Source organism: Clostridium chromiireducens, from assembly GCF_003575225.1.
GTDB lineage: Bacteria > Bacillota > Clostridia > Clostridiales > Clostridiaceae > Clostridium > Clostridium chromiireducens.
On sequence record NZ_QXDJ01000003.1, the window covers coordinates 694,508 to 752,178 of the forward strand.

Genomic DNA, 57,671 nt, shown 5'->3' on the forward strand with positions numbered 1-57,671 from the left:
AATTGAAGCATCATTTTGTGATGTTTGTGGCAAATAACCTACCTTTTCTTTAATAAACTCTTTTTTATGTTTTTTAATGTTCTCACCTTGATAATATATTTCGCCATCACATTTATACATATTTACAATACATTTAATAAGGGTAGATTTTCCCGAACCATTTGGACCTATTATTGCAGTAACATTATTGTCTAAAGTTAAACTAATATTTTTTAGAGAAAATTTAGAGGAATGCTTATAATTAATATCTTGTATTTTAAGACTCATACTCTTTTCACCTTCCTTGTTTTAAAATAAGTACTAATAAAAAGGGAATACCGATAATTGAAGTAATTATTCCTAATGGAATCTGCACTCCAGCTATAGCCACCTTACTTAGTACCGAAGAAACAGATAACATAAATGCTCCAGTAAGCATTGAGGCTGGAATAAAAAATCTTTGTTCTTCTCCTACTAAAGACTTAGCGATATAAGGTGAAACTAATCCAATAAAACCTATAGTTCCAACAAAGCAAACGGAGATTGAAGTTATTACTGAAGATAATATCAAAACTTTTGTTCTTAACTTTTCTACGTCAATTCCTAATGCAGTTGCAGTGTTTTCTCCCATACATAGTGATGTAAGTTTCCAGGATTCTCCAAACAGAATTGGTGTCACAATTACAAGTACTACAAAAACTATCATGTCTTGCTCCCATGTTGCCCCTAAAATAGAGCCCTGTGCCCAATTAGTTATGCCTCTTAAAATTTCATCTGGTACAAAATACGTAAGAATGGAATTTAATGCTGTGAACATAAAGCTTATGGCAATCCCAGCTAAAATTATCGTTCCTCTATCCTTTTTTGCTTTTCCCACAGAATAAATAAAAAAGGAGCATATTAACGAGAAAGCAAAAGCAAATATAGGAGTAGCATAATTACTCATGGATTTTGGTAGAAATGCATATCCAAAAATTAAAGATAAAGATGCCCCAAAAGATGCTGCTGCTGATATTCCTAAGGTATACGGACTGGCAAGATTATTATTAAGTATAGTCTGCATTTCCATACCTGCAACTGCTAAGCCTGCACCAGCGAGTATTGCCATTGTTGCTATTGGCAATCTCATTACCCTAACAATTATATTTACCTTTTTACTTAAGGACTCAGGATTTGTTAGCGAAGTAATCACATCAAAAATATTTAACATAGCTGGTCCAGTTGATAAATCAATTACAAAGCTGCTTAATACAAGTAGTGCTAAAGCTGCCAAAGCTATTACCTTTCGAAAAATAACCAACTTATAATTTTGAGACTTTTCAGCTATGAGCTCTCTAGAATTTAAATTTATATCCATAGATTCTTCCCTCCAAACTAATTTCTATCAACATTTAGAATTAAGCATATAAAAGTTGGTCAGATTCAATATATCTTCAAGCAAAAATATCACTCCATCAACCCCTGCATAACCACTTTTACTTACACTAATCTTGTCAAATACCGGATAGGTATACTGCAGGAAAGGAATATCTAACTCATCGGATAAACCTCTCTCAAAAGATGATCCAAAAATCATTACTGAATTCGATCCTACAATTTCATCACGTATTACCTCTCTGTCTTTCTTTTGTTCGGTATCAACCAAGGCCTCTACAACCATTCCTAGTTCAATTTCTAAAAACTTTTTCAAACCATATATTCTTGCCTTATCTCCCAAAATATCTACCGGCATCCCCCTAAGAGCATCTATGAATGGATGGAGTTTATTGATTATTTCTAATGATAGAATTTCCTTTTCATGAAAACTTTTAGGAATTTCAATTGATAATTCTGATAATATTTTATTAATAAGATTTCTGCTTCCTAAAATTCCATATGGATAACTAACAGTTATATATGGAGTCCCAAATTTTTCTTTTAACATTTCTCCGACAAACTCAAATCCATCTAATACAACATTTAACATTGCTGACGGTACCTTCATAATATTCTGATAGCTATCATAAGGAAAAATAGAATTTATACATACTGAATCTTTCAGCATATTTTCTATATTAATTAAATCAGAATCAATTTTATAATCATCAGAAAAAAAGCCAATTAAGTTAATTGAATTTTTAATTATTTCTCTTGGCGTCATTTCATTTATTAATAACGTAAAAGCACTTTCCATGCCTCTTATAGCTGCATCATTAAATCCCGGTTCATTTAACAAAAAAATATTATCTAAATTATTCTTTTGCTTAAATTTATTAATAACTTCTCTAGAATCATCATTTATGATTTCAGGTATACAGCCAGTTATTACGTAAATAATATTTGCTTCATAAAGTTTAACTGTATTTTCTAACGCTTCTTCTAAAATTTTCTCTCCTCCATTTACTATTTCCTCTTCATATATAACTGTAGAGGTTTGTCTTATATCATTTATTTTTGATGTCATATGAAATGCTAAGGTCCCCCAATTACAGCCAACAGTTGAATGAATTAAAATTGCAGAATCTTTAATGCTTATAACAACCCTGTATGCTCCAAATAATCTACATTCATTATCACAATTCATATTTTCTTCCTCCTCTCTGTAACCAGAGGATATCCCACATTTTTCTGCTTACCTCCTCATTGACATTTTCTTTGCTATAATTTTCTAAAGGAAGGCTCTTATTTTCATTTAATATAGTTCTATTAATCATATCCATATAATGAAGTATAAATTTTTCATAATTATCAAAATCCAATGGTATAAATGCTGGTGGATTAATATGTTTGGAGCTTTTAGCACACATATCTCCAATGCATATATCTGGATCCTCTTCTAATATAATCATTTCATCATTATTGAAATTAATTTTCCAAGGGACCTCATAATCTAATTTGCTTAAACCATCTATTATATTCTCTTTTGCCATTTCAAATAATTGATTTTCAGAAAACAAACTCATATACCTATTTTGTTTCACTGTAACAGCTATATATTTTATTTTCAGTTTCAATACATAACCATAAAAGTTTATTAATTTACCTATGTTTCTAAAATCCTCACAATATATAACACAAGTATATCTACTTAATTGAAGCAATTGCTCTTTTAGTTTCTCTTCAATATCAATTTTTCTCTTATTTAAGTACTTACTTAATTTCTCATATGATCCAATTTTCTTAGATACATCAAGATAAAATTCTTCAATTCCATCTAAACCACTATAGCCATAATCCTCATTTCTTACTATCATATATTCAGTTCCATATAATTCTTTCATTTTCATTACCCATTTAACACGACTAGTTATTATATTAAGTGCTGCACTAGGAGCTCTTTCTAGTTCTTCAACAGAACAGTTTGGTATAAATGCGTTTATTTTGATTCCCATCTTCTCGAATTCTTTTTTCATGCCATTTACAATAGGATTTTCATTTATTCCCCAATAAAAACCGCATATATTTATTAGATTATTATCTACCTTTTGAGGTTTCATTACCTTTTGTACTATTGCTTCCATTGCTTCTGAAAATCCACAGCTTTTTAAATTACCGTCATCTATTTTTTTATTATTTTCACAAAAGCTTTTTCTTGCATTACTTCTCTTATCTGCATGGGAAATTTTTTTTGATTTAACAAATATCAGCTTACAGCTAATTTGAGGCTGTATTTCATTAATGACTCCTTCTATATCATCATTAGTAAGATCAACTGAAGACGCTGGAATAATTCCAATTAAGGATGGATTGTATTTTTTCACTGTTTCAAGAATTGTTTTCTTTAGTTTTTCACTACCGCCCATTATAATATCTTTTTCCTTTAGACCTGTGCATTTTAGATTGTATGCTGGCTCCCAGCTCCTTCTACAAACATATTTATTATGAAATCCACATCCACTGGAACCGTGTAATATAGGGATTGAATTTTTTATAGTTGAGATTGCAAATATGGCTCCAGAAACTTTCCCGCTTGGTGTAAATTCATGGATATATGGGAGTCTGTTGTACAGATAACTGTTTTTATAAAATTCTCTTAAATTTTTCTCCATTTTATCACCACTTTCTATAATATTAATAATGAGCTTAAACAGAATTATATGTAAAATACTATGCTATCTGTATTCCTAACGATTATCTGACAAAATATTTTTTAAGAAAAAAGCACTAAAAAGAATTTGCATCTTTTTTAGTGCTCAACATTGAGTTATATAATATAATGAAGATCCTCTACAGAAAAAGTTAATCATCCTCCTTTTAAAACGAAAAGGAACATTAGCTTACAGCTAATGTTCCTCTTTGAACCTCTTTTGTTCCTTTATGTTATAATAATATAATATAACATAGTAACTGTCAATAATTTTTGTTTGTTCTTATTCGTTTTTGTTATGTTTTGTTAAGAATGATATGATGTACAGCCCATTATATAAATAATAAAATCAAACATATTTTAAACTACAATTATATATTTCACCAACTATCTCTATTTTACTCTAAGCAGATAAATCATAACCTCTTATCTCACTTATTGTATATTTAATACTATCAGATATATTTATTGTAAAACGCAATAAGCCAAACTCCAATCCTATGTATATTAATCATAAAATAATTAACATTACTATAGGGTTGTGTTTGACTCTAGTAATCATGAATATTAATTTATTAAATTTAGTCCAAACTCACATTATATGTTCTAGCATTTCATTAACTAAAATTAGTTTGCCTTCTTTTTATGATGTACATTTTCTAAAAATTTATCTGAAATTCTAATAAACTCTTGTAAATTACAATTACCAGCTCTCTCACCAATTCCATCTATGGTACAATCAACATACTTAGCTCCACTTTTCACAGCTTCAAGAGAAATAGGAATTGCCATGCCAAAGTCATTGTGAGCATGTATTTCTATCTCGATTCCAGTATTATTTATTAAAGTTCTTACTGCATCCTTAACTGTAGAAGGCATCAATATTCCAACGGTATCTGCATATCTTATTCTTTTTACGCCCATCTTTTGTACTATATGGCACAAATTAATTAGATAATTTATATCTGCCCTTGAAGCATCTTCGAAACCTATAGTAACATCATACCCATTATCTCTAGCTAAAAATACGCATTCTCTAAGATTTTTTTCAATCCAAGTCTTGTCTTTACCTAGGTTTGAATATATTTGTATATCAGAAGTTGGCACACTAATATGAATTAAATCTGGCTTACAATCTATTGAATTTAGTATATCTTCTTTGTTCATCCTATTCCATGTTGAGATTAGAGAGTTTCTCCTAATATTTAAGATTCTTCTTATGCATTCTTTTTCCAAATCACCCATTGCCGGTATTCCTGCTTCTATTTGATAGATGTTACTCTCATCCAAATATCTCGCAATTTCAACCTTCTCATCGATTGAAAAAGCCTTTCCTGCACATTGTTCTCCGTCTCTTAATGTAGTATCTACAATATTAATAACCTTTTCTTTCAATTCCAATATATCTCACCTCCCATTGCTATATGCAACATTTATCATATATTTCTTTTATCTCTTCATTATTTAATCCCCTACGTTTTTGCGTACTGAACTTCCTTACATTTTCCAACATTACTTTTAAATAGTTCTGATTATATTTTATGTTTAATTCTTTTAGTTTTAATTCCAAAGCATTTATGCCTGAATGTTTACCTATTATAATATTTCTTTCTCTTCCTATTTCACTTGGATCGTAAGGTTCATAAGTACTTGGATTTTTTGCTATACCATTTACATGAATTCCTGATTCAACATTAAAGATGTCAGTTCCTATAAATGGCATATTTCCATTAAGCTTACTTCCTATTATCTCTTCAAAAAGCTCAAGAACTTTTGGAAAAAGTTTATGATTCCCACGGATATTTATTTTTTCTAAAAAAGAGATAGACCCCAAAATTTCTTCAAGAGGAGCATATCCTCCAATCCCTGCAAAGGATGTTATAACTTTCTTTCCTCCAAGTTTTATCCACACTAACGTCATAGCAGTTGCACATTCATAAGTGTTTTTAATACACACTTCAATATTTTCTCCAAAGTTTGTTCTTATGTTAGAAAATATTTTTTTATAATCATAAAACATTATATCATCTAATCCAACAATTCTTAGATTTCCATATGCATTCATGTTGCTCTCTTTATTAAAAATCTCGTATAAATCATAATTATTTTTCATTTCAATTATTTTATTAGTGCACATCTTAAACTTAACATTCTCAGGTAAAGGCGATAACTCTTCATAAAGTTCTTGAGTAATTTCTATATATTCACTTCCTATTATATATAGTAATTTTATCAATTCTCTTAATTGTGGTTTCTTACTTTTTAACTTATCACCATATAGCTCTTTTAAAACAACAATCGTCTTATCAATTATCTCAATTTTATCATCTTTCATTACTCAATCACCACCTTCATTTCTAATTAAGAATTAATGATGTAGGTTGAAGCTCACAGAGAAAGTTAGAGTTCCCGAATGCAAGATCGGGACTCTCACTTTTTACTTTGGAATTTCCTTCTTCATCATTAATTATGGATTCTACATTCTAATTAGAGTTCTAAGCTCTTAGAATTTCTTTAACTTCTGTTCCTTTTAGTATTGCTTCAGCTGCTTTCTCTACTGCTGTTTCAATTGTCTCACAGGTCATAAATACATCTACACCCATATTCTTAAATTTCTTTTTAGGTTCATCACCAATTCTAAGACATAACACGCCATTGCAGTCTGAAACCACTTTAGATAATTTAGCAAATTTATCTTCTTCTTCCTCACATACTTCTTTTCCATTACAGTATTTATCAACATCTCTTTTCTCTAAATATCTTACATCTCCATCTTTATATTCATAAATGTAGAATTCCGAAGCATGTCCAAAGTGCATATCAACACCTATGCCACTTTTTGAAGCCACAGCGAATTTCAATGATTTTTCTTCACTTTTATCAGTATTTATAGTAAGTTTGCTAAATTTTTGAGATTGATCATCTCCAAGTAATCCAATAGCATCTGCTCTGCATTGTTTGCAATGATACATTTGTTTTATATTTATTTCACATTTTTTTCTTAAATCCATTATTTCTTTATTAGTTGTAAGAGGCATATTTTCAAATACACTACCTTTTACTGGTATCATTTGCATTATATTAGTTATTCCAGCTCCAAGCTCTTTAACTTTTTTTGTTATATCTTCAATATGATGATCATTAATTCCCTTAAGCATTACAATATTAACTTTAACCATAATTCCTCTATCAGCTAAATATTTAAGACCTGATAATTGATTATTTAAAAGAATTTGAGCTCCTTCTTCACCTGTATAAGTAACTCCAAGATAATCTACATATTTATATACATTTGCAGTTATTTTAGGATCTATAGCGTTCATAGTTATTGTTACATGGCTTACTCCTAAATTTATTAATTCCTGAGCATAAAATGGGAGCATTAAACCATTAGTTGATAAACAAAATGTAACCTCTGGATCATGTTCTCTTATAAGTTCAAGAGTTTTCCTTACGTTATCAAAATTAGCTAAAGCATCTCCAGGACCTGCTATTCCAACTACTTTTAAATTATCCATTTGAGATTTTACATATTTATATTTTGCAAAAGCTTCTTCTGGAGATAAAACTTCTGTCGTAACCCCAGGTCTGCTTTCATTAACACAATCAAATTTTCTTAAACAATAATTACAGCTTATATTACATTTTGGTGCTATAGGAAGATGCATTCTTGCATATTTATGAGCTGAATCACAGCTAAAACAAGGATGAGTTTTTGTTTTTTCCTCTACTTCTTCTTTACTTATAACTTTTAATTCCATGTTTTTTTCCTCCTTTATTACTGTGTCTTCATTTCTTAATATTTCTTCATCTTTTACTGCAGTTTCTTCTATTTTTTCCTCATCATAAAATTCATTATATATATTTTCTCTAAAAGTCATTTCAGTTTTTGCTAACATCACATTTGTAATTTGATCCCCTAAGTTTAAAGAACCTTCATATCCAATAGATAAAATTCTTTGACCACCAATTCTATCATGAATTGGGAACGACGCTCTAACTAATGGTATTTTATGCTTTTCTTCTATTCTTCTACCATCAGAACTTCCAAGCATTACATTTACATTCATATCTAATACTAGTTTCTCTATTGTTTTGAAGTCTGCACCATCTATGATTGCACATTTTTCAGTAAATAATTGTTCTGAAAGCTCATCTACTTCTTTTCTTAAACTTGGTTCTAATCCCTTGCAAACATCTCCAGTTGCAATTATCATTGGAACAACACCATTCTCGATTGCCATTCTTGCAGTTGAATATACAAAATCAGGTTCTCCGAAGATTGCTATTCTTGCCTCTGCATTATATTTATGGGAATCTATCATGGCATCTAAATATCTTCCTCTTTGTTTCTTATATTTTTCTGGAACTTTATTACCTGAAATCTCAGATAAAACCTTTAAGAATTTATCTGTATCCCTAAGTCCTCTAGGAATATTAATTCTGTAATTATTAACACCATAAGTTTCTTTTAAATAACTTCCAATAGAGTACTCTTCCTTAACAAATGTTGTGAGCTCAACTGTAGCTTTAGCTCCCCCCATATACTTAACATCTTCAATACTTGTTCCACTACATGGTAATCTGTTATATTTTTTACTATGCCCTCCATCTAAATTTTCAGATAAATCCGGAAGAAGTATATAATCAATATTAAAAGCTTCTAAAATTTCTTTTAGTTCCCTTGTATCAGCACTGCTTATTGGACCCGTAACGATGTTTACTTTATCATTTTTAGTAACATCCATTTCTATATTTTCTACAACTGATCTTAAAGCTGTAAAATATCCACCATATTGAGTTCCACCGTATCCAGGAGACTTTATTGGTATTAATTTAACAGTACTTTCCGGATGTTTTTCATAGAATATTTTAGAGAGCCTGGCCACATCTTCACCGATGGTTTCAGCTAAACATGTAGTTGCTATACCAATAACTTCTGGATTATATAATTTAATTAAGTTTTCTAAGCCTTTAATTAAATTATTTTCACCACCATAAACAGTCCCTTCTTCAGTTAGTGAAGATGATGCGATATCTACAGGTTCATTGTAATGAGTTGCCATATGTCTTCTAATATATGTACTGCATCCTTGAGAACCATGCAGAATCGTCATACAGTTCTTAATTCCATATAATGCATTGCATACTCCCATCGGCATACACATTTTACATGGGTTAACAGTTAGATTTACATAACTTTCCTTAGCTGTCTTCATTATCTTCACTCTCCTTTACATATTTCCAAACTGGGCTATTAATTGATAAATTTATTTCTTTTGCAAAATTAACTGCCCCTATAAAACCTCCTAAAGGATGTTTTCTTTCATGATTATGATCACAGAAAGCAACTCCTAATTTATAAGCGAGAGGTCTTTCCTTAACTCCGCCTACTAAAATATCTACATCTTGCTCTAGCATAAACTTCTCTAATTCAGAAGGGTTTGCATCATCTAAGATTACAGTTCCATCATTAACTAGACTACCTATAACTTCGTAATCATCTTTCTTACCTGTTTGAGTTCCAACCATAACTGTATCTATACCAAGTTCATTAAATTGCTTAATTAAAGAAATAGCTTTAAAGCCTCCACCAACATATATAGCAGCCTTTTTCCCTTTTAGATTTTCTTTATAAGAATTTAAAATAGGCATTATCTTTTCTTCTTCCTCTTTTACAAAAGCCTTTGCTTTAGCTAACATTTCTTCATCATTAAATAAACTTGCAATTCTAAGAAGTGAATTTTTTGTATCTTCAAGTCCAACAAAGCTTATTTTAACAAAAGGAATATCCATTTCTGCTTCCATTCTTTTTGCTAGATAAGTCATGGAGCCAGCACATTGAACTACGTTAAAACTTGCGCTGCTTGCTTTAATTAAATTTTTATAACTAGAATCACCTGTAATTGTTGAAATTACATTTACACCAATTTTCCTTAAATAATCTCTTACAATCCATAATTCTCCTGCTAAATTAAAGTCACCTAGCATATTTATGCCTCTAGTTTTTGGTAGTATATTCCTAGAAAATAAATTCATAAGAGCGTTACAAGCTAATTTATATCCTTTTGATTTATTTCCTGAAAATCCAGGTGACATAACTGGTATTACTGGTACATTATATTTTTGCTCAGCCATTTTACAAACTGCTTTTACATCATCACCAATTACTCCAACTATACAAGTAGCATAAACAAAAATTAACTTTGGATTATGGTTTTCCATTATTCCTTCAATAGCTGCAGTTAATTTCTTTTCACCACCAAATATTACATCCTGCTCACTTAAATCAGTTGAAAAACTATTTCTATATAAATTTTCACCACTTGATAAACTACCCCTTATGTCCCAAGTGTAACTAGCACATCCAATAGGACCATGCACAATATGATAAGCATCTGTTATTGGATTTAAAACCACTCTCGCTCCACAATAAACGCAAGCTCTTTGGCTAACTGATCCAGATACACTATCACCATCACATTTCATAGATTTTTTATTTTTGCCTTCCTTAAAGCATACAAACTCTTCTCTTTCCTCAAGAAGTGAATTAGATAATTTCTTTTCCATAAGGTCCACACCACCTTTTTTTATTTTTTATTGTTTCTTTTGAATTGGAAATTGAGAATAAAGGATGAAAATCTAAGTTTCTTTCAAAATTTCCCAAAATATATTTTTTTCAAACCGATGATAAAAAAATTTTCATTCTGCATTCTCAATTCTCAATTATTAATGAATTGAGCAATTGTCATGACTTAGTCATTTCCAATTGCTCAATCATTGAACTTATTAAATTATGGTTATTTTATACATATCATTTTGATCTTAATTGCAGCATAGCTGCTATATCTTTTTTGATCTTTGTTGCAGCATAGTTGCTTTTTTATATGAGCATATCTTATTGGGTTTATACTATTTCACACGAATTTAATTACATTACTAATTCAAAATCTTCTTCCTTAGCATCTCTATCTTGTCTATCCATTAATGCACCAAGCATTAATTCTAACAATCTCATTGCACCTCTATATCCAACTGTTGGCATATATGGGTGAACATATCTATCTAATACAGGGAATCCTATTCTAACTAGTGGAATATCCTCAGCTCTTGCTATGTATTTACCATGAGTTCCACCCATTAGTAAATCAACAGGTTCGTTCTTTATTAATTGGTGTAATTCAAAAAGGTCTGAATCTTGTTTTGCAATGCATCCTTCTACACCAAATTCTTCAAATAACGCCTTCATTTGTTTATCAAATGCAGATGAAGGAGTACCTGTAATTACATATTTAGGAATCATTCCAAGTTCTAGTAAGAATTTAGATAAAGCAACTAGCACATCTGGATCTCCATATAAAGCGACTTTCTTTCCATCATAATATTGATGAGAGTCTATCATTATATCAACTAATTGTCCTCTTTCTTCTTCAATCTCATATGGAACTTCTTGTTTGCTAAATTTGCTTAATTCCATAATTAATTCATCTGTAGCTCCAATACCTATTGGCATTTTTAAAGCTGTATAAGGAACTTTATATAATTTTTCAAGTGCAGATGCACCTGCTTCAGAAGCAAAGCTTCCTAGTGCTAAAGTTTTCTCGCAGTCACCTAATTCAATAATATCTTGAATTTTTGTACCACCCTTTGGATACATTTCATATTTACCAGTCATTGGAGCATCTAATACTCCAGTTGTATCTGGCAGCATTGTGAAATCTACTCCCATAAGTTTTAATAATCTCTTTACTTCACGCATATCGCCAGGATTTACGAATCCAGGGATTACACACATTTTACCGTTTTTTACTCCAGTTGTTTCAGCTAATTTATTGATAAAGCTTACAACCATATTAGAGAATCCAGTAATATGTGATCCAACATAACTTGGAGTGTTTGCATATAATACTCTTTTTCCATCTGGAATAGTTATATCTTCAATAAATGCATTTAAGTCATCACCTATAGTTTCTGATAAACAAGTAGTGTGAACAGCAATTATTTCTGGATCATACATATCAAAGATGTTCTTTACAGCAGTTTTTATGTTACTTCCACCACCGAATACGCAAGCACCTTCACTGAATGATGAGCTAGTTGCAATAGCCGGTTCCTTAAAATGTCTTGATAAAACTGTTCTGTGATATGAACAGCATCCTTGCGAACCATGACTGTGCGGCATACATCCGTGAACTCCAAGAGCTGCATACATAGCTCCAACTGGTTGACAAGTTTTACTTGGATTAATGGTAATAGCTTTTCTTTCTTTAATTTCTTTAGGTGTTAAATCTAACATTATACTTCACCTCCATTTGTTGCTTCTAATAATGTCCCTTCTAATATCGACTCATTTTTCCATGGTGCTACAGTGTAGCTCCAAGCTGGTGTATATAAACTCATAGTTAGATCTCTACCAAAGTTTGCTGCACCTTTAAATCCTGCATAAGGTCCGCTATAATCATAAGAGTGTAATTGTCTAGATAATACTCCGCCTTTTTGTATTGAGAACTTATCTTTGATACCTGAGAAGAACATATCAAGCTTTAACTCTTTAATGAACTCTTCTGTTTCAAAGTGATTTAAATCGTCAACTACAATTGTACCTTTTTTCATGTCACGCATCATTCCTGGGTAGTATTCAAGATTAATTATCTCTTTCTTTAATTCTTCCAATTCTTCATCTGTTTTTAGTTCTTTGTATTTATCAACTATTTTTTCTACTACTAATGTTTCGATGTTCTTTAAGTCTGCATCTTCTACTATAGTTGGTATTACTTCTCTACCTTCATAGTCATCTCTGTGTGCAAATTCAAATCCAGCAATTAATGTTTCTACACCTAAATCATTTAAAAGCATTTGATAATGGTGAGATCTAGAACCTCCAACGTATAAACCTGCAGTTTTACCTGTTAATTTACTTCTATAGTATTCCATATCATCATTAATATCTTCTAATTCTTCAGCTATAACTTCTTCTGTTCTCTTTGTAAATTCTGGATCTCCAAAGAATTTTGCAATATCTCTTAAAGTTCTAACTGTACAGTCAACTCCTATAAAATCAACCTTAATCCATGCTGTACCGTATTGTATTTTCATCATTTCTGCGATATAATTAATTGAACGGTGACATTGGACAAGATTTAAATCCGCAGTGTGGGCTTTACGTAGATCATCAATACTACAATCACCAGTCATGATAGATACTACTTCATAGCCTATTTTCTTAAGGACTCTTTCGATTTCCCAAGCGTCACCACCTATGTTATATTCTCCAAGAATATTAACTGAATGAGTTTTAGGTGTATAGTCTGTAGTTCCTATTACAGACTTTATTAATTTGTTGTTTGCAATATGGTGACCAGCTGATTGTGATACACCTTTATATCCTTCACAAGGGAATGATATACATTCAATTCCATACATTTCTTTAACTTCATTTGCAACAGCTGGAAGGTCATCACCAATTAATCCAACTGGACATGTTGAACATATAAATACAGCTTTTGGGTTGAAAATATCAACAATTTCTGCAATTGCTTGTTTTAACTTCTTTTCTCCACCAAATACGATATCACTTTCACCTAAGTTTGTTGTAAAACAATACTGAATAAAGTTTCCATCACCTTTTTGTACTGCTGCTTTATTTCTTCTAGTTCCCCATGAGTAGTATCCACATCCTACTGGTCCATGAGTTAATAATACTATATCTTTTAATGGTCCAAGAACAACCCCTTTACATCCAGCATAACAACATCCTCTGTGTGTCATTACTCCAGGTATGGTTCTTCTATTTGCATCTATTTCTTGAGTTTCTTGCTCAAGTTCTAACATATGTTTTTTTCTATTTTTGTAGACTTTAGCACTATATTTGTCTAAAACGCTATCTACTTTACTCATACACTTCACCTCCGAATTTATATTGCAGTTTCACCTGCTTGTCCATCTCTAACTCTATAAACTTCCTCAACTGGTAATACAAATATTTTTCCATCTCCTGGTGTTCCAGTAGAATTTACTTCTAATACGGCATCTACAACTGCTTTAACTGCTTCATCTTTAACAACTAGAGTTATAAGTCTCTTTGGAATTAATCTTCCTCTTTCAGATAAGTTTTCACCAAATGATGTTGGTGGTAAGTTACCTGCTTCCATATATGCTTCAAGTAAAGCTTTATCTATGGACTTTTGCCCTCTTCCAAGAACTTTTCTGCAAGTAATTGACGGAAAACCGGCTTCTGCAAGAGCTTCTTTAGTTTTACTTACCTTATTCAAACGAATAATACACATAACTTCTTTCATAAAGCTATTCCTCCTAAATTATAATCCTGCTTTTCCACTACTTACAGTGTATACTTCTTCAACTGGTGCAACAAATATCTTACCATCACCGAAAGCACCTTTTTCTCCTGTTCTAGAACTTCTCATTATAACCTTAATTACATCGTCTTTATCTTCATCTTTTACAGCGATTAATAACATCTCTTTTGGCAATTCATCATAATGAATATCACCAACTTTTATTCCTTTTTGTTTTCCTCTTCCGTAAACTGCCATTTTAGTTACTTCTGGAAATCCAGCATCTAATAGTTCTGAAAGGACAGTGCTGACCTTTTCTGGTCTGATTATTGCACGAATCATATACATATCTCTCTATCTCCTTTTAGTTATATTTTGTGTTTAGATATTTTCTAACACATTGTAAATCCCCGTTTTTACCATTTAAATATGTTTCTATATCTTAGATATCCATTAAACCATATTCCATTAATATTTCTTCTAATCTTTCTTGTTTCATTGGAGTTGGAATAACAAATAATTTGTTATTTTCTATGTTTCTAGCTAAAGTTCTGTATTCATCAGCTTGATCAGCCTTTGGATCAAATTCTATAACTGTTTGTTTGTGTATTTCTGCTCTTTGAACCATGTTATCTCTTGGAACAAAGTGAATTAATTGGCTTCCAAGTTCTTTTGCAAAAGCTTCTAATAAATCTAATTCTTTATCAACTTTTCTACTGTTACAGATGATTCCACCTAATCTTACTCCACCAGTTTTAGCATATTTTTGAATACCTTTTGAAATGTTGTTAGCTGCATATAATGCCATCATTTCTCCAGATGCAACGATGTATATTTCTTGAGCTTTACCTTCTCTGATTGGCATTGCGAATCCACCACATACAACGTCTCCTAATACATCATAGAATACATAATCTAAATCTGGTGTGTAAGCACCTAATTGTTCAAGCATTCCTATTGAAGTAATGATACCTCTACCTGCACAACCAACTCCTGGTTCTGGACCGCCTGATTCAACACATTTAATTCCGCCATATCCTGGTTTTAAGATTGCATCTAATTCAATGTCGTCTCCTTCTTCTCTTAAAGTATCTAGAACTGTTTTTTGTGCTAATCCTCCAAGAACTAATCTTGTAGAATCTGCCTTAGGATCGCATCCTACGATCATTATATTCTTACCCATTTCAGCTAAAGCTGAAGTTAAATTTTGTGTAGTAGTAGATTTTCCTATACCACCTTTTCCATAAATAGCTACTTGTCTCATAATAATTTCCTCCTCTTATTTAAATGATTTTATATAAGTCCTCATGGGACGTTATAACTGATTTGTATTAATATTACAATAAAACTTATTAAAAAAAAGAATCTAATTTATTTAACTTTTCAGTTAAAATAAAGTAGACTCCTTTGTCCTTCATTTATAAAAAAAATCTAAGATAATTTAACTTCTCCATTGAGTTAAACACTTAGACTTCGTTGCCTTAATGACAGGTTTTAAGTTTTATTTAATTATTTTAATTATAATATCATGAAAGATTGATTTTGTAAACTCTTTTTTGATATTTATAATTTTGTAATAAATTGTTTTTTTAGGTTGTTTAGTTATTGAAATTATAATATCACGAAAGATTTAATTTGTAAATACTTTTTTCATTTTATAATTTCTAAATTATTTTGAGCTGCTAATAACTTGTTTCAGCTATTGAAATCATAATATCACAGAAAATTGATTTTGCAAACCATTTTCTGATTTTCTATGATTTTTTTAATGATAACGATACATTATTGATAATTTGTTAATAATATTCGTGTTTTACTTCATCAATCAAAAATCACTTATTTAGATCTCCGCTCAAAGTTAATTGCCTTTCTCCGAATCTTTTTATTTCAAATTGGTTTATATCTATGCTATATTCATATTTATTATCTATTATAACCTTATTTCCTATAAACTCTATCTTTAAAGTAATAGTATCCATAACTTCACTGCTAGAATACAATCTTATTTTTTTAGGCGAATGATAAATTTTGTCTCCATCGGGAGTAATAATTGCAATTGTATTAGTTGATGAAATAAGAGATTTAATACTTCCATCTTCATTAAAGTTTAATGAATTAGTGTCTCCATGAATTCCTATGGCATTAATATCATAAGCTTCTATTGCACCTAAAGGTGTGTTAATAGTCGTTGGCCTAAAAGGCTCGCAAGACTTAATTTTGCCGCTTTTATATAATGACACACCTATTCTCCCTACAAAATTATACTCATTAACATTTATTCTGATTCTCTCCTTAGGCCATAAAGTTAAACTTTGCAATTCCCCAGTTTTGTAAAAATGAAGAGACATAAGCTTATTTTCAATAGATGCAAACTCAAAATCGAGCTTATACACTTTTGCCAAATTATATTCGTCATCTTCTGACCAGTATCCAGACAATCTACCATCTAATAAAAATAATCGGTTCATTTGTCCTTCTTCATAAAAAGTCACTTTTTCCGCTTCAAACACTCCTATTGAAGTTTTTATACTAGCTAATTCATTTAAAGCTACACTTTTTATATTTCCACTTTTAAACACTTTTATCGGTGGAAACTCTTTTCTCCTCTCATCAACAAATCCATATAGAGGTATAAGCTTGTACCCTGAAATATCTAATTCACTTTCTTCTTCTATATTATAAGATTCCGGTTCTCCTGTTGGATAGTAACTAGCAATATTAGCATCATTTAAATCACCATATTTAGTTTTTATGATTTCCATACGATATCCTCCAATCTAATTATTAATTTTTTCTATGATAACCTTATAATCATTTCTTTTTATTTCATGTATATCCAATGTTATATTGTACTTATCCTTCCTATCTTCTAACCAAGGCGGTACATGACAACAAATCACTTCAATTTTTTTTACTTCCTCTTTTTCTAAATAAGGAATTATTGCTTTTTTAGATGTTATCTCTGGATTGATCAATTCTAATTCTTGTAAATCAACAAGATAATACCCTTGTCCAATTTTTTTCGCCACTTCCACTTCTTTCTCAGAATTTTCTTCTTCATCTATCTCTTTTGCAATTATTTCATCTAGAAAGTCAAAAGGATTACCCTGTAATTCCCAAACACTAAAATCCTCCATATAAAATACACTATAAGGAATTCCAAAAGCCTTATTTACAACAATAATCTTACAATTATCCATTTCAGGAAGTAAATTCTGATATTCTTTCCTTACTTGACTTATTCCTTTCTCACCACTTATCCTGCTAATTAGGATAACTTTTTTTACTTTCCAAACATATTTGTCTTTTGTAAATATTTTAATATACTTTGCATCTTCAAAAGAACTAATAATATCTTTTTCTTCAAGAAATACAGCTATTTCACTCATAATATCACTCCTTTAATTTAACTTTTTATAACAAAAAAAGACCCAGTAAACTTACTGCGTCTTTGCACTAATATTTGTTATATTAAATTTATACTATAACATTATTTATGTTTTCGCAAGTATTTTGCCAATATCTTTTAAGTCATACCCTCCTAAACTCTCAATTTCTTTTTTAAATTCTTCACTTTGTATTGTTTGGATTATTAATTTATATATAGGATATTTTAAATCTGATTCTCTAATAACCAAGTCATATCTTTCTTCTTGAAGCTGCACAAAATCAATGCCATCTACTTGACTAGCGACCTTTTCGTTTCCTATTCCTACATCCCCTTCACCTCTAGCAATGCTTCTAGCTACAGCAGAATGAGACTGTTTTTCAGTAGCATACCCTTTTATATGTTCTCTGTCTATATTATTTACTCTTAATTTTTCATCTAATAATATTCTTATTCCAGAACCTTTTTCTCTATTGATCATAGATATATTCTGTTTTGACAGATCCATCCACGTGTTTATTTTATGTGGATTTCCTTTTGATACGTAAAACCCTACATTTCTATAAGCTAGATTTATAATCAAACAAGATATACCAGGTAGCATTTTTCTAACAAACGCTGTGTTATATTCATTTGTATCTCCATCCCATAAATGTGCTGTTGAAATAGAAATTTTATCATTATATAAATCATAAAGGCTTGCATAACTTCCAACATTAGATCTAAGTACTCGTATATCGCTAAATTTTTCTCTTATATTTTCTGCTAGAACATCTAAAATTACGTCTTGCCCTGATATTATGATGTCGTTAGGATTTTCTAATTTCTTTATATTATTTAAGTGTTCTTCTTTTAATGATTCATTACTTACTACTTTTATGCTACTCCTATTGTTCTTAGTTATCTTTTGACTATTTATATAACTATCAACATCATCTTTATCTATTCTAAGCTTTTTCCCAACTTTATATCCTGGCAATTCTCCTCTTTTAACCAATTCATAAACAGTATTTTTAGTTATCTTTAATAATTCAGCAACTTCTATTGCTGTTAGGGATTTCTCATTATCCATAGAATTTCCCTCCTTCTATATAATATATAATTTTAACATCTAGAAGTGAGAATTTCTAGCAATTAAGCGATTTATTTTAAATTCAGCGACCTTAAAATATAAGTTTCTTTAAAATGAATTCTTATTTTTATAATCTGGAATTTAATTCCAATAGCAATTTGTTTATATCATTACTATTAATAAAATCCCATCCAATCCAGTTTAACTTATAATTATTTTCATTTAAAAATTTAATATAATCATGTGGATGTGGTAGGGATGCATTCATACATATTCTTCTCACCTCATCACTAATGAAGTAATTAACTACATTCTCAAGATTGTTAGATATGTTGCCTTGAATCAATAACGTAACCGGACTTACTATAGCTCCTTCTTCTGGCCAAACAATTTCGACATTTTTGTTATTTTTAAGAAGCTTTGCATAGAAATATGGTATGATGCTGATTGTTGGTGAATTCTTAATTCCTTTTCCTACATTTTTTATTACTTCTGCTGGGTGACCACCATAACCAACAAGTTCCTTTAGCTTCATAATTCCATCTATCCCATAATCCTTATATATTGCAAGAAGAGTCGTTTCACAATACTTACCTCTTTTTCCTCTAATGGCAACTTCTTTTTGAAACGAACTATCTAAGAGCTCTCCCCAAGACTTAGGTATTTTTCTATTATCTAATTTTGTTAAATCTACTACCATAACCAGATAATTTAATGCCATTATATAGTAATTTCCTTCTTTATCATTTAACATTAAATTATCTTTAGAATTCTTAATTTCTTTAAAATATTTATCATTTATGGCTTTAGTTCTAAAATCTTTTCTATAAAAACTATTAACACCAGAACTTATTATAATTTTCGGTAATTCTTCTTTAAGAGGTATATCTGAAGATTCATCCATCCACATAACATCATAATTAGCATTCCCTTCTATAAGATATTTAAAATCGCAACCATTTCCTAGATTATTAATCATATTATCAAACCCAATTTCAACCGGAACTTTTATAGGACAAGGTAATAATCCAAGAACATCATATTCAGACTTGTCTATAATATTTTTCATATCCAACACTCCTCTTTTTATAATAAATTTATACTAAATTTAAATAAATCTCAAATAAATTAATATATTACCTGTTTTTCATAACATAACAAAACTTAACTTAGAATTCTTTTCTCGATAATATATAGTTAATAATAAATAAAAAATTACTCTTTATTTTGATATTAATATTGTTATCAGATTAAATAAGTGTTAATATATAAACAAACATATCAAAACATAACAAAACGTAACAATCATATTTAATTCGAGTTACAAATAAATTAATAGTACTATTAATCTCGATATAAAGTTGCCATCAGTATTCTAAAAAAAGAGAATATCTCAAATTATATTTAAGATACTCTCTATAATATATTAAATTATTTGCAGTATATGTAATAGTATATTAAGCCATTACCATAACTGATGTTGCTTTAATTACTGCAGTAGCTTCTGACCCTACTGTTAATCCTAATTCTTTTACAGCATCTAATGAAATAGTAGAAGCAATAACAAGATCTTTAGATATTTCTATCTTTACTGTTGCATTTACTGCACCCTCTTTAATTTCAACAATCTTTCCAGCTAATTGATTTCTAGCACTTAATTTCATATTTGTTCCTCCTTTAAATTATTAATAATCATTTAAAAATTTTTCGTAGTTATAACTATGCCATTACCATAACTGATGTTGCTTTAATTACTGCAGTAGCTTCTGACCCTACTGTTAATCCTAATTCTTTTACAGCATCTAATGAAATAGTTGAAACAATAACAAGGTCCTTAGCTATTTCTATTTTTACTGTTGCATTTACAGCACCTTCTTTAATTTCGACAACTTTTCCAACTAATTGATTTCTAGCACTTAATTTCATAATAATTCCTCCTAAAGTTAAATTTAGTTAATATTTACAACCTCATTATAACTTAACGTATTTCAAGTTACAACCATTTTATTCATAAAATTGACATCTTTTTCTTTTATGGAATAAAATGAAAAATACTTTTCATTTTATTCCACTACTCAAAATATTTTTCCATATCCCAATCTATAGTTTTACCACCTCTTAAAGCCTCTCTAATCTCTAACATTTTATTGTCTATTTTTTTCATGATACTAAGGTTATTTCTTTCCATATCATTAGTTATAATAACTCTATATATAGCACCATTTTTTATAACTACTCTCTTATCTCCAAGTAATGCTAATATAGGATCATGAGTAGATACAAAGACGATTTTTCCTTCCTTGACCAGCAATTCTAACGCCTTGCTTCTATCTACTCCAGCATTTTCAATTTCATCAATGAGAACTATTGGTGATATACTTAAAAAAGCTGTATCCGCTATCATTAGCGCTCTAGATTGTCCACCGCTTAGCGCTGTAATTGGAACATTCGCTGTAAATTTTTCTCCTGCAAGTTCATTAGCACATTTTATTATTTTTTCTATAGTTTCTCCTAATTCAATAATCTCTCTACTTTTAGCATGGATTTTTATGAATTCTTCAACGGACACATCCATTACAAAATTCATATTTTGAGAAAGCTGGGCAACTAATTTATTATCATTTAAATTCTTTCCATTTATTTTTATAATTCTACCTGTAGGTGTATCACCATTAGCTATACATTCTATATCTTCTAGTAACCTACTCTTTCCTGATCCTGTTGGTCCAACTATACAAATTACTTCACCAGGACTTATTGTAAGATTAATTTTCTCTATATTTCCATCTTTATCATGACCACCCATAATTATTAATGATTCAATAATTGTATTTTTAGTTTCAATTGAAATATTATTCATACCAACAGTATTATTTGATAAAACTTTTGGATTACCTGTCACTTCATTAAAATTGATTCTTTTTAAATTACCTGTTTGGTAATCCTCACCAATTATCGTCTCTCCTAGACAATACGAACACAACGCAGATGGCATAGTAAATCTAAGTTTCTTACCTTCAAGTGTTTCAATTGATTTCGCTTCCATTATATTCAAACTTAATTCATATGCACCTTGTCCTGTAAGTCCATTAACATAAAGTGTCTTGGCTTTTGGATTTGCCTCCTTTACCATGAAATTAAAGACTTCCCTCTCTGCCTGTGAAACTATATCTCCTTTGGTTATAACTACTATATCAGCAAATTTAAGCATTGGCCCTATTTTTTTTGGAGTATTTGTACCAGAAAGATTATCAATTACACATACCGCTAAAACATCTTTTATATGAGGAGAGCATCTATTACATAAACCAGCACTCTCACTTATTAAAAAGTCTAAATTTTTCTCTACTCCATATTTGACACATTCATCAATATTACTAATATAAAAATGGTCCGGGCATAGATTTCCAGATAATCCAACCATAACTTCAACACCAGCTCTTTTATAAAGCACATCATCATATGTTGCAAGACAATCAAATTTTACTACACCAATTCTATTATTCATGCCTTTCAAATAATCAATAACTTTTAAAATTACTGAAGTTTTACCTGAGGACGGTGGTCCTGAAAACGTGATAAATCTCAACTTCTCATTCCTCCCCATAATTGATTTCGCCATAAACAAAAAAATCTCAAAAAGGTCATACATTTCTGTATTCTCCTCTTTGAGATTCTCAATCAAACATAACATAACACTACATTACTATATTATTATATAATCACATTTAATAATTTTTGTCAATATTCTTGACAAATTGTTTAATTATTTATTGATATATTGCATTTTTTTCAAATTAATGCTAGTATAATAAAAACCATAAGCGAAAAACAACATAACATAACTAAACATAACTATAAATAAATATTATAAAGGTGAGGTTTTATTTATGAAAAAAAAATTTGGATTTTATGCTTTAGTAACTTTAATGTTAACTACATTAATTATTGGTTGTAGCGCTACAACTCAATCGTCTTCCCAACCAAAAGAGACTACTAAGGAAACTAATTCTGAACCTGCAGTTGAATTAAATATTTCTGCTGCTGCAAGTTTGAAAGAAGCAATGACAGATATTCAAGATGAATTTAAGAAAGTTAAACCAAATGTGACACTAACAGTTAATTTTGGTGCATCTGGGTCTTTGCAACAGCAAATCGAGCAAGGCGCTCCTTGCGATATATTTATATCAGCCGGACAAAGCCAAATGAAAGCACTTGCAGATAAATCTTTACTTCTTGATAATACTAAAAAAGATTTAGTTAAAAATGACTTAGTTTTAGTTGGTCCTAAAGAAACTACAATTACTGGTCTTTCAGATTTAACTAGTGATAAAGTAAAAAAAATCGCAGTCGGAGAACCTCAGAGTGTTCCAGCTGGAAAATATGCAGATGAAGTTTTCACTAAACTTGGAGTTAAAGATGCTATATCTTCAAAACTTGTTTTTGCAAAAGATGTAAAGGAAGTACTTGCTTGGTCAACTTCTGGAAATGCTGAAGTTGGACTTGTTTATAAAAGTGATGCTTTAAGTAGCAAAGATGCTAAAATTATCGAAACTGTATCTGATGACAAGCATTCACCTATAACTTATCCAATTGGAGTAATTAAAGCTAGTAAAAATCCTGATGCTGCTAAAGCTTTTGAAGATTTCCTATTCACTGATACTTGTAAAAAAATATTTGAAAAGTATGGTTATGGAATAGCTTAATACTTATTTATTTTAGGTAATAATAATTTCTATACGAAATTATTATTACCTAAACTTACTTTTAAGGAGGACTTAATATGGATATTGATTTTTCACCTTTATGGATTTCTATAAAAACAGCTTTATTTGCAACGATTATCACATTCTTTTTCGGAATTATATTCTCATACTGGGTATCAAATTTCAAAGGAAAATCTAAAGGAATAATTGATGGATTACTTACCTTACCTTTAATTCTTCCGCCTACTGTAGTAGGTTTCTTTCTATTACTTATATGCGGAAAATACGGCCCTATAGGTAAGCTATTAGCACTTTTTAATACTTCCTTAATTTTCAGTTGGTTTGCCACAGTTCTTGCTGCTGTTGTTGTTTCTTTTCCAATGATGTATAGAACTACAAGATCTGCTTTTGAACAAATTGATATTAATATTCTATCTGCTGCAAGGACTCTTGGACTAAGTGAATTTAAAATATTCTATAAAATTGCCATTCCTCTTGCTATGCCAGGTATTATAGGTGGACTTGTTCTATCATTTGCAAGAGCTATTGGCGAATTCGGTGCCACACTTATGATAGCAGGAAATATTCCTGGAAAAACCCAAACCATGCCTTTAGCTATTTTCTTTGCAGCTGAAGGCGGTGATATGCAAAAAGCAATGCTTTGGGTTATTATAATTGTTGCTTTATCTTTATTCTTAATAATAATATTAAATTATTGGTCAGAAATTCAGCTTAAGTTAATGGGGAGGAGGAGTAAATAATGTCAATGTACATAGATATAGAAAATCATCTTTCTTCATTTAATCTCAAGGTTAATTTTGAACACCACGATGGTGTACTAGGGTTTTTGGGTGCATCTGGCTCTGGAAAAAGTATGAGCTTAAAATGTATCTCAGGTTTAGTCACACCCTCAAAAGGAAAGATAATAATCAACGATAAAACTTTCTTTGATTCTGAAAAAAAAATCAACTTAAGTCCTCAAAAAAGAAAAGCTGGATATTTATTTCAGAATTATGCTTTATTTCCTAACATGAATATTATTGATAATATTGAGATTGGCGTTTCTAATTTAAGTGAACAAGTAAAAAAAACATTAAGTAAACAATACATCGAGAGACTAGGACTCGTAGGACTTGAAAAACATTATCCTTGGCAGCTTTCTGGCGGTCAGCAGCAAAGAGTTGCCTTGGCTAGAGCTTTAATTACTTCCCCAGATATTTTACTTTTAGACGAACCTTTCTCTGCTTTAGATCAACATCTAAGAAATAATCTAGAAAAAGAGCTTATGTCAATATTAAAAGATTATAACGGTAATGTTATTTTTGTTACTCATGATATAGCTGAGGCCTATAGAGTTTGCGATAATATTATTGTATATGAGAATGGAGTATCTCTAGAAAATAGAGAAAAGAAAGCTCTATTCAAACGACCTAAAACTCTTGCGGAAGCAACCTTGACTGGCTGCAAAAACATCTCTAAGGCTAAAAAGACGGGTAAGTATACTATCCATGCTGAAAACTGGGGACATGAATATATTGTAAATAATGAGGTCCCTGATAATATTCAGTACATTTGTATTAGGGCTCACGATATAGAAATATCTGAAAATGATAATAACATAAATACTTTTGCATATCAAATTGATAATATTGTAGAGAATCCATTTGAATTTACTCTGTATATGAAACATAAGACTAATTTAAATGCAAATCTTATTGAATATAAGGTAGAGAAAAAGAATATGGTTTTTGCTAATTATGATACAGTATTTTTAACTTTCCCAAAAGATAGTTTATTCTATTTCTAAGTGTTCTACTTATTATAAAATAAAAAAGATAGAGAATATGACTCTCTATCTTTTTTATTAAGTTACATTTTCGATATTTGAAATTTTTTATACTTCATAAAAACCTATTCATTTTGTATCCTATACATAAAGAGAATCAAACAAATTTAAGTCACCTATGCTCTTGGATGAGTGTGCATATATATATAATTGATTTTATCGTTGTTTATAATTTCATAATAAGTATCCATATATGTTAGTACTTGATTTCCGAGTAACTTTTGGACTGCTCTAACATTAGCACCATTTTGAAGTAAATGAACTGCAAATGAATGCCTAAAAGTGTTTAAATTAACATCTTTGTCTATTCCAGCTTTTCTAGAATACTCTTTAACGATTCTCCAAATCCCTTGCCTTGTAAGTTTATTTCCATTTAAGTTTACAAAAAGATTAGATACTCCGCACTGTGCAATCTTATATCTTATGCTTAAATATTCTGTTAGTGCTTTGCAGGCACTCCTTCCTATTGGAATAAGCCTTTCATAATGCTTATTATCTGTACACCTTACAAAATTCAAATCAAGGTTAACATCTTCAACATTTAATGAAATAAGCTCAGAAACTTTCATTCCAGTAGCATACATAAGTTCTAATAATGCATTATCACGAATTCCTTTTGAACAGTCTTTTTCAACTACTCTAATTATTTTATCTACTTCGTCAATGGTCAAAATTTGTGGCAATTTTCTATTATTTTTTGAACTCTTATATTCTATTTTAGGAACTTCTTTAATTAAGGTTTCACTTTTTAAATAAGAATAGAAATTCCGTAGGCTTATTACTATTCTATTTATAGATCTTTCTGATTTTCCTAGGTTAATGAGGTTTTGTATATATGACATAATTGTTAATTTATCACTATTATATAAGTCTATCTTTTTTTTATTTAAGAATTTAAGATAAAGACTCACATCAGTTACATATGCATATATAGTATTTTCACTTTTACCACTCTCTAACAAATAATTCTTATAATTATTTATACTATTTATCATTACTATCTCCTATACCATTGATTATGATTAGTATTCGACAAAATTGTCAATTATCCTTTTTTAATTCACATTTTCATTTGTATATATTATTTTCATTATAAATAGAATTTTTGGGCCACAAATTTTATTAGAGATGGTGATACATAAGTTTCAATTACTATTCCTATAGCAAACAACACCAAAATTCCAATTAACTTATTTAACACACCATCCAAAAAAGGATCTTTACTTTTTATTTGCTTGAAAAATTTCCCTTTAAGTTTTTCTGTAGACATAGATAAACTAATAACACTTAGGGCTATAAAACACGGAATATATATCAAATTTTGAGGGATAATAGATACTAAGGCTAGTCCAACTCCTTTTCCTTCAAAAGTAGTTACCATAAAAGAAAAAGTATACCCCAAAGTAAAACCTTTTAACAAATCCAAAATCAATATAACAGGAGCTCCAAAAAAAGTTAAACCTAATACAAATATAGGTATAATTATTAATATATTTTTCTTAATAACTTCAAATAACAAAGTTCCATAATTGATGGGTTGACTGCCTATAGAATTAGTAAAACTTGAAAAATAGCTTATAAGATCCTTTCTATCCGATGCTCCCATGTATTTAACAGTATAAAGCCCAAAGGATATTCCCAAACAAAACATTATTAGTACAATGAAAAAATATGCCTTTTTATCCCTAAAAGTAGCATTTAGTTTACTAAGTAAAAAATTCATCTCTTATTCCTCCTTTAGTTATAGTTACTCTACTTTATACTATGTTTTATATTGCAAGTTTATTCCAGCACCCAATGAGAAATATGTAACACTATTAAAATATTATTTCTTTGATCAAATCATATATAACCTTACAATTAATCGATACAGAGAAATTGATAATATGTGATTTATTAAAATATATATTTAAATAAAGTAACTTAATTCAAGATTTCAAAATAATTCACTAAGATAATTTAAGATAATAAAAGAAATCTTACGTATATCAAAGTTTTACAAAGAATATACATAAGATTCTCTTTATTTTATTACACTTCTCTAATTATTTCTCCAACTACTATCATACGTCCAACCATTATCAGCATTATAAATCATATGCTTAGTCATTCCGCCATCAATAGTAATATTTTCTCCATTAATAAAACTATTATCTTCATGGCACAAAAACATTGCTACCCTTGCAATATCTTTTGGATCCCCTACCCTGCCGGAAGGATGCTGAAGAGTATCACTTTCGCTATAATTAGGAACATAATTATCATCATAATAAGCACCGGTATCAATCCATCCAGGGCTTATTGAATTTACCCTCACTTTACCTGAGAGGCTAACTGAAAGCCCATGAGTTAGTGCTAAAATACCGCCTTTAGCAGCAGTATAACTTTCGGTATCAGCTTGTGACATATATGCTCTAGTAGAACAAATATTTACAATAGATCCCTCATCATTAAAGTTATTCATAAATAGCTGTGCTAACATATATGGTGCAGTGACTCCAACTTTAAGCACATAGTTAAAATCTTCATATGAACATTTTGATAAAATCCCTTTTCTGCTTATACAGGCATTATTGATAATATAATCTATTTTACCGAATTTTTTTATCACATTATCAGAAAAATTATATAAAGTGGTCTCTTCTGAGATATCTCCTAAATAAAAAGTTGCATCTCCACCTTTTGCTTTAATATATTCTAAATTCTCTTTTCCTGCTTCTTTATTATTATCAATAAAAATTACCTTTGCACCACTAGATGCAAACTCTCTTGTTAAGCATCTCCCAATTCCGAGTGCTCCTCCTGTAATTATGCAAACTTTATTTTTAAAATTCATATCTTTTTTAGTGAGAGAGTGCATTACTAATACACCTGGCAAACCCACACTAAAAGTTCACCTCCATATATTTAGTTTTAATATACATTTACATAGGTTGTAAAATTTTAAGTTTATCATAAGCTTTTTGAGTATAAGGAGTAGGTACCCCTAAATCTCTTCCCATGCGGCAAAGTTCCCCACAAAATAATTCAAGCTCAAATTTTTTTCCGAGTACTACATCTCTATGCATTGAACTTATACTTTTCTTGGAAACCTTTTTAAGAATATTAATAGTCGTTTCAAAAATATTTTCAGGAAGATTAATCCCCTTTGTTCTTCCAACTTCTTCACATTCTTTTGCCACATTGCAAAAAGTCTCAAACTTCATTCTATCTTCTAGTATTCCTTTTACTTTAACATCGTAATATGAATCTGTCACATTAAAGGCACAATTGAAAACATACTTTTTCCATGCATCTACTTCAGTATCCTCTTTCAATTCACATGAAATATATGATTTATTTAAAACACCTCGAATTATTTCTAGATTTCCTTTGAAGATAGGTCTTCTCTTATTTGAAGAGATAACAATTTTAGTCTTCGTACTATTATACTTAATCACTCCAATTGTTTCAACCTTTACACTTCCGTACATTACTGTTTCAATAACAATTCCTTTCTTTAAGTATGAATATACCTTATTTGCTATATCTACTCCATCTATAATAGGAACAACTAATGTATGTTCTCCAACCATTCTTGAAATTGCTTCCACTGCAACTTTTAAAGAATATCCCTTAACACACACAAATACAATGTCCATTATTCCAATTTCAGGTGAATTCTTTGTAATAAGTTTCGGATATGCCATAAATTTTTCATCTGCTTCATTTATTAAAGCAATTCCATTCTTTTTTATTACTTCTAAAGTATTTCCACTTGTTATAACATAAACGTCTTCTTTACTCTTACAAAGCATAGCACTAATATATCCACCAATAGCACCTATCCCAATTACTCCAATTTTCATATTTTATCTTCCTTTCTTATTTTTATACCCGCACTGGTATCTCTTTATTAATTAATATTTTATACTTTTTAATATCATAAAGAAAATATATATTAGTTATAAACATCATAACTACTAGTTATATAAACGCTTAACAAATTTCTATTAATATAGTTTTTACCATAATAATTAATTTGATTGTCATGATAAAAATATTTTTAGAGAATAATAATTTTATTAAGAAGTATATACCATGTAAATCATTATAGAATTGCACTTTACCTGTAATAATATTAAAATAAATATAAACTGTTTTAAAAGGAGGATAATACATGGAATTTAAAGAAATTGAAATCAAAGAATTAAACATTAACCCATTTTCGCTGATTGGTGATGAATGGCTATTAATTACTGCTGGTACTGAGGGTAAGTTTAATACTATGACTGCTAGTTGGGGCGGACTAGGTGTATTTTGGGGCAAAAATGCTGCTACAATATATGTTAGACCTGGACGATATACAAAAGAATTTATAGATTCAAACGATACCTTTACTTTATCATTCTTCAAGGAAGAATATAAGAAGGCTCTACATGTCTGCGGAAGCCTTTCTGGAAGAAATACAAATAAAGTTGAGGCTGCAAATCTCTCTCCAATTTTTGATGGAAATAATACCTACTTCGATGAAGCTAAAATGGTTATTGTTTGTAAGAAAATGTACCATGCCGAAATAATCCCTGAAAACTTTGATAATAAATCTTTTGATGAAAAAATTTATCCTGCAAAAGATTATCATACGATTTATATTGGAGAAATACTAAAAGTATTGATAAAGGAATAAATAAACAAAATACTAAAAACTTACCTATAGTTATCAGCTCAGGTGAGCTTCTAGTATTTTCCTTATAAATTATTATAATTGATATAATAATTTATATTAGCATCATACAAGATTACTTCAATCTTATATTTAATGCTATTAGTTTTTATTGCGCTTTATAAATAAAATTTTAAGAAACAAGCTTATTTGTTTCTTAAAATTTTAACTACATTGCGCCGATGTATTTAAGCTTGAAATTTGTTTTAAACCTGCACTTATCAATATCAACACAGCAACCCACGCTATAATGGTAAGTATTCCTTGGGCATAGGGAAGTTCACTAGTATTACTAATTGGCATATCCCAAATAGCATGTAATCCTATTGCAATTATAAAATATTTAAGAAATTTTATATTTAATAGATGTTTAACTTCTAATCTATTATCTTTTTTTACCATAGCTAAAGCAGCTCCTGACATAGCCGCCCAAACAATATGCCCCCCAAAGGCTAAAATTCCTCTAGTATAAATTATTCTCATCATAACTGGAATTTGAAAACCATAGGCAAAAACATATCCTGCTGTTTCAAATACTGCAAATCCTGAACCAACTGCTGCCCCTAACAAAAGCCCATTCAAAATGTATTTTCTCTTACTACCTCTTAGATAATAGGCTATCACAACAAATTTTGCGACTTCCTCAATAATTCCTATCATTATTGCACCAAAGTAATCCACTTCACCTATAGTAACTGCGCGATTTAATATCATTGTAATAAGTAAAGAAGAGATCCCTCCAAAGAAAAAAATCTTAACAACGTCAAAAATATTAATATTTCTTGGAGCATTTACTTCCCAAAAAAAAATTAATAACGAAAATGGTATCGCTAATGCGCCTATAAATATAATTCCTGGAAATGCTAATATATTACGAAAAACTCTTAGTAAGGCTACAAGTCCAATAAATGTTGCTGCAAATAAAATAAATACTCTTGAAAATAACCATGGCTTCGGCCACTTTGAACATATTTCGCCCTCTTTTGGAGCCGTTTTTATTGTACCACAAATAAAAGTATTCTCTCTTTCTTCTAAAGTATGTTTCTTAAATACATTAATTACCAGATCCCTAAGTTTTAATTGAACATTACCACTCCCGCCAGCCATTTTATTTAATTCGCTTAATACACTTCCAGATCCATTCTGGGCTTGATTTTGTGTCATATTATTACTTTCTCCATTATCATTAATGTTTGAACCACATGAATTACAAGAATTAGAGTTATTTGAAATCTTTTGTTTACCTTTCGAACAATTCTTCATATTATCCTCCATTTATTTACCTCCTTCGTTTTCTACTTGACTATTTTTCCCCAATCTTGTTTTTGTAATTCAATTTTCTTATGATTACTTCAGCAGCAAGAACTTATCTAAATATATAAGCCTAGCTAATATATAAATTATTTGTGTTATGTCCTATTAATATACTTATTTAATCTAATAAGAAAAAGATACCTCAAAATACATCATATGTTTTGAGATATCCATTAATAATATTGTTATATAAATTTAATTTATCTATTTTTCAAATGTAATTGGAGTTGATGCTACATAATATAATTTTCCTGTTTCTGTGTTAAGTACAGAAATAGATACATTGACTTCAACCGTACCAGTTCCAGTCACTGTATAACCGCTTTCCAAATTACCATCTACATAAGCATCTTTTCCATTAAGCGATACATATAAATCTTTAGTTACAATACAATCTTGTCCGTCTATTATTACATTTTCTGTGCCTGGAGTAAAGTTAAGAACAGGTTTTATATTTCCTTCTGTATTATAATCATTTAATGTAAATTGTGTATCGGCTTTATATTGAGTATCAATACTCTCTTGGAAAGTTTCTTTGTTCACCAAATCTCCTGAAGCTGTAAATTTTAATACTGGAGTTGGAATTTTATCACCTATAGCTGCCCCACTTTTCTCAAAAGTGTAAGTCAACCCATCAATAACAATATTTCCTGTTTGCATTGCTCCTGTTGATGATAATGTATATACTTTTCCATCAACTTCAATCACACCAGATTGCATAACTCCGGATGAATTTGTAAAATACCATGTTCCGTTATCATTAACCCAACCAGTTTTCATTGCTCCTGATGACTGTAAATAGTACCATGATTCACCATCTTTTATCCAGCCTGTTTTCATTGCTCCTGATGATTGTAGATAATACCATATCCCGTTATCTTTTGCCCAACCTGTTTTCATCTCTCCAGATGATTGTAGATAGTACCATACTCCGTTATCTTTTGCCCAACCTGTTTTCATTGCTCCTGATGGTTGTAAAAAGTACCATGTTCCATTATCTTTTGCCCAGCCTGTTTTCATTGCTCCTGATGGTTGTAAAAAGTACCATGCTGCATTGTCTTTCATCCAGCCTGTTTTCATTGCTCCTGATGACTGTAAATAGTACCATGTTCCATTATCTTTTGCCCAGCCTGTTTTCATGTAACCATCCGAACCAAAATTATACCAATTTCCATTAATATTTTTCCAACCAGTAGAATATGCATTCCCCTCTGTATTCCACCATCCTTTAGAGTCCTGCTTCCATGCAGCTGTTACTCCTAATTGTGACGTGGTCGCAATAGTTATTACAGTTGCAACTACTGCAGCTAATTTTCTAAATCCATTTTTTTTCATTCGTTTACTACACTCCTTACAATTATCATTGTGTACTTTATTTGTGCAAAGTTTTTTTCTTAAATTATTAAATACATGAATTAATTATCACTTTTAATTTCTAAATTTATTTACTAATATATTTTTAATTACTGGTATTAACATTACTAAACCTATTAAAAGAGTTACTGCTCCTAAAGCTGACAAAATACTTAAGAAATATTTTGCTGTTACTACAAAGATATCTTGAAAATATACAATACTAATATTAATGTTTTCATAGAACTTTGAAATATAGGCACCAAGAAAAATAATTAACATAACTAATCCCGATATAATAAACGACCTTCCTGTATAAACAAGGTAAGATTGTAATCCTCGATTATTTAGTTTAACTAATAAGGTAATTAGCATAAAAGGTAAAACCATAAATACCCAGAACATTTTTGTAAATAGAGATGTAATTTTAGCTAACACTTCGAAAGTATTAGATTGCATTAATTTATCAACACTAAACTTTTGCATTTCGTTATCTATAATTATATCTAATTTACCTATTGCTCTGTCCTCTATCTTACTGATTTTTTCTTGTAGATTCGAGCCATCATTATTCGCAATCTCGTTTAATATTTCTTGTTGTAATTCTCCTAAAAATGATTTCCCAATATTACTTCCATTTGCTGACTCGCTAGAATTTACAGCGGAATTATTTTCTATATTATTCGATGCTTCATTTTTCTTATTCTCATTATCATTAAGACCTCCAGAAGTTTGATCTTTTTCATTTTCAATAGTTCCACTTCCTGGAGGTATTGAATTTTCATCAACTGATATTCCATATCCTTCAAGTATTTTTATAGCTTCTGCTTCTGTTATTCCCTTTTCTATCATTTTTTGTCGAGCCTGTTCGATTGTTAATCCTTTTTCCTTTAACAAACTTTGGACTTTTGATTTAGCTTCATTAGGCGTCATCAGCTTCTCTATTAATATGGAATCTTGTCCATTTTTTGAATTACTTTTAGTATAGACCATATTATTGTATTGAATATTATCTTTGCGTAAAGCCATATTTCTTAAATTCAATTCATTTTCTGAAGATGTAATATTTGTGGTTTCCAGGGTGTCATTAAAAGATAATTCATTTGAAGATTTATTACTACTAGTATCTAAAATAGTATTTAAAATCTCCTTAACTCTTTCTTTATATATAGTTGTATCTACAGGCTTTACTTCATCTCTATCTCCTGTTTTTAAATACTGAATAACTCCCTCAATTGCATTATCTGCCTCTTTCTTTATATCTTCGTCAGTTATTATAGACTCTTTCATACTTATATCTACGTTCTTAGCGCCTATTACTTTATCCATCTTTTCATATATAGTTTCTTTAATATATTGATATGTACCATTTTCATTAAATATAGTTAGATATATATTCTTATTAAATAAAATTCCTTTAATAAAAACAGATAAAACTGCAAAAATAATACTTATTATTAATAATATTTCAATAATTAAACTAACATATCTTTTTGTTTTATTCATTGATATATTAATCCTTTCTGTTCTCTTGAAGATTCTCAAGAATATATATTTTTTACTTAATGCCTAATTCTGTTAAATATGCGCAAAATTCATCATAGGTGTTAAATGAATTTAATATACCAACAAGTTTACTTGCTGAAGCGCTGTTTATCTGAAGAATTATTTGATTTTCTTTTTCAAGCGATAGAGTTGTGTTTCCTTCGCTATTTTTACCAAACTTCAAAGCACCATACTCCGGATTAATCATTTCAGCAGCTTTTTCTTCCTTAGACGCTCTTTCTGCTGGATCAGTAGTACTTGCAATATCTAGTAATACATTAGTTACCTCTGTAGTCATGGTTTTATAAGAATTGAAGTTTTCTTTATTTAAGCTAGCATAAATTAAAGAAGTACTTAAAATATCACTAATACTTGCTCCATCAGTAATATATTTCGAAATTATTTTTCCTTGATCAGTTGAATTTAATTCACTCTCAATTTTTTTATAGTATTCCGAATCTTTATTAATTATGTCACCTATCTTAGTATCTTTATTAATATTTAAATCATTTATTGGTTTCTCACCATTATAATAAGTTTTTATAATTCCCTTCAATATAGACTTTTGCGCATCACTTAAAGCGCTGTCCGCGGCAAATACCCCAACAGATGCAAACGTTATAGTAAAACATAATATAGCAATTGATAATAATTTTTTCTTCTTCATCTATCTTATCCCCTTCAACTTTTTAAGTATAATAGTGTTTTCAACAACATTGTATCATATTTTTTATGTTTTTATTAAATTATTTTAAATTTTATTCTATAAAAATACATGAAACATAGTAATCTTTTTACATTCCGAGCATCTATTGTCGAATATCTTTTTATAAATATCTTTCATATTAAACTGCTAAAAGTACTACCGATGCGGTCCACCGTTCATTTTTCATATATAATTTAAATTAAAAAAAGCTGTCGACTTTGTCGACAGCTTGATAGAATGAATATTTTATTCCTTCTATAATTATAATGATTAAATATCTTTTATGCTTAGGCTTATTCTCTTCTTCTCTTCATCAACACCTAAGATCTTAGCTTTAATTTCTTGACCAACCTTTAAAACTTCTGAAGGATGTTCTATCCTACTATGTGATATTTTTGAAATATGAACTAGCCCATCTACTCCTGGTTCCAATTCAACAAATGCGCCAAAATCATTTAATCTTACAACTTTTCCTAGAACAATTGATTCTTCAGGATATTTTTCTTTAGCATTATCCCAAGGCTTAGCGATAAGTTCCTTCATACTTAGGGATAATTTTTTGGCTTCTTTATCAAGACCTATAATTTTTACCTCTATAGTTTGACCTTCTTTTAATACATCACTAACTTTTTTAACATGATTCCATGATATTTGTGATAAATGTAATAATCCATCAATGCCGTTAATTTCAACAAAAGCACCAAAGTCTGTGAATCTCTTAACTTCACCTTTAACTACATCACCTATGTTAAAGCTTTCCCACGCCTTAGCATCTTCTACATTCTTAACATCTTCTAATAATATTCTTCTTGATGCTACAACTTTAACAGGGTTCTTTAATGAAAAATCTATTAATTTAACTACTAAATTCTTACCCACATATTCTTCTTTATTATCTGTGAATTTAACATCGATTTGAGAAGCAGGTATAAATATTCTAACACCTTTATAATTTGCCACTAAACCTTTTTCTTTAGCTTCCTTAACAGTTACTTCAAAAGTATTACCTTCTGTGAAATTTTGTTCAAGTTCTTTAAACGCTTCATCTCTTTCATATTCTAATCTTGATAAAACTACATATCCATCACCATTTTGTAATTTTATAACCTTCGCACTTATATTATCTCCAATATTAAGTGTTTCAGAAAATGTTATTGGATCTTCCTTAGCTGATAATTCTGTAAAAGGTATAATTCCATCTGATTTGTAACCTACAAGTGAAACTAAAATCGAATCTCTAGTTTTCGAAAGTATCTCACCTTGTACTTCATCACCTATAGCAAACCTCTTATCTAGTTCATTCATTAATGATAATTGATCTTCAAAATTATTATTTTCTGTATTCATAATATCTAGTACCTCCCTAATAATCCAATCTGGTGTTGAAGCACCAGCTGTAACTCCTATTTTTTTTATATTATTTTTTTCAATGAAACTCATTGGTAATTCTTTTGCATTTTCAATGTGAATAGTATTTTCGCAATTTTCTTTTGCAATTTGATATAACTTTGTAGTGTTTGAGCTATTCTTCCCACCAATAACTATCATAGCATCTGTTTCTTTTGAAATTTTATTAGTACTTTTTTGTCTAACATCTGTAGCTGCACATATAGTATTAAAAGCTAATACTTCTTTTACAGAGTTTAAGTTCTTTAAAGTATTTTCCCAATTAGCCATTTTTTCAGTTGTTTGCGCTACTACACATACCTTTTGTGGGATATTTACATCAAAATTACCATCCTTAGTAATAAGAGCTTCATTATTGCACCATCCATTAATACCCATAACTTCGGGATGGTTTTTATCTCCTAATATTACTATATGATAACCTTCTTTTGAATATTTCTTAACCTTATTTTGAATATTAGTCACAAATGGACAAGTAGCATTAATAACTGTTAATTGTCTCTTCTCAAGTTCATCAAAAACCGCTTCTGAAACACCATGTGATCTTATAACAACCACATCACCAGTGTTTAATTCATGTATATCCTCAAGGTCAATTGCAAAAATACTATTTTCCTCTAAAAAATTCACAACATCACTATTATGTATTAATGGTCCTAAAGTGTAAATTTTCGAGTTATATTCTTTTTGTATTCTTAGAGCTTCTTTTACAGCTCTCTGCACTCCAAAACAGAAGCCTGAATTTTTAGCTAAAATTACTTCACTCATTATGATCTCCTTACTATAAACCTTTTCTTATGTATTCTGTAATTATATTTACAACTCCATCAATATTTAGGTTAGTAGTATCAATTTCAATGGCATCATCAGCTTTTCTAAGAGGATCTGTAGCTCTATTAGAATCAATATAGTCTCTATCTATTATATCCTTTAATATTTGGTCATATGAGCATTCTATATTTCTTTCTTGTAATTCTTTGAATCTTCTACTAGCTCTTTCTTCAGGACTTGCTGTTACATAGAACTTAAACTTTGCATCTTTAAGTACAACAGTTCCAATATCTCTGCCATCCATAACCACATCAAACTTATTTGACATATCTTGTTGAAGCTTAACAAGCCTGCTTCTTACCTCTGGAATACTCGCATAATTAGATACGATACTACTTATCTCAGGCGTAGTGATTCTCTCTTGAATATTTTCACCATTTAAGATTAAATCATCATTCTCAAAATGCATCTCCATATTAGATATCATGCTGCATATTTCATCAACTTTTTCTGGTGATAAATTATTTTCTTTAGCTTTTAATCCAACTGCCCTATACATTGCTCCTGTATTTATGTACATAAGATTATATTTCTTACCAACTAGTTTTGCTATAGTACTTTTACCTGCTCCTGCTGGTCCATCTATTGCTACTGAAATTTTCAAACTTTTCTCCTCATTTCTATATACCGTAATTTTACGCCTTCAATAAGATTATATAATTTTTTGTCAATTCAAACAAGAAAATATTTTTTAAGTTGTTAAATATTGCTTCCTGCTATAAATCCTGTCGAAAATGCAATTTGTACGTTATATCCTCCAGTAAAAGCGTCTACATCCATTACTTCTCCAGCAAAAGAAAGATTATCAATTATTCTCGATTTCAATGTAGATGGATCGATTTCTTTTATGTCAACCCCGCCGGCTGTCACAATAGCCTCATCAATTGGTCTTAATCCTTTAATGTCATAAGATAGATCTTTTATAACTTTTACCAAGTTTTTTCTTTCTTCTTTTGTTATCTCATTAACTTTTTTATTTTCTAATATTCCAGATGCCTCAATTATTATTGGAATTAATTTTTGTGGTAATAATTCATCTAAAGAATTTTTGAAATCTTTGTTTAGGTTTTTACTAAAATCTTTTTGAATTCTTTTATCTAATTCACCTATGTTTAGAGCGGGTTTTAAATCTATATGCAATCCATAGTTTTTCCCTTTTTCAATAAATCTACTCCCACTTAATATAAGCGGACCCGAAACTCCAAAATGAGTAAACAGCATCTCTCCAAAATTTTTATAAACTACTTTTTTGTTGTTTTCTTTAATTGCAACTTCAACATTTTTTAGTGATAACCCCATAAGATCCTTTGTTTTTCCATCTTTTATTTCTATTGGAACAAGCGCCGGAGTCAGTGAGATAATATTGTGACCAAGCTTCTCAGCAAATTTTTGACCTTCTCCTCTTGAACCCGTAAGAGGATATGAAGCACCACCTGTTGCTACAATAAAGTAATCTCCACTTAGAAATTCTTCGTTATTTATTTCAATGTCTGTTATTATTCTATTTTTATATTTAATATTTGTTACTCTTGAATTTAATCTTATTTTTACATTTGTTCTACTCAAAGCATTTGATAAACCTCTAATAATATCAGAAGATTTGTCCGACTCTGGGAAAACTCTATCTCCCCGCTCTACCTTTAGCTTAATTCCTTCACCTTCAAAAAAGTTCATAGTATCATCATTTGTAAAACTATATAATGAACTATACAAAAAATGAGGATTACCTGGAATATATTCAAAAAATTCAGATATATCTTTTGCATTTGTTACATTACATCTACCTTTACCTGTTATAAATAGTTTTTTTCCTATTCGCTCATTACCATCTAGTAATATTACTTCATGCTTTTTTGCCGCCTGAAGAGCAGCCATCATACCTGCTGGTCCCGCCCCTATAACAATAACTTTACTCAATTTTTAAAATCATCTCCTCTTATATACTCAGTTAATAGTAACAGTTAACAAAGAACAGCTTAAAGACGTTCTTTGTTATTTGAAAATTAATTAACAATTACTAAATTATAATTTATCTGTTATCTACCTTCTCTGGGTACATATCATGATTCATCATTCTATAGTTTGCCATTTCTTCAAACTTAGTTCCCTTCATCCCATAATTACAATATGGATCAATACTAATGCCACCTCTTGGAGTGAATTTTCCCCATACTTCTATATACTTAGGGTCCATAAGTTTTATTAAATCTTTCATTATTATATTCATACAATCCTCATGGAAATCTCCATGATTTCTAAAGCTAAATAAATATAATTTTAGTGATTTACTTTCAACCATTTTAATATTAGGAACGTAACTAATATATATTGTTGCAAAGTCTGGCTGACCAGTTATTGGACATAGACTTGTAAACTCAGGACAGTTAAATTTCACAAAATAATCGTTATCTGGATGTTTATTTTCAAAAACTTCTAAAACTTCAGGATTATATCCAAAGTCATATTTTGTCCCCTGATTTCCAAGATGTGTTATGCCTTCTAATTCACTTGATTTTCTTCCGCCTTCGCTCATTGTTTTTCTCCTTCATCTGTAATTATATTATTTATTATCATTTTTCTTGCTATATAAATAATTTTCTAATCCTTTTCTTCTTAATTCACAGGCTGGACATTCACCACATCCATCCCCGATTACTCCATTGTAACAAGTTAGTGTTTTCTCTCTTATATAATCTAACTTTCCAAAACTATCCGCCATCTTCCATGTTTCAGCCTTGTCAATCCACATTAATGGTGTATGGACTACGAAATCATAATCCATAGCTAAGTTTAAAGTAACATTAAGCGATTTTATAAATACATCCCTACAATCAGGATAGCCGCTAAAATCTGTTTCGCATACCCCTGTTATAATATGTTTTGCCCCTTTAACTTTAGCTAGTACTCCAGCAAAAGTTAAGAATAACATGTTACGTCCTTCTACAAATGTTGAAGGAAGTGAGCCATTCTCACCTGCTTTAATTTCAATATCATCTCTTGTTAGTGCATTAGGAGCTAACTGGTTAAGTAAAGCCATATCTAGAATATGATGTTCAACTCCTAATTCTTTTGCTATGTTTTCGGCACACTCTATTTCTAATTTATGTTTTTGGTTGTAATTAAAAGTTACTGCTATAACCTCATCAAATTCTTTAAGTGCCCAAAACAAACATGTGGTAGAATCTTGCCCCCCACTAAATACAACTACAGCCTTTTTATTCATAATTTTCCCCTCCAAAAATATTATATAAATATATCATCAAATTTCAGCTTACTTTCTTAAAAGATAATCAGCATTATTATGTAGTTTATTTCATGATTAGTAACGCTTCCTGCCTTAACATATCATTTACTTGGAATTTTCCTATAAAAGTAGTGGTTGTCGTTGCAGTTCCAGGTTTTTTAATTCCTCTTGATGTCATACAACTATGTTCCCCCGTTATTAGAACACCAACATCGTTGCTTCCAGTAGCCATAGAAACTATTTCAGCTATATCGCTTCCTATACGTTCTTGAAGCTGAAGTCTCCTTCCTACCATATCTGCTATTCTGGAGATCTTACTTAATCCAATTATTTTTTCTCCAGGTATATATACTACTGTAACCTTCATATTATACATAAGAGCTAAGTGATGCTCACAAAAGCTATGAATTGGTATATCCTTAACAACAACCATGTTATTATAAGTATCACTAATAAATTCTTCATTTTCAAAAGTTGTTCCAAACATTTCTGCTATTTCTTCATTTGAAAGAGTCATTCCTTGAAAGACTTCTTCATACATTTTAGCTACTCTTTTTGGTGTATCAAGTAACCCTTCTCTATTTGGATCATCTCCTAATGCAATAATAATTTCTCTTATACATTCCTCTATCTTATTTGTATTTATCTTCTTTGGCATATCAAAGCCTCCTCATATTTATATCCCTTTAGTGCTATTCTAAAAATAGCAATATCAAAAATTTCTGATTAAACTCCCCTAGCATTTTTATCCCAAATAATTTTGTGCAATTGTATTTGTAATTTCACATTATTTAAATTTTTATCTTTCATAAATTCAACAATTTCCTGCATATCTATGTTTCCCGAAACAGGACTTAAATAAACTAGACACTTTGAAGTTAAATCATATCTTCTAATGATATCATAAGCCATTTGTAAATCTTCCCTGCTTCCAACAACAAACTTATAAACATCATCTAGGCCAACCACTTCTAAATTATTTAGATTCATCTTTTCAGTCATATGACTACTTGGCAATTTGAAATCAACAATGTAACTTATATTATTTTCTATATATCTTTTCTTAAAAGGTTCAATATCAACTGAACCGTTAGTTTCTATATGCACCTTTAAATTGTTATCTGAATTTAATAATTCAAGAAGTTCATCTATATTATCTTGAACAAGTGGTTCACCACCAGTTAAAGTAACATTTTTCGCTTTATTTTCTTTTATATAATTATAAATATCTTTCGAATTTAATCTTTCATAAATATTCTCTTTATCCCATGAATAAGTGGTATCGCACCAAGAACATCTTAAATTGCAGCCTTGAAATCTCACAAAGGTTGCAAGTTCTCCTGACGTAGGACCTTCTCCGTCAATAGATAAAAACTTTTCTATTACATTAAACATCTTCATCCTCCAATTAATCTTCTGTATAGATACAACTATTGTTAGGTGTTTCAAATAATTCTACTTCACATACAGATAGTCCTTTTTCCTTTAATCTGTTAAAAATATCTCTAGACATTTCTTCAGCTGTAGGTCTATAATTCACAAAATATATATCAAAATCGTTTGGAAGATCTGCTAATTTTTTAGCCAAAGCTTTTCCTTCTTCATTATCTTCTAATATTAGTTTGTGATCAAAAATTTCTTCAATTTCTTTTAAAGAATTTTTAAAATTAGAGAAATCATCAACCATCCCTCTAAGCTGACCATCAGCGTGTAAAGTTTCAGACTTTAGTTTAACAATTAATCTATATCTATGTCCATGAATATTGGAACATTTCCCTTTATAGCCACTTAAGTAATGTGCCATATCAAATTGTGCTTCACTTTTTATTTTAAACATGATTTTCTCCTTACATTTCTCTTTATTTCTTCTAAGTTATAATAGAATTTAGCCTATTAGGTATAATATATATTGATAAATATTTTATTAAAAATAAAAAAGGTTAATTTTGTTAAGCAAAAAAACTAGCATAACAAAATTAACCTTAAATTTCAAAATTTAAAATTAAAATGCCTAGTTTTGTTTAGGGACAGGATGGTCACAACGAACTGTCCATATTTAATTTACAATGGTAATGATAACATATTTCATTTTAATATGCAAACTTTCTGTTGCATTTTTGTTTAATGTGTTATAATTAGCTGTAACAATTGACTATTAAATAAATTTGAGGAGGTTTATCTTTGAAAACCAAAATGGGATTTAGGAATAAATTCGCTTATAGCTTTTATGATTTTTCAGCTTATAAGGAATTTATAGGACAAGGACTAGGAAAAGCTATTTTTTATACTTTTATTGTTACATTAATCTTTTCAACAATAACTAATATAAAAATTGCAACAGCATTCAATTCCGCAATATCAAAGATTGAAGATACTTTTGATAAAAGCGCACCAAATTTTGAACTTAGTAATGGCATATTATCCGTGGATTATAGTGAGCCAATTTTTTATAAACACGGCGATTTTATGCTTATTGTAGATACAAGTGGAAAAACTACGAATTCAGCTTTAAATCCTTATTGTGATGGTATATATATAAATTCTAATGCACTTACTGCTAGACAAAACTACACAACTGTTCAGAATATAGATTTAGCAGAATTTAGTGGATGGATTATTACCAATGCAAATGTTAAGAATATATTATCTATTATGCAAGTTATATTTCCAATAATGCTATTTATACTTAATCCTATAATTTCATTTTTAACTAATTTAGTTTCGGCTTTTGCTATATTAGCACCATTTACTTTATCAATTGGTACTCTAATGGGAGTGAAATTAAAGTATTCTAAGGCTTGCACATTAAGTTTTTATGCAATGACTTTACCGCTGTTACTTGAAGCACTTCTTGAAATAGCAGGTATAAATGTGCCAGAATTCTATATTGTTTTCTATATGATATCTTTACTTTATTGTGGATTAGCTATAAGAGAAATTAAAAACATAGATAAGTCTAATTTAAATTATATGTAATAAAAACAGAATAGTCTTTATAATAAAAACGTACATGAATACATTATTATTTATTCTGTACGTTTTTTATTTTATAATTTTTTTACAAAAATGAATTCTCAATTTCATTTTTGTTAAATACATAAACATTACTATTTAGGTATAAATGTAAATATTGATGTAATATGCAATATATCAAGAAACATAACTATATTAATGCATACTAAAATCCCGCATAAAATGTCTTCAAGTTTACTATTAGTTTTAATTTTCCCTAAGGAAAATTTCTTTTTACTTAATGGATAAAACCAAGGTAATCCCCCTATTGTAAAACTATCCAAAATTAAATGAGATAATACACCGAAAAATACTCCCTTTATTCCTAATAGAAATAACTTATTTATCATCATTCCACTACTAGCTGAATATAGAAGTAAGTACATTAGAGGCGCATGAAATAATTTCCTGTGTCCAGCCAATTTGTTTATGGTTTTTGAGATGACTTTAGTCTTTCTACCAATATAACTGCTCCTATGATCGATGTCTGGAAGTATACTTCCAATAAGCGCCCCACCCACAAATGCTGCGCTTGTTATTATTGGACTATTTGTCATTTGAGAACTAAAATATAGTCCGGTCAGTATACCACCATTTATATGTGTTTTATAATTCATTTAATGTATTCCTACCTTCGTATTATACTTAATTTTTTCTTTAGTAATGATATTATTACTTTTTATTTAATAATAAAATTCCACTAAAATAATAATTATTCTAGCGGAATCCTATTTTAACATATATTATATAAAGAAATCAAATTCAAAACTTATTTACTCTTGATAAATTTCATTTCTCATTACTGTTACTCTTATCAGAACAAATCTTTTCTGCCTTGCAGCCATTACAGCCACAATTACATTTTCCTTTTGAAGAGTTTCTTAATGATTTAAATATTATAAAGCCAGCAAAACAAACTATTAAAGCTGTCACTATTATTTCTATCATTTTATCTCCACCTACCTCACTTAATATCAGCTTTTCAAGGTCTAAATATATTATAGAATCAGTAAATTTAATTAGATGCTAAACAAACATATTATTCATTTTCAAAAACAGATGAATCACATTAAATATTGAACCACCTAAATTATATACAAAGAAAGCAGCAATCCAAGCAACTATTAATTGAAATACTACAGAGAAAACAGTCATTTTAGTACCGTATTCTTTATACATAGTTCCTATTGTAGATATACATGGAGTATATAATAATATAAAAACTAAGAAAGCATAGGCAGAAATACTTGTAAAATGAGTTGGAAGTATTTCAGACAAATCTCCTGCAAATATTACTTGCATAGACGCTAAAACAGATTCTTTTGCAAGTAGTCCTGATAAAAGGGATACAGCTGATTGCCAATTACCAAAACCCAAAGGTGCAAATACAGGTGCTATCACACTGCCAATTGATGCTAAAATACTCTCATCAACAACATCTACCATACCATGAAGATTAAAGTTTGACAAAAACCATACCACAACACTCATTGCAAAAATAATAGTTGACGCTTTTTGTAAAAAGCCCATGGCTTTATCTTCTGTTTGTTTGTAAATTGATGATATCTTTGGCATTTTATACTCAGGAATTTCGATTATAAAAGGCTCTTCATCCTTTTTAAAATATGTATTTTTAAATAAAATACCGAGTAAAAATGCAACAACAACTCCAAGGAGGTATAATGACGATACAACTAACCCTCTATGGGATGTGAAAAATACTGAAGCAAAAACTGTGTAAACAGGTAATCTAGCATTACAAGACATAAACGGAACAAGTAAAGCCGTTAATTTTCTATCCTTTTCACTTTCAAGTGTTCTCGCTGTCATTATTGCTGGAACCGTACACCCAAAACCTATAATCATTGGAATAAAAGCTTTACCAGAAAGCCCCATTTTTCTCATTAGCTTATCCATCATGAAAGCGACTCTTGCCATATATCCACTGTCTTCTAAAATAGTTATACATATAAATAAAACTAAAATTATTGGTAATAGTACTAGTATTCCTCCAACACCTGAAATTATTCCATCAACGATCAATGAACTAAACCAAGGTGATGTACTAGAAAGCAACAATCGTGCATATGGTATAAGATTATCGTTTAGGGCTGAATCCAAAACATCAGACAAAGGTTGTCCTACCCAAGAAAATGTTAGCTGAAACATTAAAGCCATCAAGAGTAAAAAAATCGGGTATGCTAAAATTGGGTGTAATACATATTTATCCAATTTTTCAGTAATAGTTTTTGTATTTTTATCTTTTATGGTCACACATGAATCCATTACACTTTCAATAAATTTGTATGCTTCTTTCTCAGAAGAAAAGTTAAATTTAGTCTTATTTAGATTATTTATAAAATCTCCTTGCTTTAATCTTTCTTCTATTTTATCAATCCCAATATTTTTTCCCGCGATTATTGGAATTACTTCTACCTCTAACTCTTTTGATAATTTCTCGTAATCTATAACTATTCCTTTGCTTTCACATACATCTATCATATTTAAAGCTAATATTATTGGTTTATTAAATTGTTTAAGCTGAGTTGTTAGATATAAATTTCTATTTAGATTAGAAGCATCTACAATATTTAAAATTAAATCTACATCCCCATCTTCCAAAAAACTTTTTGATACCTTTTCCTCATTAGAGAAGGTATCCATAGCATATATTCCTGGTAAATCTACGATTTTAATTTCTCCAGAAAGATAGCCTTCCTTTTTATCAACCGTTACACCTGGCCAATTACCGACATATTGATTTGATCCAGTAAGAGCGTTATATAACGTGGTTTTTCCAACATTAGGATTACCAAGTAAAGCTACGTTTATCATGATTTTACTTCTCCCCTATTTTGCTAATAATCATATTAGAATTTAAAGCCTATACTATATCAAGTATACTGCCTATAATTTCTTTAATAATATATTTTTTGCATCTTTTTTTCTTATAGCTAAATCAAATCCTCTAAAATTTATAATTATTGGATCCCCTAGTGGAGCTGTTCTTCTTAGCTCTACCTCTGTCCCCTCAATACATCCTAAAGCAAATAATCTTTTTACTAATTTCGTATCCCCGTTAATAGATGAAATAATTCCTTTTTCTCCTGGGTTTAAACTGCAAATACTCATTATAACGACACCTCCTAATTGAAATTATTTATCATATAATTAAGAATATCATTATTGTCTGAATTTAGCAATATTATTAGTGTTATTTTAAATAATTTTTCTAGTATATTTATTCGATATTTACAGATAAAATTATCTTTTTTATATTACCTTTTACTACAATTTTATTTGTAGTATTTATCATTTATAAAAATAATAATTTGTTTTAAAAATTTGCGCTAAGAGGGCATTTCATCTTTTAATTCTTGTACCCATATTGTCATATTATTATTTCAAGTGATATAGTTAAACTATATACTTATTATATTATTCATAACTATTAGTTATATATTTACTTAAAAATCAAGTACAATGTTTTTATAATTATGAATTTAATTTGCATAATAAAAATTATAGTAAGGGGGTAAGTTATTTGCTTTTAGATTTAAATCTTTATAGGGTATTTTTCATAGTTTCTAAATACAAAAATATATCTCATGCTTCTGAAGTTCTTTATGTATCACAGCCTGCTGTAAGTAAATCTATCAAGACATTAGAGAATGCTTTAGGAGTTAAACTCTTTTTACGAAGCTCAAAAGGAGTTACATTAACTTCTGAGGGAGAGGTACTGTATAACCATATAGAAAATGGCTTTGAAGAATTTTTATTAGGTGAAAGATTAATAGAAAAACTTAAAAATAAGGACATGGGGAATATTGTCATTGGCGTAAGCACCGCCATAGGAAAAAATTATCTTGTCCCAAAACTTGAGAGTTTTATAAAGATATACCCTAATTTTAAAATTAATATTATAAATAGACCAACTATCGATACTGTCCAATTAGTGCAGGAAGATAAAATAGATTTAGCTATTGTAGGTCCTCCACAAAATGATGATAACTTACAGTTTGTAAAATTATCAAGGATCCATGATATTTTAGTTGCAAGTCCAGATTACTTAAAAAAACTCTCCTATACGTCTCTAGAAGATTTGTTTAATAGGGGTTCATTTATGCTCTTAGAGAATCCTAATGTAACAAGAAATCATATAGATAATTATTTTTCAAATCAGAATGTAAATATTATTCCAGATATAGAGGCCAGTAATATGGATTTCCTAATTGAGTGCGCTAAAATTGGTCTTGGAATAACATCTGTAATAAAAGAATTTATTCTTGAAGATTTAAAAAATAAAAAATTGAAAGAAATTACTTTAGATACTCCTATTCCACAAAGACATATTGGAGTAATTTATAAAAACGCTTCTAATCTCTCAATTGCATCAAAAACATTAATAGATTATTTAAAAAATTATACTAAGTAAGAACGAGTTTCTCAAAAAATATTGTTACCACTATTTAGTGCTTTATTAATTTTATAGACAAAAAGACATTAAATACAACTATAATACTGCATTTAATGTCTTTTTAGTTTAGATTTTAAAACTGATAATTTTCTATGTTCTTGTCTATAATTTAGATGTGTTTTTTAACAACTTTATTATTACTAAGACATTGTAGGTATTATAAAGGATAAAATAATAGAAGTTAAAGAATTAGCAATATCTATTTTCATTTTTACTAATATCCAGGATAATATGGATTAAAATATGGATACGGTGGAGCAACATAAGGATAAGGTAAAAGTGATAATGCAGCTAAATTAGCTAATGGAAAAGCTTGACGTCTAAAGCGCCTGAATCTTCGTCTTTGATAAGGTCTTCTTCCATATTGCCTATTGTTGTCATTTTCATTATCATCGTCTGATTCCATTACATCCTCACCAACGAGTACAATAATACGATCATTATCCACATTTTCAATAATTCCGTCTAATGTGCTTCCATCTTTCATTGTTAATGTAGTATGATAGAACATACATTTTTTACATTTATCATGTAAATCACTATAGTAACTATCTCTCTCAAATCCCATTTTAATAATCAACTCCTTCCAATATAACATGTTATTCATATATAAGGATAACGGTGATATTAAATTTAGTAATTTTACCTCAAAAATTCGACAACTTATTTAGTAGTATTACATGCACTTGTCTACTTTTAAGTGCTACTTATCTAGGAATTAGCCTGAGAATTTTGTCATCACCAATATTAGGATTTCCCCTTCCATCCATATTGCTAGTTGTTAAATAAACTGATCCATCTTTACCTTCAACTACTTCACGTAAACGGCCATATTCATTCTTTAAGAATGATTCTATATTGTTAACTTCTGTTCCATCCCGATTTAATGATATGACAAATAGTTGTTGTCCACGCAAAGCCGCAACAAGTAATTTTCCCTTCCATGGTCCTTGTTTTACAAGTGAAATTCCTGAAGGCGCCCATGTTTCTTCTCCACTGTGTATTAATGACTTTTGTGTTACAACTTCTACTGATTCCTCATCACCTTGAACAAGAGGCCAACCATAATTTACTCCTGGTATAATTATGTTTATTTCATCATGTGCTGATTGTCCATGCTCAGATTCATATAAGATATTTTTCGAATTCCACGCTAAACCTTGTGGATTTCGATGACCTAGGCTATAAATAGGTGAATTTGGAAACGGGTTATCTTTTGGAATACTTCCATCTAATTCTATTCTCAGTATTTTTCCTGCTGTACTAAAAGGATCTTGAGCTAAAGAAGAATTTCCAGCATCTCCTGTCGTAATGTATAATTTATGATCTGGACCAATTTTAAGCCTTCCACCATTGTGAATTCTTCCTCCAGGGATCTTATCTATGATAATTCTCTCCATAATTAAACTATTATTATTTTCAAGTAATCTTACAACACGGTTATAAATTAAATTACTATCTCCATATGAATGCATAACATAAATATAATGATTCTGCGAATAATCTGGATCTATTGCAATTCCCATTAAACCGCCTTCTCCTTGACTTACAAAAGGTGTAGAAAATATCATAAGTGGCTGTGGCTGAAGTATATCATTTTTAATAATTCTTATTCTCCCAATCCTTTCAGTAACCAATATCGTTCCATCATCTCCTATGGCTATAGCCCATGGTACATATAAATTTTCAGCGACAACTTCAATTTCATAAGGAAATTGCCTTAATTTATTTTCATTTACGTTAATATTATCATCATTAAATTTGCGAAATATGGAATTATACAAAATACTACTTAGTCTTTTTCTCATCTAATATCCTCCAAATAAAAATAGATACAGTTTGGTATGTAGCAACAGATTATTCTATCGGATTTATCACCTCTTATATTTACTAATAACTACCTATCATTTTATTCATTTATTATGATTACAGTACCATTTCATAAACATAAATAAAAAAGATATTATATCCATTACGGTATAATATCTTTTTTATTTATGTTTTCAAATTTTCTAATAGTATTTACTTTTTTCAACATTTAAAGATAATTATTTAAATAATTCTTTACTATCAACTTTACCTTGAAGTAAATTTTTATCTTGCAACCATTTAATATTCTTATTCCAGTTCTCTTCATCTTGACTTAGGAATTTACCACTTTCATTTTCCATAAGAGGCAATAATATTTGCAGACTCTTTTTCTCTGTTTCTGCATCTAGTGGAAAACTTTCATTTTGAGCTTTTAATACTAAGTCTAAAGCTTTATCAGGATTATTTTTAGTGTATTCAAAGCCTTTTTTAGCTGCTTCTAAGAAAGCTTGTATTGTATCGTTATTATTCTTAATAGCATCATCATTTGCAATAAATGCTAATTCATAGTTGTTTGGTACTCCAAAATCTACTGGAGCAAAAGTATCTAATTGAACACCTTGCTTTTCTAATAGTATCTTTTCATGATTGATGTATCCACCAATAATTGCATCAACTTTTTTTGATTCTATTCCAGCCATTAAATCATAACCAACATCTACAAACTCAACCTTTGATGGATCTCCACCTGCTTGAGCAACCATTGTTTTTACTGTTTCCTTATCAATATCAAAAGATGGATATCCAACCTTTTTTCCTTCTAAATCTTTTAGAGTTTTAACTCCTGAATCTTTACGAACCATAAGTTGGTTTAATGAACTCCTAACTATTGCTCCAACTGATTTAACAGGAATACTTTCACCTCTTGCTAAAATAATTTGTTTTGGATAACTTATAGCAATGTCTGCTTTCTTTGCTGCAACAAGTTTAATTCCATCATCTGTTCCAGCAGGTGTAATTAAATTAACTTTTAGTCCTGCTTCTTTAAAATATCCTTGTTCTTCAGCTGCATATAAGAATGTATGAACTGCATTTGGATACCAATCTAAAAGAACACTAATTTCTTTTAATTCTTTAGATGCACTTTTATCCTCATTCTTATTTGCGTTACCAGCGCACCCACTAAACACCAAACTAACTAACATAACAAATACTAATAATATACTAACCTTTTTTAATTTCATAATTATCCTCCTTTAATTTTCTTCTGTATTTTAATAAAATCTTTTCTAGTAAAAATCCTATTGAAAATAAGATCAATCCTAAAAATGATAGAACTAACACTCCAGCAAAAACTGAATCTGATTGCAGCATACCTGCCGCTCTCTTTATATATATACCAAGCCCCGCTTCTGCACCCAACCACTCACCTATTGTAGCTCCTGAAACGCTGTAGGTAGCTGCTATTTTAAAGCTGCTTAAAAAATTAGGTAATACAGAATTCATATGCAATTTAAAAAATATCTGAAGTCTACTTCCCCCTAAGGCTCTTAATACATCTTCCAAATCTTTATCTACCGCATTTAATCCATCTAATGTACTTATAACTATAGGAAAGAAACAAAATAATATTACTACTGCAACCTTAGACCATATACTATATCCAAACCACATAACCATAATTGGAGATAACGCAATGGTTGGGATTGTCTGAGAAAATATTATAATTGGGTATAAAGTTTTTCCAACACTTCTCCAAAGATATATTGAAAGTGCACACGATATGCCTATAATTACAGATATACAAAGCCCTAATATTGCTTCTCCTAAAGTTACTACAGAATGTTTGTATAACAATTCTTTTTGTAACCATAATGCTTTAAGCACATCTGAAAACTTAGGTACAATATAATTTGGAACTTCAAAATATGGTATTAAAAATTCCCACGCTAATAGTATTAATATTAGAAATACAAAAGGAAAAATAAAATCATTAAATCTCTTCATTTTTAACTTCCTCCTTAGTATCTTCTAACATATCAAGAATATTTAAAATGACTCTTTTAAGCTCAATAAACTCACTTGAGAGTGTAGTTTCATAGTTTCTAGGTCTATCGATATTAACCTCAATAGATTTTAAATTTTTATACGGTAGTTCTGTGCAAATAAGTATTCTATCAGATAATAGCAACGCTTCATCAATATCATGGGTTATCATAAATACAGTATTTTTCTCTTTTTGACATAGGTCCAATAACCATGTTTGCATCTTTCTTCTTGTTAGTGCATCTAAAGAAGAAAAAGGTTCATCTAATAATAGTATCGATGGATTATTTACGATAGCTCTTAAAAATGATGCTCTCTGCCTCATACCGCCTGATAGTTCATGAGGATAGAATTTTTCAGTACCTTTCAGCCCAAAACTTTCGAAATATTCTACAGCTTTATTTCTTGCATCTTTCTTGCTATAACCATTTAATTCAAGGCCGACAGCTGTATTATCAAGTATATTTCTCCAAGGCATTAAAGAATCCTTTTGAGGCATATACCCTATAATGTTTTTAACTCCTTCTTTTAAGATATTAATATTGCCCTTTTGGGGGTTTAATAAACCTAAAATTAATCTAAAAAGTGTACTTTTACCAGTACCACTAGGTGCAATAATTGTAACAAATTCATTTTTATCTATACTAAATGATAGGTCGTCAATTATAAGTTTATTTGAATCTGTATATTTAAAGAATAAATTATGAATTTCTAATGCCTTCATTTATATAACCCAACTCTCTTTAATAAATAATCTTTGTGAAAATTGCATAAAAAAACTCCTTTCAAACAGTACAAAAAATACCATTGAAAAGAGTTAATAATCAAATTAATTATAAATCATCATAACTTCGAGATTTAAATTATCATACAACTTCCCTTCGCTGGCATTATCCAGTGCAGGTTCAAAGGGTCTGAAAAATTCATCTCAGCCTTAATGGCTCCCCTAGTACTCGTCTAAATTTTATACTTTAAATTAAACAATGTCAATCATAAGTTACATTTTAAATCCTCTTGCTATTACTTTTTTATAGCATATTATATATAACTCATGATTTTTGTTTTCATTGCTACACTCTAAATCACGTTTTTTGTTAACTTTACTTTACATAATAATTATTATATCTCTTTTATCTTTCCTTTACTACCTATCTAGCCCTATTATTTATATCTATTGGATAAGGAATCTTCTAAAACCCTTGTCATTGCTTATTTTTAGCAGCAAATCCAGATATATAAAAATCCCCTTATTTCTTGATCCAAGAAATAAGGGGATTTTTATATCAACTCTATATCGTTAAAATCACTTTTATTTTATAATTATATTTTTTCTGATTCAAAAGATTTCCACGGAATATCAACTATATTTCCTGAGTTTATTATCTCATCAATATGAATCAACATTGGGAACTCTTGTAATTTGACTATGCCTTTCTCAGCTAGAGAACGTACATATTTTGCTGCACGAGTAGCAATAACTACAGATTCCAATGTAACTCCTTTTAATTGTTCCATAGCTTCCTCAAATGAAAATCCTTGTCCTAATAAGGTTCCTATTCTACGAGTACGTCCGCCAAAAACTGTCACATATAGGTCTCCGCCAAAATATATAATATTTTCTTCACCACTTCCGACTATTTCAAGAAGGTGTTTCGCTTCCTTTATGCTTTGTCCAAAAAGTGCAGCCTGAGAATTATAATGTTCCTTTCCAGAGCCATCAGCTCCAATAGCTAATCCAATAGCGAGTGATACACCCAGGGCGTAAGCGTTCTTCAATGCAACTGCACATTCAACCCCCACAATATCTTTAGATAAGCTAATATGATAGTATGATGTCTCAAATAAATTCTTGAAAATTCTAAGTATTTTTATATCATCTCCACAAAATACAACTTCGGAATTATCTTTGTCGGCAAGTTCATAGCTAGTACATGGGCCACCTACTGCACTGATAGAAAGTTTCTTATTAGCAGGAAGTTTGCTTAAAAAGTACTGTGGATAATTAATCATTTTGCCATCCTCTTCAGTAATCATCCCCTTAGTTATTGAGAGAACAGGAATCTCTTCAGGTAAAATAGGCAATATGTTGTCTGCAAACCAATCAACACCAAAACTGCTAACTCCACAAATAATAACTTCAGCTCCGTCTATTGCTTTATTTACATCTTCAATTTGATAATATTCAATACCTGCTTTGGGTAATTGGCGCTTTAATGTAGTATGAAAACCGGTATCCTTCGCAATATTTATGATATCTCTATCTAATGGTGTACCAACAAGTCGCACCTTATTATTATTTTCTGTTGCTGGAAAAGTTAGTGCAGAAGCCATTTGACCTGCTCCAATAATTGTTATAATACTCATAATATTACCTCCCAATTTTAACATTAATTAGTTCTTTTAAAATAATTTTGACTTTATTTAATTTTTTAATTTATCTCAGTTTACGAGGTTTCAGCCATACTCAATAAATTTTTCCCATTTTTTCTACCATACAGCTATTAAATAAAGCTCTTCTGAAACTGCTTAAGTTCTTCACCAATATACTTGATTGATGAAAATACATAATCTGCAGGTATGTCAGACTTTTTATACATTTCTTCTGACGTCTCACCACTTAATACAAGAATACTGGTTATTCCTGCATTTACTCCAGTTTTAATATCAGTGTATAGTCTGTCTCCTACAATTGCCACATCTTCTTTTTTAAGGCCATACTTTTCAATAATAGCCTCTACTATATATCCATATGGCTTACCTATAACTACAGGAGAAACACCTGTGGATGCCTCAAACATTCTTATCATAGAGCCAGTATCCGGCATATATTTACTGTCTTCAATTGGACAATTGAAATCTGGATGAGTAGCTAAAAATGGTATTCCATCTCTCAGATAATCACAAGCTGTCCATATTTTTTCATAGGTTAGTGTAGTATCAAAACCAAGAACTACATAATCCGGCTTGTCATTTTCGTCATTAACTAATATAAATCCTGCCTTTTCAAATTCTTTCATAAGTGGTTCTGTACCCATTAGATATATTTTATTACCTGGGCAGTTTTTCTTCATATACCATATGGTAGCTTCACCAGATGTATAAACTTGTTCTTCATCAACATGGCAGCCAAGCGCTGAAAGCTTTTGCTTGTAGGTTGATTTATTTTTCGAAGAGTTATTTGTTAAGAATATGAACTTCTTTTGCTGACTTTTTAAAATATCTAGAAAGTCTAATGCACCGTCAATAAGTGTATTTCCAAGGTAAAAAGTTCCATCCATATCTAATAGAAAACATTTAATATCATTTAACTCATTCATTTTTTACCTCCCTATTAAAACATATAATTATCTTATATGTTGTTGGATCTATACAATTTATTAGCAATTAAATTAGCAAATTCCTCTGTTAATCCAAGATCATCGATTAGATGCACAACGCCATATCTGGTTCTTATGTCCTTTGCAGCAATGAAGGTCTTAATAAATAAATTCTTATCAATTCCAAGCTCTTCAGGATGCCATACACATCCCCCGTCCTGTAATACTTTCTTTACATTCTCAGAACTTGGTACTATAGTATGCCCAATATTAAGAATCTCCTTCCAATTTGATGCTATCTTTTCTGCATTTACTTGTCTCTTATCAGGGTCCAATTCAATTGAATCCTTTTTATAATTAATTATATTGCCTGCCACTTTACCAAATACACTCTCAATATTTTGTCTCCATTTATTCATATCATAGAATCTGAAGCTTCTCTTAGCCATTACACTTTCTATATCTATATCCTTTAATGCCTCAAATAACATAGCCATAACCACTGTGCCTACTCCAACAAAGTTTCCATGTACCCATTTTTCCTCGCTTCTTCTTGCATGGAACATGATCTCCCACCCATGGGCAATATGGTGCTCGGAACCTGAAGCAGGTCTTGAACATCCTGCCATTCCTATAGTTATTCCTGATAAAACTAATGCATCTGTTATATTTTTTACAACGTCATCATTCCTTTCAGGAATCATTGGCGCAGCAGCAACACACTTATCTACTGCAGCTTGAACCATATCTGCAATAGTTTTACAATAATATTCTCCTGTTAATAGATTTGCAATTGACCAATCTGCAAGAGCAGTATATTTACCTAATACATCGCCAAGTCCTGAACAGAGTAAATACATTGGGGCATTCTTCATAATCACAATATCTGAATATATTCCATAAGGATATATAGCTTTATGGGATTCTTTAAAACCATCTGTGATTAAAGGAGACACTACTGATGCATAACCATCCATGGATGGTGCTGTACCAACTATTGCATAAGGTACATGTACTCTGTAAGCTACATATCTGCAAATGTCATTTATAACACCTGAACCTACAGCAAGTATAAGTGCAGTATCATCTTCTATTTCTATAAGAACCCTGCCAAGAGCATATACATCAGGCAATAAGTGTTCCTGTGGAAACACATATTTCTTTAATGAAAAATCATTCTTTAATATATCTTCTACTCTTATTCCAGCTACAGCATATGTGTGGATATCTTGTACAATCAATATCTTTTTGTTTTTGAATTCCTTCAAAAATTCTGGGAGCTGTTCCATTATGTTGCTTCCTATTTTCACAGAATTGATTTCTACACTATGTCTTTTCCCACATTCACATCTAAAATCCATTTCAAGAAGTTCTTCTACTTTTAAATTTGTTACATCCACTGTAATCATCACCCTTTCCTTGTAAATAACAAACGATGTTAAAGAGTACAATTCAGTACTCTTTAACAATTTGAATTATTTAATATTACAAAGTACCAGTAAATAATTGGAATATCTTAATAACAATCCAGTTTAAGAAATTACCACCCATATCTAAGCTTGAAATAGTTGATGTTCCTGCTGGCATTGTAAACTGAGCCATTTGTGCCATTTGAGTATGGAATCCGGCAATATTTGTTGCCATTAGTAATCCTAACCCCATAACAATTGTACCTGCTATAACTGAGTGAACTATATTGCCTTTTGCTGCACCAACTATAAACGCAACATAGAAACATATAGTAGCTAAATCTCCAAAAGGCAAAACTTGATTTCCTGGTAGTATTACTGCTAAAAATAGTGTGATAGGAACTAATACAAGTGCTGTTGCAATAACTGCTGGATGTCCAACTGCTACTGCAGCATCTAATCCAATTGTAAGATTTCTATCTTTACCAAAGTCTTTCTTTTGTAAAAATTCTCTAACCGATTCCGAAACAGGGATTAAACCTTCCATAAGTATTCTAACCATTCTAGGCATTAAGAACATAACACCAGCCATAGAAATACCTATTTGTAGAGTTTTATCTACACCATATCCAGCAAGAATTCCAAGTACAACACCAAGAATAAGTCCCATCATCATAGGTTCTCCAAAAACACCAAATCTCTTTTGAATTGTTTCTGGGTCTGCCTTTAGATTTTTAATACCTGGAATCTTTTTAACAATATTAACAACAGGAATACCTATAAGACCACAAGCTGCGGTTGAACCAGTTGGTAATGATACACCATCAAGTCCAAAGAATTCTTGAACCATTGGAGCTGTTTTATCAGCAATTTTAATAACAGCAATTTCGTATAAAATACCAGCTAAAATAGCAAGTAACCAGTTGCCATTAGTTAATACATATACGCTTGCACCTGCTGCAGTAAAGTGCCAATAATTCCATATATCAATATCAACTACATTTGTTGTCTTTGTAGCGAGCATTACAAAGTTTACCAACATAGCTATCGGAATCATAATCGCTGCTATAGGAGATGCCCAGCTAATTGCTGCCGCTGCTGGCCAGCCTACGTCTATTATACTTAGCTGTAATCCATATCTAGTAAC

At 30.0% G+C, this 57,671-nt stretch carries 55 protein-coding genes and 1 riboswitch (2 of these 56 running past the window's edge); of the genes, 6 read left to right on the top strand and 49 right to left on the bottom strand.

All coding sequences use genetic code 11. From position 1 onward, the window contains the following. From D2A34_RS14715 to D2A34_RS14810, 20 genes are all read right to left on the bottom strand, one after another. Window positions 1–267, bottom strand: the beginning of a protein-coding gene (locus D2A34_RS14715; RefSeq protein ID WP_119367157.1) for an ABC transporter ATP-binding protein. Its footprint begins 534 nt before the window's first position; 267 of the gene's 801 nt are visible here — the first part of the coding sequence; the start codon lies at window positions 265–267; its stop codon lies off the left edge, out of view. A 7-nt stretch (window positions 268–274) separates the two neighbouring features. Beyond that, window positions 275–1,336 carry a FecCD family ABC transporter permease gene (locus D2A34_RS14720; protein WP_182629398.1) on the bottom strand — a complete coding sequence of 354 codons (1,062 nt, stop codon included), beginning with the start codon at window positions 1,334–1,336 and terminating at the stop codon, window positions 275–277. 27 nt (window positions 1,337–1,363) lie between these two features. After that, on the bottom strand, window positions 1,364–2,542 hold the full coding sequence (locus D2A34_RS14725; protein ID WP_119367158.1) for a nitrogenase component 1: 1,179 nt from the start codon (window positions 2,540–2,542) through the stop codon (window positions 1,364–1,366). Beyond that, the gene (locus tag D2A34_RS14730; RefSeq protein WP_119367159.1) at window positions 2,532–4,007 is read right to left on the bottom strand and encodes a nitrogenase component 1; all 1,476 of its coding nucleotides are present in this window, start codon (window positions 4,005–4,007) and stop codon (window positions 2,532–2,534) included. Before D2A34_RS14730 ends, D2A34_RS14725 begins: the two co-directional genes overlap by 11 nt. A 665-nt stretch (window positions 4,008–4,672) precedes the next feature. Continuing rightward, the gene (locus D2A34_RS14735) at window positions 4,673–5,446 is read right to left on the bottom strand and encodes a beta/alpha barrel domain-containing protein (RefSeq protein WP_182629399.1); all 774 of its coding nucleotides are present in this window, start codon (window positions 5,444–5,446) and stop codon (window positions 4,673–4,675) included. A 19-nt stretch (window positions 5,447–5,465) separates the two neighbouring features. Next, on the bottom strand, window positions 5,466–6,380 hold the full coding sequence (locus tag D2A34_RS14740) for a homocitrate synthase/isopropylmalate synthase family protein (protein WP_119367160.1): 915 nt from the start codon (window positions 6,378–6,380) through the stop codon (window positions 5,466–5,468). Between the two features lie 160 nt (window positions 6,381–6,540). Continuing rightward, complete coding sequence (nifB, locus tag D2A34_RS14745) at window positions 6,541–9,264, bottom strand: nitrogenase cofactor biosynthesis protein NifB (protein ID WP_119367161.1); 2,724 nt, start codon at window positions 9,262–9,264, stop codon at window positions 6,541–6,543. Continuing rightward, window positions 9,251–10,615, bottom strand: coding sequence for a nitrogenase iron-molybdenum cofactor biosynthesis protein NifE (gene nifE / locus D2A34_RS14750; RefSeq protein WP_079441752.1), 1,365 nt, complete (start codon window positions 10,613–10,615; stop codon window positions 9,251–9,253). The genes nifB and nifE overlap by 14 nt, the downstream gene beginning before the upstream one ends. A 361-nt stretch (window positions 10,616–10,976) precedes the next feature. Next, complete coding sequence (gene nifK, locus D2A34_RS14755; protein WP_079441751.1) at window positions 10,977–12,341, bottom strand: nitrogenase molybdenum-iron protein subunit beta; 1,365 nt, start codon at window positions 12,339–12,341, stop codon at window positions 10,977–10,979. Continuing rightward, entirely contained in the window at window positions 12,341–13,942 is a 1,602-nt protein-coding gene (locus tag D2A34_RS14760; protein WP_079441750.1) for a nitrogenase component I subunit alpha, read from the bottom strand. Before D2A34_RS14760 ends, nifK begins: the two co-directional genes overlap by 1 nt. A 17-nt stretch (window positions 13,943–13,959) precedes the next feature. Further along, window positions 13,960–14,343, bottom strand: coding sequence for a P-II family nitrogen regulator (locus D2A34_RS14765; protein ID WP_079441749.1), 384 nt, complete (start codon window positions 14,341–14,343; stop codon window positions 13,960–13,962). An 18-nt stretch (window positions 14,344–14,361) separates the two neighbouring features. Next, window positions 14,362–14,688 carry a P-II family nitrogen regulator gene (locus tag D2A34_RS14770; protein WP_079441748.1) on the bottom strand — a complete coding sequence of 109 codons (327 nt, stop codon included), beginning with the start codon at window positions 14,686–14,688 and terminating at the stop codon, window positions 14,362–14,364. A 94-nt stretch (window positions 14,689–14,782) separates the two neighbouring features. After that, window positions 14,783–15,604 (bottom strand): nitrogenase iron protein, encoded by an 822-nt coding sequence (nifH, locus tag D2A34_RS14775; protein WP_079441747.1) that lies wholly within the window; start codon window positions 15,602–15,604, stop codon window positions 14,783–14,785. Between the two features lie 568 nt (window positions 15,605–16,172). Then, window positions 16,173–17,102, bottom strand: coding sequence for a hypothetical protein (locus tag D2A34_RS14780; protein ID WP_119367162.1), 930 nt, complete (start codon window positions 17,100–17,102; stop codon window positions 16,173–16,175). Window positions 17,103–17,117: 15 nt separating this feature from the next. Further along, window positions 17,118–17,729 (bottom strand): Fe-only nitrogenase accessory AnfO family protein, encoded by a 612-nt coding sequence (locus D2A34_RS14785; protein WP_119367163.1) that lies wholly within the window; start codon window positions 17,727–17,729, stop codon window positions 17,118–17,120. Between the two features lie 105 nt (window positions 17,730–17,834). Beyond that, entirely contained in the window at window positions 17,835–18,800 is a 966-nt protein-coding gene (locus tag D2A34_RS14790; RefSeq protein ID WP_119367164.1) for a helix-turn-helix transcriptional regulator, read from the bottom strand. A gap of 127 nt (window positions 18,801–18,927) precedes the next feature. After that, a complete protein-coding gene (locus D2A34_RS14795) occupies window positions 18,928–19,869 on the bottom strand; it encodes an ABC transporter substrate-binding protein (RefSeq protein WP_243128348.1) in 942 nt (313 codons plus the stop codon). Between the two features lie 388 nt (window positions 19,870–20,257). Next, window positions 20,258–20,464, bottom strand: coding sequence for a TOBE domain-containing protein (locus tag D2A34_RS14800; RefSeq protein WP_119367166.1), 207 nt, complete (start codon window positions 20,462–20,464; stop codon window positions 20,258–20,260). Window positions 20,465–20,519: 55 nt separating this feature from the next. Further along, complete coding sequence (locus tag D2A34_RS14805) at window positions 20,520–20,726, bottom strand: TOBE domain-containing protein (RefSeq protein WP_119367167.1); 207 nt, start codon at window positions 20,724–20,726, stop codon at window positions 20,520–20,522. Between the two features lie 145 nt (window positions 20,727–20,871). After that, window positions 20,872–22,389 carry an ATP-binding cassette domain-containing protein gene (locus tag D2A34_RS14810; protein WP_119367284.1) on the bottom strand — a complete coding sequence of 506 codons (1,518 nt, stop codon included), beginning with the start codon at window positions 22,387–22,389 and terminating at the stop codon, window positions 20,872–20,874. 301 nt (window positions 22,390–22,690) lie between these two features. On the opposite strand from D2A34_RS14810, the gene modA reads away from it, so the two are divergent. The 3 genes from modA (at window position 22,691) to D2A34_RS14825 (ending at window position 25,313) form a co-directional block, all read left to right on the top strand. Next, on the top strand, window positions 22,691–23,506 hold the full coding sequence (modA, locus tag D2A34_RS14815; protein WP_119367168.1) for a molybdate ABC transporter substrate-binding protein: 816 nt from the start codon (window positions 22,691–22,693) through the stop codon (window positions 23,504–23,506). A 77-nt stretch (window positions 23,507–23,583) separates the two neighbouring features. Then, a complete protein-coding gene (gene modB, locus D2A34_RS14820) occupies window positions 23,584–24,267 on the top strand; it encodes a molybdate ABC transporter permease subunit (protein ID WP_079442443.1) in 684 nt (227 codons plus the stop codon). Then, entirely contained in the window at window positions 24,267–25,313 is a 1,047-nt protein-coding gene (locus D2A34_RS14825) for a sulfate/molybdate ABC transporter ATP-binding protein (protein WP_079442444.1), read from the top strand. Before modB ends, D2A34_RS14825 begins: the two co-directional genes overlap by 1 nt. Before the next feature lie 155 nt (window positions 25,314–25,468). On the opposite strand, the gene D2A34_RS14830 is transcribed toward D2A34_RS14825, so the two are convergent. From D2A34_RS14830 to D2A34_RS14845, 4 genes are all read right to left on the bottom strand, one after another. After that, window positions 25,469–26,347, bottom strand: coding sequence for a tyrosine-type recombinase/integrase (locus D2A34_RS14830; RefSeq protein ID WP_119367169.1), 879 nt, complete (start codon window positions 26,345–26,347; stop codon window positions 25,469–25,471). Window positions 26,348–26,442: 95 nt separating this feature from the next. Then, window positions 26,443–27,075, bottom strand: a complete 633-nt coding sequence (spoIIM, locus tag D2A34_RS14835) for a stage II sporulation protein M (protein WP_079442467.1) — start codon at window positions 27,073–27,075, stop codon at window positions 26,443–26,445. A gap of 318 nt (window positions 27,076–27,393) precedes the next feature. Further along, window positions 27,394–28,188: an SDR family oxidoreductase gene (locus D2A34_RS14840; RefSeq protein ID WP_119367285.1), complete on the bottom strand. Its 795-nt coding sequence runs from the start codon at window positions 28,186–28,188 to the stop codon at window positions 27,394–27,396. An 88-nt stretch (window positions 28,189–28,276) separates the two neighbouring features. Next, window positions 28,277–29,200 (bottom strand): ketopantoate reductase family protein, encoded by a 924-nt coding sequence (locus D2A34_RS14845; protein WP_079442468.1) that lies wholly within the window; start codon window positions 29,198–29,200, stop codon window positions 28,277–28,279. A gap of 311 nt (window positions 29,201–29,511) precedes the next feature. Here D2A34_RS14845 and D2A34_RS14850 point away from each other — a divergent pair, with 311 nt between their 5' ends. Further along, a complete protein-coding gene (locus tag D2A34_RS14850) occupies window positions 29,512–30,018 on the top strand; it encodes a flavin reductase (RefSeq protein WP_079442013.1) in 507 nt (168 codons plus the stop codon). 201 nt (window positions 30,019–30,219) lie between these two features. Here D2A34_RS14850 and D2A34_RS14855 read toward each other — a convergent pair whose 3' ends face one another. The 12 genes from D2A34_RS14855 to D2A34_RS14910 form a co-directional block, all read right to left on the bottom strand. Then, window positions 30,220–31,329: a PrsW family intramembrane metalloprotease gene (locus D2A34_RS14855; RefSeq protein WP_079442014.1), complete on the bottom strand. Its 1,110-nt coding sequence runs from the start codon at window positions 31,327–31,329 to the stop codon at window positions 30,220–30,222. 243 nt (window positions 31,330–31,572) lie between these two features. Further along, on the bottom strand, window positions 31,573–32,703 hold the full coding sequence (locus tag D2A34_RS14860) for an N-acetylmuramoyl-L-alanine amidase family protein (RefSeq protein WP_079442015.1): 1,131 nt from the start codon (window positions 32,701–32,703) through the stop codon (window positions 31,573–31,575). Window positions 32,704–32,796: 93 nt separating this feature from the next. Beyond that, the gene (locus D2A34_RS14865; protein WP_119367170.1) at window positions 32,797–34,227 is read right to left on the bottom strand and encodes a hypothetical protein; all 1,431 of its coding nucleotides are present in this window, start codon (window positions 34,225–34,227) and stop codon (window positions 32,797–32,799) included. A gap of 52 nt (window positions 34,228–34,279) precedes the next feature. Further along, entirely contained in the window at window positions 34,280–34,933 is a 654-nt protein-coding gene (locus tag D2A34_RS14870) for a hypothetical protein (RefSeq protein ID WP_079442017.1), read from the bottom strand. 309 nt (window positions 34,934–35,242) lie between these two features. After that, window positions 35,243–37,147, bottom strand: a complete 1,905-nt coding sequence (locus tag D2A34_RS14875) for a bifunctional 4-hydroxy-3-methylbut-2-enyl diphosphate reductase/30S ribosomal protein S1 (RefSeq protein WP_119367171.1) — start codon at window positions 37,145–37,147, stop codon at window positions 35,243–35,245. A gap of 13 nt (window positions 37,148–37,160) precedes the next feature. Then, entirely contained in the window at window positions 37,161–37,814 is a 654-nt protein-coding gene (cmk, locus tag D2A34_RS14880; RefSeq protein WP_079442019.1) for a (d)CMP kinase, read from the bottom strand. A gap of 95 nt (window positions 37,815–37,909) precedes the next feature. After that, complete coding sequence (locus D2A34_RS14885; protein WP_079442020.1) at window positions 37,910–39,127, bottom strand: BaiN/RdsA family NAD(P)/FAD-dependent oxidoreductase; 1,218 nt, start codon at window positions 39,125–39,127, stop codon at window positions 37,910–37,912. Between the two features lie 112 nt (window positions 39,128–39,239). Continuing rightward, a complete protein-coding gene (queF, locus tag D2A34_RS14890; protein ID WP_079442021.1) occupies window positions 39,240–39,743 on the bottom strand; it encodes a preQ(1) synthase in 504 nt (167 codons plus the stop codon). A 27-nt stretch (window positions 39,744–39,770) separates the two neighbouring features. After that, window positions 39,771–40,433, bottom strand: a complete 663-nt coding sequence (gene queC / locus D2A34_RS14895; protein ID WP_079442022.1) for a 7-cyano-7-deazaguanine synthase QueC — start codon at window positions 40,431–40,433, stop codon at window positions 39,771–39,773. 85 nt (window positions 40,434–40,518) lie between these two features. Continuing rightward, window positions 40,519–41,112, bottom strand: a complete 594-nt coding sequence (gene folE / locus D2A34_RS14900) for a GTP cyclohydrolase I FolE (protein ID WP_079442023.1) — start codon at window positions 41,110–41,112, stop codon at window positions 40,519–40,521. 68 nt (window positions 41,113–41,180) lie between these two features. After that, window positions 41,181–41,849 carry a putative 7-carboxy-7-deazaguanine synthase QueE gene (queE, locus tag D2A34_RS14905; RefSeq protein ID WP_079442024.1) on the bottom strand — a complete coding sequence of 223 codons (669 nt, stop codon included), beginning with the start codon at window positions 41,847–41,849 and terminating at the stop codon, window positions 41,181–41,183. 13 nt (window positions 41,850–41,862) lie between these two features. Further along, window positions 41,863–42,291 (bottom strand): 6-pyruvoyl trahydropterin synthase family protein, encoded by a 429-nt coding sequence (locus D2A34_RS14910; RefSeq protein WP_079442025.1) that lies wholly within the window; start codon window positions 42,289–42,291, stop codon window positions 41,863–41,865. 344 nt (window positions 42,292–42,635) lie between these two features. On the opposite strand from D2A34_RS14910, the gene D2A34_RS14915 reads away from it, so the two are divergent. Then, window positions 42,636–43,430, top strand: coding sequence for a DUF1189 domain-containing protein (locus tag D2A34_RS14915; RefSeq protein ID WP_079442026.1), 795 nt, complete (start codon window positions 42,636–42,638; stop codon window positions 43,428–43,430). A 131-nt stretch (window positions 43,431–43,561) separates the two neighbouring features. Here the strand turns inward: D2A34_RS14915 and D2A34_RS14920 are convergent, their stop codons facing one another. From D2A34_RS14920 to D2A34_RS14935, 4 genes are all read right to left on the bottom strand, one after another. Further along, entirely contained in the window at window positions 43,562–44,083 is a 522-nt protein-coding gene (locus D2A34_RS14920) for a metal-dependent hydrolase (protein WP_079442455.1), read from the bottom strand. A gap of 172 nt (window positions 44,084–44,255) precedes the next feature. Beyond that, window positions 44,256–44,414: a FeoB-associated Cys-rich membrane protein gene (locus D2A34_RS14925; protein WP_079442456.1), complete on the bottom strand. Its 159-nt coding sequence runs from the start codon at window positions 44,412–44,414 to the stop codon at window positions 44,256–44,258. A 78-nt stretch (window positions 44,415–44,492) separates the two neighbouring features. Next, entirely contained in the window at window positions 44,493–46,301 is a 1,809-nt protein-coding gene (feoB, locus tag D2A34_RS14930; protein WP_079442457.1) for a ferrous iron transport protein B, read from the bottom strand. Between the two features lie 72 nt (window positions 46,302–46,373). Continuing rightward, a complete protein-coding gene (locus D2A34_RS14935; RefSeq protein ID WP_079442458.1) occupies window positions 46,374–46,598 on the bottom strand; it encodes a FeoA family protein in 225 nt (74 codons plus the stop codon). A 412-nt stretch (window positions 46,599–47,010) separates the two neighbouring features. On the opposite strand from D2A34_RS14935, the gene D2A34_RS14940 reads away from it, so the two are divergent. Beyond that, complete coding sequence (locus D2A34_RS14940; protein ID WP_079441773.1) at window positions 47,011–47,901, top strand: LysR family transcriptional regulator; 891 nt, start codon at window positions 47,011–47,013, stop codon at window positions 47,899–47,901. A gap of 256 nt (window positions 47,902–48,157) precedes the next feature. Here D2A34_RS14940 and D2A34_RS14945 read toward each other — a convergent pair whose 3' ends face one another. The 9 genes from D2A34_RS14945 to D2A34_RS14985 form a co-directional block, all read right to left on the bottom strand. Beyond that, entirely contained in the window at window positions 48,158–48,511 is a 354-nt protein-coding gene (locus tag D2A34_RS14945; protein ID WP_119367172.1) for a hypothetical protein, read from the bottom strand. A 139-nt stretch (window positions 48,512–48,650) separates the two neighbouring features. Beyond that, window positions 48,651–49,751, bottom strand: coding sequence for a PQQ-dependent sugar dehydrogenase (locus D2A34_RS14950; RefSeq protein ID WP_119367173.1), 1,101 nt, complete (start codon window positions 49,749–49,751; stop codon window positions 48,651–48,653). Window positions 49,752–49,991: 240 nt separating this feature from the next. After that, on the bottom strand, window positions 49,992–50,996 hold the full coding sequence (locus D2A34_RS14955; protein ID WP_079441770.1) for an ABC transporter substrate-binding protein: 1,005 nt from the start codon (window positions 50,994–50,996) through the stop codon (window positions 49,992–49,994). Next, window positions 50,977–51,759, bottom strand: a complete 783-nt coding sequence (locus tag D2A34_RS14960) for an ABC transporter permease (protein ID WP_079441769.1) — start codon at window positions 51,757–51,759, stop codon at window positions 50,977–50,979. The genes D2A34_RS14955 and D2A34_RS14960 overlap by 20 nt, the downstream gene beginning before the upstream one ends. Next, window positions 51,746–52,522 carry an ABC transporter ATP-binding protein gene (locus D2A34_RS14965; protein WP_119367174.1) on the bottom strand — a complete coding sequence of 259 codons (777 nt, stop codon included), beginning with the start codon at window positions 52,520–52,522 and terminating at the stop codon, window positions 51,746–51,748. The genes D2A34_RS14960 and D2A34_RS14965 overlap by 14 nt, the downstream gene beginning before the upstream one ends. Window positions 52,523–52,657: 135 nt before the next feature. Then, a riboswitch (TPP riboswitch) is annotated at window positions 52,658–52,756 on the bottom strand. Window positions 52,757–53,118: 362 nt separating this feature from the next. Beyond that, window positions 53,119–54,162, bottom strand: a complete 1,044-nt coding sequence (locus D2A34_RS14970; RefSeq protein ID WP_079441767.1) for a glycerol-3-phosphate dehydrogenase — start codon at window positions 54,160–54,162, stop codon at window positions 53,119–53,121. Window positions 54,163–54,299: 137 nt separating this feature from the next. Continuing rightward, entirely contained in the window at window positions 54,300–55,115 is an 816-nt protein-coding gene (locus tag D2A34_RS14975; protein WP_119367175.1) for an HAD-IIA family hydrolase, read from the bottom strand. Window positions 55,116–55,147: 32 nt separating this feature from the next. Next, window positions 55,148–56,524, bottom strand: a complete 1,377-nt coding sequence (locus D2A34_RS14980) for a sn-glycerol-1-phosphate dehydrogenase (protein WP_242966169.1) — start codon at window positions 56,522–56,524, stop codon at window positions 55,148–55,150. Between the two features lie 76 nt (window positions 56,525–56,600). Further along, on the bottom strand, window positions 56,601–57,671 hold the 3' portion of the coding sequence (locus tag D2A34_RS14985) for a PTS galactitol transporter subunit IIC (protein ID WP_079441765.1). It continues 204 nt past the right edge of the window; the window shows 1,071 of its 1,275 coding nt (coding positions 205–1,275); the start codon falls outside the window, past its right edge; it ends in the stop codon at window positions 56,601–56,603.

Coding starts and splice junctions, on each gene's coding strand:
- D2A34_RS14950 (WP_119367173.1), bottom strand. CDS start 49,751: ATGAGAAAAAGACTAAGTAGTATTTTGTATAATTCCATATTTCGCAAA.
- D2A34_RS14910 (WP_079442025.1), bottom strand. CDS start 42,291: ATGTTTAAAATAAAAAGTGAAGCACAATTTGATATGGCACATTACTTA.
- D2A34_RS14800 (WP_119367166.1), bottom strand. CDS start 20,464: ATGAAATTAAGTGCTAGAAATCAATTAGCTGGAAAGATTGTTGAAATT.
- modA (WP_119367168.1), top strand. CDS start 22,691: ATGAAAAAAAAATTTGGATTTTATGCTTTAGTAACTTTAATGTTAACT.
- D2A34_RS14960 (WP_079441769.1), bottom strand. CDS start 51,759: ATGAAGAGATTTAATGATTTTATTTTTCCTTTTGTATTTCTAATATTA.
- nifE (WP_079441752.1), bottom strand. CDS start 10,615: ATGGAAAAGAAATTATCTAATTCACTTCTTGAGGAAAGAGAAGAGTTT.
- D2A34_RS14790 (WP_119367164.1), bottom strand. CDS start 18,800: ATGGATAATGAGAAATCCCTAACAGCAATAGAAGTTGCTGAATTATTA.
- D2A34_RS14970 (WP_079441767.1), bottom strand. CDS start 54,162: ATGAGTATTATAACAATTATTGGAGCAGGTCAAATGGCTTCTGCACTA.
- nifK (WP_079441751.1), bottom strand. CDS start 12,341: ATGTTAGATTTAACACCTAAAGAAATTAAAGAAAGAAAAGCTATTACC.
- D2A34_RS14865 (WP_119367170.1), bottom strand. CDS start 34,227: ATGAATAAAACAAAAAGATATGTTAGTTTAATTATTGAAATATTATTA.
- D2A34_RS14720 (WP_182629398.1), bottom strand. CDS start 1,336: ATGGATATAAATTTAAATTCTAGAGAGCTCATAGCTGAAAAGTCTCAA.
- D2A34_RS14925 (WP_079442456.1), bottom strand. CDS start 44,414: ATGATAGAAATAATAGTGACAGCTTTAATAGTTTGTTTTGCTGGCTTT.
- nifB (WP_119367161.1), bottom strand. CDS start 9,264: ATGAAGACAGCTAAGGAAAGTTATGTAAATCTAACTGTTAACCCATGT.
- D2A34_RS14760 (WP_079441750.1), bottom strand. CDS start 13,942: ATGAGTAAAGTAGATAGCGTTTTAGACAAATATAGTGCTAAAGTCTAC.
- D2A34_RS14825 (WP_079442444.1), top strand. CDS start 24,267: ATGTCAATGTACATAGATATAGAAAATCATCTTTCTTCATTTAATCTC.
- D2A34_RS14920 (WP_079442455.1), bottom strand. CDS start 44,083: ATGAATTATAAAACACATATAAATGGTGGTATACTGACCGGACTATAT.
- modB (WP_079442443.1), top strand. CDS start 23,584: ATGGATATTGATTTTTCACCTTTATGGATTTCTATAAAAACAGCTTTA.
- D2A34_RS14955 (WP_079441770.1), bottom strand. CDS start 50,996: ATGAAATTAAAAAAGGTTAGTATATTATTAGTATTTGTTATGTTAGTT.
- D2A34_RS14945 (WP_119367172.1), bottom strand. CDS start 48,511: ATGGGATTTGAGAGAGATAGTTACTATAGTGATTTACATGATAAATGT.
- D2A34_RS14830 (WP_119367169.1), bottom strand. CDS start 26,347: ATGATAAATAGTATAAATAATTATAAGAATTATTTGTTAGAGAGTGGT.
- D2A34_RS14860 (WP_079442015.1), bottom strand. CDS start 32,703: ATGAAAAAAAATGGATTTAGAAAATTAGCTGCAGTAGTTGCAACTGTA.
- D2A34_RS14935 (WP_079442458.1), bottom strand. CDS start 46,598: ATGAGTATTTGCAGTTTAAACCCAGGAGAAAAAGGAATTATTTCATCT.
- folE (WP_079442023.1), bottom strand. CDS start 41,112: ATGCCAAAGAAGATAAATACAAATAAGATAGAGGAATGTATAAGAGAA.
- queE (WP_079442024.1), bottom strand. CDS start 41,849: ATGTTTAATGTAATAGAAAAGTTTTTATCTATTGACGGAGAAGGTCCT.
- D2A34_RS14855 (WP_079442014.1), bottom strand. CDS start 31,329: ATGGAGGATAATATGAAGAATTGTTCGAAAGGTAAACAAAAGATTTCA.
- nifH (WP_079441747.1), bottom strand. CDS start 15,604: ATGAGACAAGTAGCTATTTATGGAAAAGGTGGTATAGGAAAATCTACT.
- D2A34_RS14805 (WP_119367167.1), bottom strand. CDS start 20,726: ATGAAATTAAGTGCTAGAAATCAATTAGTTGGAAAAGTTGTCGAAATT.
- D2A34_RS14850 (WP_079442013.1), top strand. CDS start 29,512: ATGGAATTTAAAGAAATTGAAATCAAAGAATTAAACATTAACCCATTT.
- D2A34_RS14785 (WP_119367163.1), bottom strand. CDS start 17,729: ATGAGTGAAATAGCTGTATTTCTTGAAGAAAAAGATATTATTAGTTCT.
- D2A34_RS14765 (WP_079441749.1), bottom strand. CDS start 14,343: ATGAAAGAAGTTATGTGTATTATTCGTTTGAATAAGGTAAGTAAAACT.
- D2A34_RS14965 (WP_119367174.1), bottom strand. CDS start 52,522: ATGAAGGCATTAGAAATTCATAATTTATTCTTTAAATATACAGATTCA.
- spoIIM (WP_079442467.1), bottom strand. CDS start 27,075: ATGAATTTTTTACTTAGTAAACTAAATGCTACTTTTAGGGATAAAAAG.
- D2A34_RS14795 (WP_243128348.1), bottom strand. CDS start 19,869: ATGAAAAATATTATAGACAAGTCTGAATATGATGTTCTTGGATTATTA.
- D2A34_RS14740 (WP_119367160.1), bottom strand. CDS start 6,380: ATGAAAGATGATAAAATTGAGATAATTGATAAGACGATTGTTGTTTTA.
- D2A34_RS14980 (WP_242966169.1), bottom strand. CDS start 56,524: ATGATTACAGTGGATGTAACAAATTTAAAAGTAGAAGAACTTCTTGAA.
- queC (WP_079442022.1), bottom strand. CDS start 40,433: ATGAATAAAAAGGCTGTAGTTGTATTTAGTGGGGGGCAAGATTCTACC.
- D2A34_RS14870 (WP_079442017.1), bottom strand. CDS start 34,933: ATGAAGAAGAAAAAATTATTATCAATTGCTATATTATGTTTTACTATA.
- D2A34_RS14730 (WP_119367159.1), bottom strand. CDS start 4,007: ATGGAGAAAAATTTAAGAGAATTTTATAAAAACAGTTATCTGTACAAC.
- D2A34_RS14725 (WP_119367158.1), bottom strand. CDS start 2,542: ATGAATTGTGATAATGAATGTAGATTATTTGGAGCATACAGGGTTGTT.
- D2A34_RS14770 (WP_079441748.1), bottom strand. CDS start 14,688: ATGTATATGATTCGTGCAATAATCAGACCAGAAAAGGTCAGCACTGTC.
- D2A34_RS14975 (WP_119367175.1), bottom strand. CDS start 55,115: ATGAATGAGTTAAATGATATTAAATGTTTTCTATTAGATATGGATGGA.
- feoB (WP_079442457.1), bottom strand. CDS start 46,301: ATGATAAACGTAGCTTTACTTGGTAATCCTAATGTTGGAAAAACCACG.
- D2A34_RS14840 (WP_119367285.1), bottom strand. CDS start 28,188: ATGAATTTTAAAAATAAAGTTTGCATAATTACAGGAGGAGCACTCGGA.
- queF (WP_079442021.1), bottom strand. CDS start 39,743: ATGAGCGAAGGCGGAAGAAAATCAAGTGAATTAGAAGGCATAACACAT.
- D2A34_RS14845 (WP_079442468.1), bottom strand. CDS start 29,200: ATGAAAATTGGAGTAATTGGGATAGGTGCTATTGGTGGATATATTAGT.
- D2A34_RS14780 (WP_119367162.1), bottom strand. CDS start 17,102: ATGGAAATCATAAAAACTAAATATGGTGATTTAAATGATGCTAATATT.
- D2A34_RS14875 (WP_119367171.1), bottom strand. CDS start 37,147: ATGAGTGAAGTAATTTTAGCTAAAAATTCAGGCTTCTGTTTTGGAGTG.